Raw genomic sequence first — 57671 nt, forward strand, 5'->3', positions numbered from 1 at the left:
TTGTTTTGAAAGAAAGGGGATATTTTCTAGACGAATGGTTTATTTGTTTTTTTCATACTCCAATCATTTCTTGCGTTCATTTAAATTGAAAAGGTAGATAGTTTAAAGTTTAAATCAGAGTCAGGTTCACTAGAATCTTTTCATTTAGGCAACAACTTCGCGTTTATAAAGATAGAGATATATAATATTTTATGAAGAAGGTTGTACCCTTGTAAGGTTGAGATGCAGAAAGGAATGATCGAATGAAAAGGGGAACAAAGATTTTTTATTACAATGTAGCTCTACTAATGCTGGTACTATTACTTGTTGGGTGTTCTGACAGTGCGCGCGAAGAAGCAGACGCAGGTACTAATGAGGATGCTTTGGCTTCAGAACCAGTAAAAGAAACTGAGGAGCCAAAAGAAAATAATCAAGTAGAAGAAAATTCAAAGAATGGAGAGCCGTCTGCAGAATCAGAAGAGACCATAAGGAATGATTCAATTGAAACACCTTCAGAAGAAACTAGCAATGGAGAATCAACTATTGCAACAGGCAATGAAGAAGAAAATTCATTGTCGACATATTCTTCAGAGGAAATCGAATATGCTCGAGTTTGGTTACAGCTTGGTCCAAATCAAGAAATAGATGAATTGAATGTTTTACATATTCCAGCTGGCGAACCACTGAATCCTGATGATAATACCGACGTTAAATATCCAGAGGATGTTATCCAGCTTAGCGGCTCTCGCTTAGTTGATGGATCAGTAACATATAGTGGTAATGGAGACGGCACGATTAATATATATAACGTCCCATTACGTTGGTACGGTGGATTCTCGCCACCTGATGATTTAGATAAGAATGATGTTATAGCAGAAATGGAGAATATTATTGAGAATACGGAGCTAGTGTATATTGAACCAGGTATGGATGAGGAAGTCATAGATTTAATTGAATTATTAAATATTCATTGATTAATGTAAAGCATAATTGTTTAAAAGTATGGATTTATTTGTATTTGCTATTATGATCACCTTAAAAAAATTAATCAGTAATTGTAATTGGAGAGGGAAAATATGCAGAAAGCACTAATCTTTGATATGGACGGCACACTCTTTCAAACAGATAGAATATTAGAGTTATCTCTTGACGACACGTTTAACTATTTGCGAACGCAAGGTAAATGGGAAGGGGAAACCCCCATTGAAAAATATCGGGAAATTATGGGCGTCCCATTACCTAAAGTATGGGAAACACTGCTGCCTGATCATTCTATAGATGTAAGAGAACAAACGGATGTTTATTTCTTGGAAAGTTTAATCGAAAATATAAATAATAGTAAAGGTGCTTTATATCCTAATGTTAAAGAAGTCTTCAGTTATTTAACGAAGAATAATTGGTCCGTTTTTATAGCGAGCAATGGTTTAAAGGAATATTTAAATGCGATTGTAAGGTATTATCATTTGGATAATTGGGTTACCGAAACATTTAGTATACAACAAATAAAATCATTGAATAAGTCCGACTTAGTGCAAGATATTGTAAAAAAATATGGTATTACCAATGCACCAGTAGTAGGAGATCGTCTATCAGATATAAAAGCAGCGAAAGACAATGGTTTAGTTGCAATTGGTTGTAATTTTGATTTTGCACAAGAAGATGAATTGGCCAAGGCTGACTTTGTTATCGATGACTTAATTGAACTAAAAGAGGTTTTAGCTAAATTATTCTAAGATTCCGGCTGTTATTCTATATAATAGAAGAACACGTATAGATAAGCTACTTGTTCCTCTTTCCTTATATGTTAATAGGGCTAAACCTAAGTAAAGGATTTGTTCGAGATGAAAGTGTTAAAAGAGACAGAATATCATCGCGTTCTACCTGTGTTAATAGAGAATTCGAGAAGGTGTCCAACATTTGCTTATTCTGTTGCGGAAAACATAATCCCTGGAATTGTGTATGCAGATGATCAAATTCAACCGAGAACAGTTTTAATTGGCACTAGAAATGGTGTATATTTTATTGCTGGTAATGAATGCAACCCTACATTTAATGATGCATTTTTCGCTTTGTACAAACAGCATACTAGGGAAAGTGCTAGATTCACGTTGTTTTCAGCCACAGGAAATTGGGACAGGGTCATATATAACCTTCTCAAAGAAGAAATAATTCAAATGAAAAGAAGTTCATTTGAATATAATCCAAGAAATTACCCGGTTAAGAAAAAGCAGTTACCTAGTGGATTTACGATCAGAGAAATTAGCCAAAAGACCATTGAAATGAGTTCTAGTTTTAATGAAAGTTATTATGATCAGTATTGGAATGGCATACCAAACTTCCTGAAATATGGATTCGGTTTTTGTGTAATAAATAATGATCGGGAAGTAGTAAGTGAGTGTACTTCTATCTTTACCAGTCAATCTTTTGTAGAAATTGATATCGTGACACAGAGTCAATATACTGGTAAAAGTTTCGCTTTTATTTTAGGAATGTCATTTATCGATAAATGTTTGGAAAAAAGGCTAACACCTAGATGGGACTGTGATGTGGAAAATATTAGCTCTATAAAATTGGCTGCTAAGTTAGGGTTTGTTAATCCAGTTGAGTATTCAATATTTGTTCGAAAATAATATAAATATATCGGTGAGACAAAATCATAGATTAATATGAGAGAAATGGACGATTTCCAGATAACTCTCCATTTCTCTTAAAGGGATTCTTCATTTAAAAACGTTTCATCAATCTCCGGCTTTTGATATAAATTAATTCGCTCTTGAACATTATCACTTTCATTAGGATCCCACCACTCAATTATCATATAAACACCACTTAATTCATCGAAATCAATGGGGGCGCCACCTTCTAATGTTCCGGTCGTTTGCTCTTTAATATCTGCGCGTCCAGAGACTGAGCCAGCATGAATTTTATGATCTACGCCATTAATAACCGCATATGTATCAAAGCTAAAGGAATCTGTAATATATTTATTTTCTTCCTTCATTATCAGCTTTCCATTTCCGACCTTTATTTCATCTGGGGTTAATATTATTTCATAACCAGACAATCTCCAAGTCTCACTATCGCCCAACAGGGATAAATAATAATTCGTTTCCAATTGCTGATCCTGACATGCAAATAAAATGAAAAGCAACGGAACTAAACTAAATAAAACCTTTTTCACTATCGGAATCCCCTTTCATTACAACCGTTCCTTTATCTTAAAGAAATAGTTTAAATCATTCCAAAAGTTCTATTTTTAATATAACATAGATTTAAGGGGAAATTTGGTAAAGGCGATGAAGGATACTGAGAAATGAAAAAGAAATTATGGATACTAATTCTAATTTAATTAATTACAATTGGTGGAGGTTACACCACTCAGACTTCAACGTTTAATTCATTTTCTAAGAATGTGATTAACCTTAATAGAAAGTATAACGACAGGGTGATTTTATGAACATTAAGTTATCATTTATTTTAAACACTGTTAAACCAAATGAAACTGAATCACAATATTCTTCTTACGACATTGGATTTATTGAGGGCGAGTTAAAGATTTCGCTAAATGAAAGAGTATTTTTCTACGACCCATACATCAATCTTGCGGAGCTGGGAATTCAATTGGGAGAGTGGATCCAACAAGTACAAAAAGGATATAGAGTAAATATGAATTATGAGACAATTGATCACGATGAGGTAATTCTTAACTTTCTTCATGTAGCTAAGGACAATTGGCATATTTTTTCAATCTGGCAGGATTTCGAGTCTAAAGAATTCATAACTACTGCGAAATTAGTGGAAGCTGTTAAGGAATATTTATATGGTTTAAACAATGAACTCAAAGCAATAGACTATGTTGTAAAACTTGATAAATACCTAAAATAAAATGGAATTTTAGTAGGGTAAACCTTGCTCTCAAAGGCTTTCCTTAAAGTTTAACAAAGCCTTAATTAAAAAAGGAATAAAGCCAGAAGCAATTTGATTGAGGGGAATGTATGATTTTAAAATCATTTTATGTTGAAGCTCCAAGTGGATTTCGGATCGAAGCTTTGTCAAAGTGAAGTTATTGAACAACAGACACAAAAGGGCTAATTCCGAGCCCTTTTATGCCAACTCAATCTTATAAACTCCACGATTCGTTGTAAGAACAAATGTCTCCCCATTAAATTCATAGAGGGAGTCATCCTGCAGGGGGATTTCATAATTCGGTGATGGGAGTGATACATTACTCATAGTAGTCAGTGTTTCTATTTGGCCATCTCCATGTAAAAGTAAGCTATGTTTCGGTACGTAGTCATCGATTCTGCGTAAGTTTTGGTCATAGGAAATATTTTGCAGATTCAATACTGTTTGATCGACATCATCTAATTCGTGCTTGGTAATTTTAATTGTTCTTCCGCTCCACTGTTGAAGCAATACATTAAACTCTTCAACAGATAAAAATTCATGATCCATAGAATCCCTCCTGACTTTAAATTCTCCTACATTCAAAGTAAATATGCAGATTAAAATTTTATTCCAAGTGAATAAAGATAGTAGAATAATTAGCTTCCGCCTTTCAAGCTTGTTACAATAAGAATCCATCTATATTTTCTGTATAATGTGAAACTTAATGAATTATCAATTCGTAAACAAATACAGGTGGTGATCATTATAAATAACAATATTCTATTAGAGGGTGCAAAAAAATTTGGTGCTGATTATTCAGACTTAAAATTAATTGGAGGATTTTCAAACAATACAGGCCAATAGAATTTATGAAATCTAGAAGTGCCTAACAGTCACAAACGAGTTTACGTATCTAAAAGCTATAATAGATAGAAGGAGAGGAAAAGATGCATCATCACATAGGACTTTCTGGAAGTACAATTATGTCAGATCCTGAGAAAATCCCTTTATTATTTGATAAGGATAATGTGAGTCATATTGAAATTGGCGAATTTCCAAGTGAGGATTCCTTTAATTATTTCATAGAGTTAACGAATAAAGAAAATAAAACGTTTGGACTGCATTCTCCATTGTACAGAAATCAAAGTAAATACGATTTGCTGGAAAAGGTAAATTACGAACCAGAGCAGGCTTGGAGACAGTTTGAATCGGAAGTTAACTATATGTCCAAGTTAGGCGCGGCTTATATTTTAGTACACTTTCCTTACTTCAAAGAAGAAAAAGACATTGATTCTGCTGAAATTATTGAAAGCGGATTAAAAAGATTGCATCAGCTGCAAGATAGATATTCTATATCAATTGTGTGCGAACCAAAATTAGGTCATAACAGATCCGCGTTTGGTATAAAAGCACTGGATGCATTTCCAATTGAAATCTGGGATAGGTATGGAATAAAACTTTGTATTGATATCGGGGATTATGTATTAGCGGTTGGCGATGAAGCAATAGATTATATCGAAAAGTGGAAAAAGCATGTAAAGGTAGTACATTTACACAACGTAGAGTTTCACAATGATAAATATATTTGGGTGCCTGTTCATCCATCTCACGAAAATAGCAATTCGCATTTTAAAGTAAAGAATTTAATTTATCAGCTATCGACAAATTCGGATGTGTTTTTCATTTTTGAACATACGCCACATACAAATCCGACAGAAGCCTTTGTTAATGAAGGGATTGATTGGGTGAAAGATATAATAGGCATAATAGGCGACTAACCAAATTCAAGACCCAGCAATGATTATTTAGAGGAGGAATTTATCATGGAATTTACGCACACTCGATTGCTTGTAGACAATTATAAAGAATGTTTTTTATTTTATAGAGATGTATTAGGGTTTGACGTGTCTTGGGGCGATGAGAATTCTAATTATGCCGATTTTAAATTTAATGGAGCTACTTTAGGTGTTTTTGATCGTAAACAGATGATTAAAGCAATTGGTGGAGATTATTCTAATGATATTGAAAAAGTAGATAGGACAGCTTTAATTTTTAGTGTAGAAAGCGTGGAAGAATCATATCAAGCATTAAAAAATAAAGTGAATTTTATTACGAAACCAACCGAACAAAAGAATTGGGGTATTAAGGTAGCGCATTTTAGGGATCCTGCTGGGTCACTGATAGAAATTTATGAAAGCATCGAAATGAGCACAGAATTTTAATTGTGTTAAAGGACAGATTTTCAAAAATAATATAATCATTTAGTAAGTAAAAATAGAGAGGGAGCGTTTAAATGGTTGGTATTACAGACGCTTGGTTCACAGTGACGCAAATAGACGATACTACGTTTGCTATTAGTGAGTTCGGACATTGGGAAAAAGTCCACTCCTACTTGTTAATAGGTGAAGAGAAGGCAGCATTAATTGATACAGGACTGGGGATTGACAATATAAAACGAATTACTGACCAACTAACAAGCCTGCCAATTATTGTTCTAACCACCCATGTTCACTGGGATCATATCGGAAGTCATTCTGAATTTAAGGACATCTATGTCCATAAGGATGAAGAAGACTGGCTTATCAATGGAATTAAGCAACTTTCCATAGAGCAAATAAGAAAAGATGTAAGTCGTGATATTACCTTACCTACTCCAGTGACATTTAATCCTGCTACATACAGACCATATCAAGGAAAGCCTACTGGTCTATTAAATGATGGGGATGAAATAGAGATAGGAAATAGAAACTTGACGATTTACCATACGCCAGGCCATTCCCCAGGTCATATATCTATCTTAGATAATCATACTGGTTATTTGTTTACAGGAGATTTACTCTATGATGAGACTCCAATCTATGCTTTCTTTCCTACAACTAATCCTATGGAGTTAGTACAATCATTAGAAAGAATCTCAACGATTCCCCACGTAACGAAGATTTTTGGTGGACATAATACGATAGGGCTGAATCCCGATCTTTTACAAGAAGTGAAAAATACAGCAAAAGAGCTAAGAGATGAAGGACTTATAAAATTTGGGACTGGTATTCACCAATTTAAAGGGTTCCGTGTTCAATTTTGAAGAAATTCTTATAGCTAATAGGGCATCTTAAGAGAAGTATTAGAGGTATCAAAATCATCTAAACTTCAGTTTTTGAGATGGTTTTAAAATGCCAAATATTAAAGGGAATTATGTTTTAGTTGCTACATTCACAAGCTCGAGTGGTACTGCTCAATATGTGGGAAACATGTTAATTCAATAAATGTAATTTACTTGTTAGAGTAAAAGGAGAATTATCTATCATGATTAAAGGATTATACGAAGCGCATTTACCAGTCAGTAACTTAAAACGGTCAATTGAATTTTATGAAAATCTAGGTCTCGTGCTTGATCATATTGTTGAAGAGAGGCTGGCATTTTTGTGGATTGAAAGAGACAAAAGTTGGCTTGGATTATGGGAATCAGAAAATGTACAGCTAGAATACCATCCTTCGATAAGACATATCGCATTTCAAGTAACATTAGAAGACCTTAAGAAATCAGTTGGTTGGTTACAAAGTATAGGATATGAACCAAGGGAGGCATTTGGTTTTAAACCCGTAGAACCGTTCGTAATGCCACATGAAAGCTACGCTCATGCTAAAATCCATTTCAATGATCCAGATGGCAATAGTTTAGAACTAATTTGCAAACTAGAAAATCCTAAAAAGATAGCCAAACGGATGTATTTAAGCGAGTGGGAACAATTGAATTCACATACATAAAATTAATTAAATGATGAGAGTTTGAATTTTGTAATACATTCCATATATATATTAACGTACTCGCTATATTTTTAGCGGGTCTTTTTTTCTTTGTTGAAGCGGTTATAAAAAAACTAAAGTGAAAGCTATCATTCACTTTAATTAATTCTATCACACCTTCCTGAAACCAATTGACGACTATTCTTCACTTGATTCTTCGTGTAAAAGCAACATGCCCTCACTCACCTTGTTTACAAACTCCAGTTATATTTTAAATTTTTTAGTAAATACTTTCATATAAAGGAAAATAAGGTGGTGAGGGATTTTTATGGAAAGTCGTAGTTTCCAAATAACCGTAAATGACATTACAATCGAAGCAAAAGATGGGCAATATATTTTAGAGGCAGCTTTAGAAAGCAATATTTATATTCCCGGTATTTGTTCGTCACAACCAGATCTAGGTATAGGAACTATTCAAACTTGTGACACATGCTTTGTAGAAGTCGATGGGCAATTAAGACGAGCATGTGCGACAAAAGCGGAACCCGATATGGTTGTAAACTCTGTGTCAGAAACAGCAAAAGAAGCACAGTTAGAGGGTATGTCACGTATTCTGAAGGACCATGAGCTTTATTGTACTGTTTGTGACAATAACAATGGAAATTGTGTGGTACATAATACTGCAGAATACTTAGAACTAGAGCACCAAAAATACGAATTTACACCCAAACCGTATCCTCCAGATAATTCACATCCATTTTATCGATATGAGCCTGATCAATGTATCAAATGTGGGTTGTGCGTGGAGGCATGTCAGGACTTGCAAGTAAGTGAAGTGCTTAGCATTGATTGGGATCGGGAACACCCAAGGGTCATTTGGGATAATGATGTGCCAATTAATGAATCTTCTTGTGTATCATGTGGACATTGTGTTTCCGTATGTCCTTGTAACGCTCTAATGGAAAAATCCATGCTCGGTGAAGCTGGGTACATGACGGGAATACCAAATAATATCCTTGAACCAATGATTGATCTAACAAAAGAAGTGGAACCAGGATATAAGGAAATCTTCACCATCTCCAATGTTGAAGCGGCGATGCGTGAAGATCGGATTAAGAAGACAAAAACGGTTTGTACCTATTGTGGGGTAGGTTGTAGTTTTGAAGTATGGACAAAAGGTAGAGATATTCTTAAAGTTCAACCTCAGAGTGATGCACCGGTTAACGGTATTTCTACTTGTGTCAAAGGGAAATTCGGTTGGGATTTTGTGAATAGTGAGGAGCGCCTTACCAAACCATTGATTCGTAAAGGAGATAAATTTCACGAGGCAACCTGGGAAGAAGCGCTGAGCTTAATGGCCGAGAAGTTTATGGAAATTAAAGAAAAAGAAGGTGGCGACAAGCTTGGTTTTATTGCATCTTCTAAATGTACAAACGAGGAAAATTTCCTATTCCAAAAACTAGCTCGTTCCATTTTTCAATCTAATAATGTTGATAATTGCTCGAGATACTGTCAAACTCCTGCATCAGCTGGACTTATGCGCACAGTTGGTATTGGTGGGGATTCTGGAACAATCAAGGACATCGCGGAAGCTGATTTAGTAATGGTTGTTGGTGCAAATCCTTCCGAATCCCATCCCGTATTGGCAACAAGGGTGAAAAGGGCACATAAATTACATGGTCAGAAACTGATTGTATCAGATTTGCGAAAGAATGAACTGGCTGATAGAGCTGATTTATATATTCATCCAAAACCAGGAACAGACTTAGTATGGCTGTCCGCTGTTACGAAGTATATTCTTGATCAAGGATGGGAAGATGAAGCGTTTTTACAAAAACGTGTTAATCAAGTAGAGGAGTATAAACAATCATTAGAAAAATTTACGCTTGATTATGCGGAAAAAGTAACAGGTATCTCGAAAGATACATTAATACAAGTAGCGGAAATGATACACGAATCAAACGGTACATGTATCCTTTGGGCTATGGGTGTTACACAACACCTTGGTGGTACAGACACAAGTACCGCAATTGCTAACCTTTTATTGGTCACAGGAAATTTTGGTAAACCTGCAGCAGGTGCTTATCCGCTTCGTGGTCACAATAATGTACAGGGAGCAAGTGATTTTGGAACGATGCCAAACTGGCTGCCAGGATATGAACCAATTGAAAATGATTTAGTACGTGGACGCTATGAAAAAGCATGGGGAACAAAGCTGCCTAAAGATCCTGGTCTGGATAACCACCAAATCGTGGATGGTATTATGGATGGCAACATAAAAGGCATGTACTTATTCGGTGAAGAAATGGCATTGGTTGATTCCAATATTAATTTCGTACATGAAGCATTTGAAAAACTGGAATTCTTTGTGGTGCAAGATATTTTCTTCTCTAAAACGGCCCAATTCGCAGATATTGTTTTACCAGCTGCTCCTAGTTTGGAAAAGGAAGGTACTTTTGTAAACACAGAAAGAAGAATCCAACGCTTTTACCAAGTATTAGAACCATTAGGTGATTGTAAACCAGACTGGCAAATCTTCCAGGAATTTGCAAATAAATGTGGAGCTGACTGGAAGTATGAACACCCATCTGAAATTATGGCGGAAGTAGCTAAATTAGCTCCTATTTTCGCAGGTGTAAGCTATGATCTTCTTGAAGGGTGGGATAGCCAAATTTGGCCTGTTAAACCAAACGGAGAAAGCACTCCATTGCTATATGAAGAAGAATTTAAATCTAAAGATGGTAAAGCAAAATTATTCCCAGTTGATTGGACTCCACCAATGGAGTTTGGGAAAGAATTTGATCTTCACCTAAACAATGGACGACTTTTGGAACAATTTCATGAAGGCAATATGACTAATAAATCAGCCGGAATTAATCAGATAGTTTCCGAGCCATGGCTTGAGGTTTCAAAAGAACTAGCAGAAGAAAGAAATGTCGAGACCGGTTCACTCGTCCGTCTCATTTCCCCTTATGGAAAGGTGAAAGTGCGTGTGTTGGTATCTGAAAGAGTAACGGGGAATGAACTGTACCTGCCTATGAATACCGTGGAATACGAAAAAGCAGTAAATGCGTTAACAAGCAGTTACTATGACAAAGACACACATACACCAAATTATAAAGAGGCACAAGTAAGAATGGAAGTGCTCGAGAAAACAGGCGAATCTCCATTGCCAAAAAATAATCACCGTTTCGGTAATCCACAACCACATATCGGTGTAGAAGTAGAGAAAAAATGGAGAAGAGATGATTTTACGCCGATACCTGAAGTGATAAGAAGAGAGGGTGGTTTACGTGGCAAGGGCAATAAGGCAAATTGAGAAAAAACAACTTAGTGAAGAGGAAGAACGTGCACAAGACCTGCAAGCAATTATTAAACAAATTGCGGAAAACCGTGAAGCTATTGAAGATACCCTTATTATATTAAAAGAACTCCATGATTTTGGAGTTCTTGATATGCTTAAAGGTTTGCTGCGCACACGTGAAAAAGTAGGTGCGATTGCCGTTGAACAACTGAACCAAACTGGGATGCATAATATTATCAAAAATGGAATGAGCACCATTCAATTGCTTTCCGATATGGATCCCGATCAAATAAAGGCAATCTTTAATGGGGTAAATAAAGGATTAGAAAGAATGACAGAAGCCTCCAATTACAATGAAAATATTGGAATGTGGAACCTCTATAAGTCAACAAAAGATATTGAAGTAAGAAATTCCCTTAATGCGATGATTCAATTTTTAAGTGGTATGGGTGAAGGATTATCTCAAAAACATACTTCTTAAGTGAAGGTGATGAAAATGATAACACATAAACTTTCTATTCCAGATCTAAAAAAGGAAGATGAAAGGAAAGTAAGCGATGCCTTGCATGACGTGTGGGGAGTTCGCAATATTAAAATTAATACGCAAACCAATGAAGCAATTATTTCTTATGACGAGGATGCAGGATCACTAATGGATTTCGAACAAGCAGTAAAAGACTTAGGTTATGAAGTAAATAAACTGGAGGATGACATGTAAAAGTGTATGTTCAAATAGGAGGATAAAAAGACCTAGAAGTTCGAGGCGGTGAAGTTTTGAGTACCGGGCTACCACAGGATGTGGTGACTTCGACGTTCGACACAGGACGTGTCGGTTTTTAGTCGAAGGTCCTTGTTCCGACGTGTCATTTTTACCGGACTTTTTGAACAACCTCTAAAAGGGAGGTTTTTCATTTGCCTAGAATTTGTGAAGTATGTGGCAGGGAAGAGGAAACCGAAAAAGAACAGCGCCCATATAGAATATTAGACGTTTGTTCGGATTGCGCGGATAACCTTATCCACCCTACTTCGCTGCAAACTGATGAAAACCCAGGTATAGAATAAACCTGGGTTTTTTGATGTTTTAAACAAGCATTCTCAGATCCCTTTAGTAGTTCTCCTATGTGTTTAAACCTTTTCACGAATATATGCTAAATAATATAATCCACCTACGAAAAAAGCTCCTCCAACAGCATTTCCAAGAAAAACAGCTACGAAATTTATCAAATACTCTCCCCAGGTAAAATACCCGGCAAAGATAGCGGCTGGGATAACAAACATATTTGCAACAACGTGCTGAAACCCGATTGCTACAAAGGCCATAATTGGAAACCAAATACCAAGGATTTTGCCTGTAACATCATCGGCTGCGTAGCAAAGCCATACTGCTAAACAAACCAGCCAATTAGCACCAATACCGGATAGAAACGCAAGCATAAATGGATCCGCTATTTTTGCCTCAGCAATGGCAACGGTCGCTTCTAGATAAGGGCCAGTTTCTGTTAAGCCTAGAAGATGACCAAAGAAATATGCAACAAATATAGAACCAATAAAATTAGTAATAGCCACAATGGTCCAGTTCTTAATTAAGTATGTTGTTTTAATTTTACCTGCAAATCTTGCTGTTGTTACAGCCATCATGTTTCCTGTTAATAGCTCTCCACCGGCCAATAGTACAAAAATAAGACCCACAGGGAAGACAGATGCTCCAATAAATGATCCCATTGATCCCCAAATTTCCACTGGAAGATTACCTGTAACCCGAATATCTAACAAAAAACCAAAAGCGACAAATGCTCCTGCTAAAAATCCCAATATGGATTGAGTTAAAATCGGCAAATTTGCCTTTTTTGCACCGTGTTCAACAGCAAGTCTAGCCGTTTTCTTTGGGGGATTAAATGCCATTTATATCACCTATCCTCTTCTTTTAATAGCAGAGATAATCTTATTATTTTCAAGGCTAGGCTAATCATACATAAGTTAAAACCCCAGAAATTATGATTATTGAACTGAAAGGGAATTTTACAAGCCATAGGCTATATAGTTAAAGCTGAATGGACAAATTGAGCAGTTTAATATAAGAAGTATTTTCAATACGAATCAATAATTGTACAATTGATATTGTTGTGATGGTTTTGTTTCTTCGCTCAGAAATTAACTATTGACCTTGGAGTTTTCTCCAATGTTATTATTTTTATGGGAGGATTGCTGCTATGCAAATTAAAGACTTTGCTGCAAAATACCATATTCAACCGGATACTGTTCGTTACTATGAGAAGGAAAATATTTTAGTTCCGAAAAGGCGGGAAAATGGTTACCGGGAATATGATGTAGCCTGCGAGAAACAGTTACAATTTATTATTGTATTAAAGCAATTAGGTTTTACCATTAAAGAGATTCAACAAGTACTTCTGTTAAGAGATCAACCAATTTCAATCGAATGCAACGTTTCTACCGTCTCGTTATTAGATGAAAAAATGATTAACCTTGAAGAAAAGATTCGGTTCTATCAGCAAGCATTAAAAGTAGTGCATCGAATTAAGGAATTAATCAACGAAGGAAAATACGAAAGAAACAAAGAAGTTATTGAAGAATTATTGTTTGGATTTTTCAATAATATTCAATCGGGGGGATTTAATGACTAATCAGCGAATGGTTCGAATAGAAAATGGAATTGCTTGTGTATTCTCATTTTACATGTATGTTTTGCTGGATTTTCCAATATGGTTATTTTTTGTGCTGTTATTTGTTCCCGATATTACAATGATTGGATATGCATGGAACAATAAAGTAGGTGCAACCGTTTATAACATTGGTCATAGTTTTATATTGCCTTTATTATTTATTTTTTGCTCGGTCATTTTCGCAAAAGATTTCTTGCTTTTATTATCTATCATTTGGTTTGCACATATCTTTATGGATCGATTATTCAGCTATGGATTAAAGTATTCCGATGAATTTAAGCATACACATATACAAGAGATTTAAGGATATTTATGTATAAAAAAGACGGAGCTTGGTGAAAAGTATATAATCAAAAGATAAATCTAAATGAAGTCGTTTATGCAAATTGCTCCAGAAAGTTTAGGTCTTTTCTTTCCTTTCTCACAAAGTCATATCACGAAAGAGCTGACAGTTGCAGTTATGCAGATAGGAAAGTTCTATACTTTCCTATCTGCCAAGCAAGGTAAGGAATGTGGGTTATATGCCATGGAACTTCCACTCGAGCACTGCCTGAAAAAGTTCATTTTATAAGTTATTTTCATGTTTTCTTATGTCAGCAGCTTGAGAAGCTACTTTTTATACAACATGAAAAATCAATTCAAGCTTTCCTCTGTTTCTTTAACTGGAAACCAACCTTGAACCTCTAAAATTAATTTCCACAATGGTGTTGGGATGACTGCGTTTTGTTGATCATTTTCTGTTAGGTGATGAATAATCGTGTCTTCTTGATCAGCATTTGCTTTCTCAACCCAATGTGGGTCAACGACAATAGCTCGTCCAAGTGCGACAAATTCTGTCTTTCCTTTTTCTAACACACGTGCAGCATCATCCGGTGTATGCACATTGCCGACACCGATTACTGGCACACGCCCGTCAACATATTCAGCAATTAACTCGGTACGGGATTTATCGCTAACAATGCCTCGGCGGGATTTTGCCCATGCATTCGTCGTTGCAATATGCAAATAATCAATGTCTGCCTGAATTAAGTCATCCATTAAAGCAAATGTTTCCTTCATCGTGATTCCTGGTGTTTCTGGCTCTTCCGGTGAAAAACGATAACCGATTAGGAATGGTTTTGTTGCATGTTTTTGGACGACTTGTTTTACTTCTTCGATTAATTTTAATGCGAATATGTGACGATCCTCAAATTCATCTGTTCTTAAGTTAGAGTGCGGTGAAACGAATTGTTGGAGTAAGTAACCTGTTGCTCCATGCAGCTCAACACCATCAAATCCAGCCTCAATTGCACGGCGTGTTGCCTCACCAAAATCTGTGATAATTTCATAAACTTCTTCTGTTGTTAATGCTCGAGGTGCTTGATCGATACTATAAAATCCGCGATCTCCAAGAGGCGGAACTGCACTAGCACTAACGGTTTCACCATTTGGAGTAAGTCGAGGTACTGCTAAACGGCCTCCATGATAAAGTTGAACAATCCCTTTTGCTCCACCGGCATGGATAACTTCAGCAAGCTTCGTAAGACCATCAATTGTCCCATCGTGATCGATACTCATTTGGCCATCAAAGCCCTTACCATTTTTGGAAATATAGGCACAAGCAGTAATGATTGTACCTATCCCATTTGCGCGTTCTTTATAATAATCAAGCTCTTCTTGTGAAACATAGTCATTGCTATCTGCAGAAAAAGTCGTCATTGGTGCCATCGTCAACCGATTCCGTACATGGACACCATTTTTAAATGTAAAGTCTTGAAATAAGTGCTGAACATTGCTTTTCATGTTATTCCTCCGTTATATAAATTAATGTATATTATCTAAAGCCTCTAATTCTTGTGTGATTGCTTTACTACCGACATTTAGTTTTAAAGCAATTTGTTTGACACTGCTACGTGATAGTTGATCTGTTGGTGCCGCAATAGCTAATGCAGCAATGACTTTCTTATTGCGGAAAACTGGTACAGCAACGCAACGGAGACCAACAGCCCGTTCTTCGTCATCAAAAGCGTATCCATCTTCATGTATCGCCTTTAAATGATAACGAAATAATTGGGAGTCTTGAAACGTATTGACTGTGGCAGGATCCAGTGCCATTTTATCGAGTAGTGGAGTTAATTTAGCATCATCTAAATGTGCTAAAATGACTTTGCCTAAAGCAGATAGATGTAATTTAGAGCGGTTACCCATTTCTTCGTCTGCTGATTGCTGGAAAGGAGCGTGTAATACCTGGGTCATAACTAAGTCGGTACCATCTACTTTTCCTAAATAGGTGCTCATTTGCAGGTTTTCTGCTGCTTGGTAGATGGAACGTAAAGATGTCCAGCCCTTTGAGGAGCGTTTTTCAGATTCATCAAGGAAAACCTTTGGATTAAAGAAATACGATGTTTGAATTTTATAGATATACTTCATTTCTTCTAAGGTCGTTAATAATCGGAATGCTGTAGACTTACTTAAATGAAGCTCCTTCATCACCTCTGCTAAAGTAATTCCCTCATTTTGTTTAACCAGTTCTAATACGAGAAGTCCTTTTCTTAATGTAGAAACTTGATTTTGTGCCATTTTTATCACCCCGTCTTCTGTAGTATAGGTGTTTGGATAGTTTACTACAAAATAATCATAGTGAGTTTCATTATTTGAAACTTTACCAAGAATATTTGTAGTTTTTACATGTAGAAATTATGCTATAGCTACTCAAATACAAGGAGGGAAAAACATGAATTATACAAAGCTAAAGAAATCAAATTTGGAAATATCGGCGATTGGACTTGGTACAAATGCTGTTGGTGGTCATAATCTATTCCAAAATTTAAATGAACAAGATGGAAAAGATTTAGTAAGAGAAGCACTTAACCTTGGGGTAACATTTATTGATACTGCTGACATTTACGGTCTTGGCCGTTCGGAAGAATTAGTTGGTGAAGCATTAAAAGAATTTAAACGTGATGATTTTGTTATTGCAACAAAGGGAGCACAAAACTTTACGAATTTAGATGATGTGAAAACAGATAATCGTCCTGAATATTTAAGGGAAGCAGTTGAGAAAAGTTTACAAAGGCTGCAATTAGACTATGTAGACTTATATTATTTGCACTTCCCAGATAATAAAACGCCTTTTACCGAATCAATTGGTGAGTTAGCGCGTCTAAAGGAAGAAGGAAAAATTCGGTCGATTGGGGTTTCAAATCTATCTATTGAGCAGTTAAAAGAAGCGAATGCACATGGTGACATTTCTGTCTTGCAATCACCATACAATATGCTGGATCGATCTGCTGAGGAAGCATTATTGCCATACACAAGAGAAAATAATATTTCATTTATTCCATATGGTCCATTAGCATTTGGATTACTAGGCGGAGGATTTACAAAGGAGACTAAATTAGATGCGGGTGATTGGCGCCAGTCTGTTCCATTGTTCCAAGGAGAGCAGTATATTCAAACGCTTGATAAAGTAGATGAATTAAACAAGTTTGCTGTACGTAAGGATACGAACTTGCCTAATTTAGCACTAGCATGGCTGCTTGCTCAGGAAGGCGTAGATGCAGTAATTCCAGGTGGAAAACGCAAAGAGAGAATTCGCGAAAATGTTAAAGCAAGTGACATTCGATTATCGAAAGAAGAGCTACAAGCAATCGATGAAATTTTAAATAAAAACGAGTAAAGATAAAAAGGGTTGTCCTCCAAAATCAGCCAACATGATTTTGGAGGACAACCCTTCCTCATTATTAAGTGGATTTCCAATCTGTCATATCTCAGATTCGGATTGAAACCAATCTTGTGACCAGCTCTCGATCGTTCGCAATATTGGCTCCATTGAACGCCCTTTTTCTGTTAAAGAGTATTCAATAATCACTGGTGTATCTGGTATAACTTCACGTTTCACGATATCTTGCTTTTCTAAATCCTTTAAACGGTCGGATAATACTTTTCCACTTATGCCGATAGCTGATTGGATTTCACTAAAACGTTGTGTTCCTAGTAATAATTGATAAACTACTAATGCCGTCCACCTTTGACTTAACAGTGAGATGGCTTTTTCAAACTTTGGACAGATTGTTGGTTGTGCCAATTATATTCACCTCGCTTACTTTAAGTATAACATAAAAATTCACCTTGTTATAAAAATAAAATTTATTACTTGACAATATGTAGTTCTAATTATAAACTTGGTTACATAAAGTAATCTAATTAAAAACATTGTAAAAATGAATAAAATACAATGTTTAATTCTAAAAAACTGCTGAAGAATTAGGCTTATTTTAGCAAACAAACTATTTAATTGAATAAAAAAAACGAGGAGGATGATTATGGGGTTCCATACTAAACCAACGACATTCGTTGGCCATGTCAACATAAAGGTAGAAAATTTAGCAAGGTCTTTACAGTACTATCAAGAAATAATTGGTTTCGATATATTAGAACAAACAGCTAATACAGCAAGATTAACAACAGACGGGAAGACGAGCATCTTATCATTAACGCAACCAAAAGATGTTATTCCAAAACAAGGAAGAACGACTGGGTTGTATCATTTTGCCCTGCTATTGCCTGAGAAAAAAGATTTGGCTAATATTGTTGTGCATTTTTCAGAAAAAGGTATTCGTTTTGGTTCCTCAGACCACCTTGTAAGCGAAGCACTTTATTTACATGACCCTGATGGAAACGAAATTGAAATCTATATTGATCGTAATCCATCAGAGTGGAGTTGGACTGATGAAGAAGTTGCAATGGCAGTTGACCCATTGGATTTTGAAAGGTTACTAAAGAATCGTGTACCAGGTGAAACATGGGAAGGACTGCCTGAAGACTCACTAATGGGGCATATCCATTTACATGTTTCTGAATTAGAAAAAACAGAGGAATTTTATGTGAAAGGTCTTGGATTTGATGTTGTGAATCGTTATGGAAGACAGGCGCTATTCCTATCAAAAGACAACTATCATCATCATATTGGAGTCAATACATGGAATGGAGTTGGAGCACCGAAGCCAGCTGAAAACAGTGTAGGTATGGAATCCTATACACTTGTTTTACCGAATGAAGAAGCGATTAAGGAAACAGTCGCTAACTTGAAAAAAATCGGCGTTTCGGTAACTGAAGAAGCAGGAAGAAGAATGACGTATGATCCGTCCGGAAATCGGATTGAGTTAACGATCTAAGAGGTGGAAGAAGCATTGTCAACATTAAAAGAAAATGGGATTGAAATAGGGATTTACACACTTGCGGATATAGGACCAGATCCCATAACTGGAAAAACAATCAGCATGAAACAGCGAATAGATGAAATTATTAAAGCGGCAAAGCTGACAGAAGAAGCCGGTCTGGATGTATTTGGGATAGGGGAGCATCATCGCTTAGATTATGCGGTTTCCTCACCAGCTGTGGTATTAGCTGCTATTGCTAATGCGACAAATCAGATTCGATTAACGAGCGCTACCAGTGTTATCAGCACACTTGACCCTGTTCGCTTATTTGAAGACTTTGCTACATTGGATTTAATTTCAAATGGACGTGCAGAAATTTTAGCTGGACGAGGAGCTTTTATCGAATCTTTTCCATTATTTGGTTATGATACAAATGATTATAATGAACTGTTTAGCGAGCATATGGATTTACTTTTAAAGCTCAATGAAAATGAAATCGTTTCGTGGAATGGAAAGTTTCGTTCAGCATTAAAAAATGCGGAAATTTCACCACGTCCTGTACAAAGGAAATTGCCAATCTGGATTGGAGTTGGCGGGACACCGGAAAGTGCTGCTCGTGCGGGGAGACTCGGTGTAGGTATGGCGATCGCGATATTGGGTGGCGATCCAATGCGTTTTAAGCCGTTGGTTGATATCTATCGCAAGGCAGGATTGGAGGCGGGACATTCTCCAGATACATTAACAGTTGGTGTGACAGGGCATACTTACCTTGCTGAAACAACAGAAGAAGCCAGGGATGAGTTTTATCCGTATTACGCCAACTACTGGAATTATGTTAATCGTCAGCGTGGCATGGGAACACGAATGTCTAGAAGTGACTTTGAACAGGTTGCCAGTCCCGAAACAGCATTATTTGTTGGAAGTCCAGAACTGGTTGTTGAGAAAATCCTCAGGCAGCATGAGTTATACGGACACACACGTTTTCTGGCGCAAATCGATATTGGTGGACTGCCGTTTGAAAAAGTACAGAAAAATATAGAGTTACTTGCAACGGAGGTTGTTCCAAGGTTAACGAAAGCGATGAGTCAAGGTAAATAAATTATGTATAGCGTGGTTACGATAAAATTCATTCAACTGAAATTGGAGGAATAAAAATGAATATTGCAGTTATCGGTGCTAGTGGAAAAGCCGGGAAATTAATTTTAAATGAGGCGATGGATCGTGGACATCAAGTTACGGCTATCGTAAGAGATGCTTCAAAGCTAGCCGTTAAAAATATTACCATCATCGAAAAAAATATTTTTGATCTGAACACAGAAGACCTTCATAAATTTGATGTAATTGTAAATGCATTCGGTGCCCCACTTGGTGAAGAGCAAGCACATGTTGATGCTGGACATCACCTAATCAAGCTGCTGCATGAAACAAACGCTAGATTAATCGTTGTCGGAGGAGCTGGGAGTCTTTATGCTGATGAAAACAAAACAATCCGCATAATCGATACGCCAGATTTTCCAGATGTATTTAAACCAACTGCAAATGGGCAGGCACGAAATTTAAAAGAATTACAGGAGACAGATAAATTAGCATGGACGTTTGTCAGCCCTTCCGCTATATTTGATGCAGAGGGAGAACGAACAGGTTCCTACAAAACAGGAAAAGATGTCTTGCTTCTTAATGAAGCAGGTCAAAGCTATATTAGCTATGCAGATTTTGCTATTGCAATTGTCGATGAAATGGAAGATGCAAAACACGTAAATGAAAGATTTACGGTGGTAAGTGAATAATTGATAAATGATTAAAAAGCTGGAGCCATATGGTTCCAGCTTTTTAATTGCTTAATCAAATAAGTAGTAATTAACTCTTTGTACAGCGGAACGAGCTTTAAGCCGTCACCTAAAATTTGAGTAAATTTGTATTGATTTTTACTCGTTTTGATCAGTGAAAAGGAATACAATATAAATAAGAGTTTCTTTTTCTGATAGAATAATATTGTTACTTGCCCTAAAATATATAAACGATTTTGAATAGATATAACAGAAATACACGAATACGGGGACGGGAAGAAGATCCGGAAACTATAAAGATAAAAATAAAATTCAGGTGGGAGTAATGTGAGAGAGATTAGCTTAATAAATTGGTTGTTAGAAGTTGATGTAAATCAGACAAAAGAATTATATAGGGAAAATGTAGAGGTTTGCGAATGTTTATACTGCGAAAACTATATGGTTATGTGCAAACATTTAGATTCTACTATCATTGACATTTTTAACCTACTGGGAATTCAACCATCCATGCCAAACAATTTATCGGAATTCGGAAAAATGGAAGATGGGCTGCACTTATATATGGGGAATTATCCTATAGTTGGCAGACTAGTAGAGGGCGAATATTGTACAGATTCTTCATGGGATGATACAACTACCACTACAATTAAAAACTTCACATTTGGATTTGGTAAGGGTTCATTTTTATTACAAGATAGGTCGACTCATCCGTTCATACAATTAGAATTTGAAGCTAGAATTCCTTGGGGGTTACACGAAGAACCGGAGGATTGATTTTACGAGGGTATTATTTGCGATAGTAATAATTGAGGGTTCAGAAAATCTTTTTAGTTAAAAGAGGAGAATTATTCAATGGACAATTACTGATTTTACTATCGTATATCCTAAAAGACTTTAAAAAAGAGACCTACTATAAAAGGAGTGAACACGTGAAAAATCATCTTTTACTAGGAGCGGGTGTGATGGTGATTGCTCTGGTAATAATGGCAGTAATCTATCATCAGAGTTCAAATCGAGTCTCGCTCCCACAATCAGCTCTGGTAAATAATTCGCAGGAAAACAGCTTAGATGAAATAGAACAAGCGCAACCAGAGCAATTACAACCTGTTACCGTTGACGATGCTGTTACGTATTCTTTACAAAATGATCAGCTTAACCTTCGTTTTAATAGTGGCGAGGATTGGGTTGAGGTTCCGGTTGAGAAGGACCAGCTATTTACTGGTGAGTATAATGGGAGCGAGCAGGAGCTAATTGATAATAGCTATGTTCTGACGGAAGAGCGAGTTGGTTTTCTCTATTCGGAAGGAACCGATTGGGAAGCACAACAAATCGTTTTTCTTTTTTCTGTCGATCAGGGTGAAACGTGGGAGAAATCTGTTGTAACTGAGCCATTTTCGGTAATGCGTTTTAGAAAAGTAGATTTTTTAAACGATCGTTTTGGGTATGCGATTATCTCTGGTGGTCGAACCATGTCTCAAGAATATTCCGCAGCCTTTCTAACACATGACGGAGGAAAGAGCTGGGAAGAAACAACCTATACAGAAGTGACAAGACTTATTTCGGATGGTGGCTTTGTGGATGAAACTACAGGTTTCCTGTCCTATGGAACGATTAATCCGGTAGAACCGATGCTTTATGTTACTGAGGATGGGGGAAATACGTGGAATCAGGCATCCATTATTATGCCAGAGGAATATCATGAGGTCTTTGTAATCGCAGAAATTCCAGTAAAAGAGGGAGAGCGGCTGAAGATGTTGATAAATCAAGGGCCAACCGGAGATTATGCAGGCGGACTTGTCAAAGGGGAATTTATCTCAACGGATAACGGTCAAACATGGGATTTTTCAAAGGAGGTTCCGCCAGATGAAGCAGAACACGAGTAAATGGAAAAAAGTTATGGGATGGATGTTATTTCTCGTAGCAATTGGCTTTTTCTGTATGCAAATAGGATACCTTGTCCTTCACGAAAGATTCCAAGTAGAGTATGTGGATAATCGGTTATTCTATATCATAAATATCGTTTGTTTGGTTTGTCTAACGTTAGCGATCTTACTACTTCTTCAATCAACTAGAAAATTTATAATGAGTATCTCCAGCATTTCGGCACTTCTTATTATCGGGCATGTTTTTCTGCTGATTAGCAGCAACAATGAGATTAAAAATATCACAAGCATATCGCCTGATTGGAAGCATGTTCTCTCCATTAAAGAGAATATGGAAAGTGGTGAAGCTATTTATTATCGATCCTATTATGGTATTCTTGCTCGTCCAAAGGAAGTATTGCCAGAACAGACAATAGGTGAATATCAAGTTGAATGGTTAGCGGAAGATGTTGGAGCAGTTACGTATAAAGCAGCAAATAATACAACACAGCAGTTCATTGCTACTTATGGAGATCGTGGAAGTGGCATTTCCTATTATTATGTTGGAGCACAAACACATGGCAACTGGCAAGGCGATAACGTTGAGCTGGTTAGCGGTCCCGAGGGAATTACTGTGACCGAGAATGGAGAAGCAGAAATATTCCAATGGGATGATATACATCAGTTTGGGACACTTGCCATTGTTTTAAAAAAGAATGGTGAAGCAGCTTGGACGATCGCATTACATGAAAATTTTCAAGTAGATACAGGAACAATAGAAGCGAACGATGGCAATATTCTTTTATACAAAGCAACTATGGAGAATGCTGAGCCAATCGTATTATCAAGATCCTAACAAAGTAGTTATTCTCCTAATGAAATATGAATTACAACAATTGATTAAAGGGGATGACGTAAATATTGTACAAATAATATTGTTATGTTGTTGCAAAACATGGTGTGGTAGGTATGACAAAGGTAGCTGCACTAGAAAATGGGGATTAAAATATCCGCGTTAACTCTGTAGCGCCAGAAGCAATTAATAAACCTGTTAAGAGGTGCTATAGAGGAAACCGGTCAAACAGAAGAGGAATTTGCACCTTAGCTTAGTCTTTTAGGGCAATTCGGTCAACCAGTGGAAATTGCACAAGCAAGTCTATGGTTAGCTTCTAATCAGTTTTCTTATGTAACTGGAACCGTTATTCATGCAGATGCTGGTTACACATGCCGTTAAATCAATAAAGAGATCCCCGTACCTAGGAAAGGTACGGGGATCACGTTTACTTATAGCTGCAAAAAGTCATTTAAGAATATAACATTTCTTTATCTCGAACAGGCTGATTAGAAATTTTGTTTAAAATGTAATGATAATAATCAGCTTTAATGCTTGCGATTTCACCTGTGCCAAATTCTACACCTGGTGCAGAGTTTACTTCAAATAAGTAAAGCTCTCCATGCTTATCAATTCCAATGTCAATACCCATGGAAGTAGCTTGCCTCGATAATTTCTCAATTTTATATGGAAGCGTCTTTCCTATCCGTTTAATTGAATCTCGGATTGCTTTCCAGTTCTCCCCGTAGTTTGCTTTTAAGAAGGGTGTTAACGTACTGACACTACCACCCTGCGCTACATTCGAAACGACCTTTTGGTTCGTTCCGATCCTAACGAGGTAAATAGGGACACTCCACTCGCCGTTTCCATTCTTTTCAAGTCGAATTCTGCAATCAAAAGGATCACCAGCTTCTGATTTGGACTCTATATATTTTTGAAACAAATAGATCTTTGGGTTAATCTGGTTCTCAAAAAAATCTTTTAGTTCTGTTAAAGAAATGTTTCTTTCCTGATTTTCATAGCTCAGTATATAGCTGTCATCTTTCATAGAAATCAGAAATATACCCTCGCCCTTTTGTCCATTTCGAGGTTTTGCTATAATTTCTTTATGTTCATTTAAGAAGCTATAAAACGCTTCGAAATGTTGAACAGTTTGGGAAGGAATGAGTAAGTGTTTAAATTCTCCATCATCTCCCAACATTTTATATACCTTTTCTTTCGAGCCAAATTTACCATAGCTAGATAGAATGCTTCTTTCCTTTAAAAATTTCATTTCTTCTTTATATTTATAGCAATAGCTGCTTAAATCAATAAATGGAGGGATAGAAATATCTTTTTTTACCCACTTGTTATGCTTTAGTATTTTTCCGTGAATGATTTCCTCTTCCATATTAATCTCGGTTGGATGACAATAAATTAAGTCAATACCATAATATTTAGCAGCTTTTGATAGTAGTCTTGCGAATTTTGCTGGTTTTCTACGATTACGCATAAAGCAAATTTCCAACGTCACACACTTCCTCTCTCTTAAGGAAATTCCAGTTTGAAATGAATGATACACTATATACTACCCTAAATTGCAACCATGACAAACAGGTATAAGTTAACAATGTGATGAAAATTATTGCAAGTTAATGATGGATGTTTCAATGGTATAACAGAATAGGAGGAGTTAGGAATGGGAGGAAATATATGGCCAGTAACAAATGGAATTTTGAATTTAAAGCGTTTTTAATAACAAAATAAATTTAGTGACTTGACAGATGGGATATAACATGATAAACGTGTAGAGGATAATCTTTAATGGCAAGTTTATAAGGTTGTCGCAATATCGAAACCTAATTATGTTAAATAAAGTAGGTTTCAATTAAAATTAAGTGAAGTTACTGTAAAGATATTGTAAGATTAGCTTGAGTGTTAAAATAAGGTAAATACAATGCACTGCCGATTAATTTAGTTGGTTTAGAGGAGGAATTGGACATGTCAGAAGAGAATAAAACAGCAAATGTTGATAAGAAGGTAAGCGAAGGGGATAAAATCCAAATCGTAAAAGGTGAACAAAAGGGAAAAACCGGAGAGGTCCTCATGATTCGTGAAAACTCTGTAATCGTTAAAATTGGTGATCATAAAGGAACTGGAGAACCAATTAAAACAGTTGTAAACCATAAAAATTATAAACGGATGAAATAAGTATTGGTTGAAAAATATTCTAATAACTAAAGATTAACTGAAAGTGGATCGTAATAAATACAACGATCCACTTTCAGTTAATGCGCCCGCTTAGAGGGAAAGACCCTATTTCCAATTGAATCCCCTTGGATAATTTTTACAAACCTTGTCGAAGCAGGAGAAAGTGGAACACTCTTTAAGAAACAGATTCCAATACTTCTTTTCGGTATCTCTTCTTCTAATTTCACTTCATATAATAAACCGCTATTCAAATAACTAAAGGAAAATTCTCTTGTTACACATGCAATCCCTAAATTTATTTTGGCGAATTCCAATAACAAATTATACGAGCCTAATTCCATTTCAGGAGCGATTGTTATTCCTTTTGATTTCAACTGATTTTCTACATATCTTCTTGAATTAGACTTTGGTTCGAGAAATATTAAAGGGAGCTTTACTAATTCTTTGAAGCTCAATGGCTTGGATAAAATATATTTAAACTTTTCCCCGCAAACAAAGATGTCATGGGTATCCATACAAGGGATTTGCTCAAATGTTGGATCGTTCAGCGGGAAATTACAAAGAATAATGTCGACTTCTCCTGACTTTAAAGCTGAAGAAAGCTCTAAAGTCGTTCCGTTAACAATATGAAATTTAATTTTAGGATACTTATGACGAAAATCTTCTAAATATGGAAGTAAGAAATGCTGGGAAATTGTATCCCCCACTCCGACCTTTAACTCTCCTGTCGTTAAATTTTTAAATTCTAATATTTTTTCCTCTCCAGCATCAATTAAATTAATTGCGGAATTTGCGTATTCGAATAAAAGCTCGCCTTCAAGTGTCAATGTTACGCCTTTGGGTGTTCTCTTGAAAAGTCGGGTATCCAAATCTCTTTCTAACTGCATAATTGCCTGACTTACAGCTGGCTGTGTCATATAAAGGCTTTCAGCTGCCTTCGAGAAACTATTCGTTTTTCCTACTTTGCAAAATATCTTATATAAATCTAATTTGCTAGCCATATAAGTGCTCCTTATATCTGATATTAGTTATATTCATTTTACTTATATCATTAATACCATGTATATTACAAGTAAAGAGATACATAATGACATTAACATTGAAGGAGCGATTCGATTGGAAAGAGTAGTTGGAACTGTAGTTAGAGGTCTTCGCTGTCCGATTATCAATCAAGGTGATCAAATAGAGGAAATCGTTGTTGATAGTGTGTTACATGCTGCAGAAACAGAAAAAATTCAAATTAATGATAAAGATATAGTTGCTTTGACAGAATCAATTGTTGCTCGTGCACAAGGAAACTACGCTACAATTGAAGCCATAGCGAACGATGTCCACGCGAAATTTGGAGATGATACTGTGGGTGTTATCTTCCCAATCCTAAGTAGAAATCGCTTTGCAAATATTCTTCGTGGAATTGCAAAAGGTGCAAAAAAGATTGTGTTAATGCTCAGCTATCCGTCAGATGAGGTTGGGAATCACTTAGTGAGTATTGATATGCTTGATGAAAAAGGAGTTAATCCTTGGACAGATGTTTTAACAGAAAAACAATTCCGTGATTACTTTGGATATTTGAAGCATACATTTACTGGTGTAGATTATATTGAGTATTATAAATCACTTATTGAGGAATTTGGGGTTGAATGTGAGGTTATCTTTTCGAACAATCCGAAGTCAATACTAGATTATACAAAGAGTGTGCTTGCTTGTGATATTCATACGAGATTCAGAACGAAAAGAATTTTGGAAGCAAATGGTGGGGAGAAGGTTTATAGCCTTGATAATATCCTGGCAGAGTCAATTGATGGCAGTGGATATAATGAGGAATATGGACTGTTGGGTTCAAACAAATCAACAGAAGATAAGGTAAAGCTTTTCCCGCGTAATTGCCAGCCGACAGTGGACCGAATTCAAAGTATGCTGCAAGAGAAAACAGGAAAAAATGTGGAAGTAATGATTTATGGAGACGGAGCATTTAAAGATCCTGTAGGTAAAATTTGGGAACTCGCAGATCCAGTAGTATCTCCTGCTTTTACAGCTGGACTTGAGGGAACACCGAATGAAGTAAAATTAAAATATCTTGCAGATAATAATTTTTCCGATTTGAAAGGCGAGGAACTGCAGCAAGCAATCTCAAAATTTATTAATGAAAAAGATGAGGATCTTGTTGGAGCAATGGAAGCACAAGGGACAACTCCGAGAAAGCTTACGGACTTAATTGGTTCTCTTGCTGACTTGACTTCAGGAAGTGGCGACAAAGGTACGCCGATTGTCTTTATCCAAGGATATTTTGATAATTATACGAAATAGGGATTTTAGTAAGCAATGCTGGTTATTTTCTGGCATTGCTTGTTTTAGTTTGAACATCATTTAAAGTAGATTCGCGGAACTTTCATTATACAATTCGGGGAAGGTTGTTAATGCAGGACGTATATGGCATGATAAGAGCATATATAATGGATGGAGGAAGCATGTGATGAATGAAGTACCAAACTGTCCGAAGTGTAATTCGGAGTATACATATGAAGATGGAAATCTATTTATATGTCCAGAGTGTGTGCATGAATGGACTATAGAATCAGGTAAGGAAAACAATGAAGATGAGCATGTGATTCGAGATGTAAACGGAAATGTCCTAAAAGACGGGGATACAATCACTGTAATTAAAGATTTGAAAATAAAGGGAAGTTCATCTGTTGTAAAGGTAGGGACGAAAGTGAAGAATATTCGCTTAGTTGATGGCGATCATGATATTGACTGTAAAATCGATGGCTTTGGAGCAATGAAGCTGAAATCTGAATTTGTTAAAAAAGTTTAGATGTTTAGGCTTTGAAAAAGGCATGATGTTTAAAATAAATTGCCTATATGAAGATAAAAGGACTTAGCTTTTACTGCTAGATTCAAGCATTGAGCCAAGTCCTTTTACCAGGTTTTTCATGATCGATGCTAGCATCGTTGATATAGATGTCGTTGCACAGATAAGGGTGCTTTTCTTTTATAACACCTATTGACAGAAAAGTCTATGTAAATGGAAAATTTTACTTTAAACTACCTCTTATGCTGTTTTGTGTAAATTGACATATATATAATTCATCTATATAATAAACTCGTAAATATGCGAAAGAGGTTCTTAGCTTTAACCCTCTATAAAAAACTAAGGAAAGTGATGCGATTAAAGTCGTGTGCCTTAGGGGTACACGGCTTTTTTTGGTAGGTCTGCAAGGTAGATTTTTATCTGAAAACAAATAAGTGGAGGGAATTACATGAAGGAACAAGATTTGTCAGGATTGACTTTACTAGGAAACCAAGGAACATCCTATGTATATGAATATAATCCAGAAGTGCTGGAGGCATTTGAAAATAACCATCAAGATCGGGATTATTTTGTAAAATTAAATTTTCCAGAGTTTACGACGTTATGTCCGATGACAGGGCAACCTGATTTTGCAACGATTTATATTAGTTACATACCTGATGTAAAAATGGTAGAGAGTAAATCGCTCAAACTGTATTTATTCAGCTATCGCAACCATGGCGGATTTCATGAGGATAGTGTAAATGTTATATTGAACGATTTAATCAAGCTAATGGATCCGCGATATATTGAAGTATGGGGTAAGTTCACACCACGTGGCGGGATTTCCATTGATCCATATTGTAACTACGGTAAACCTGGGACAAAATATGAACAAATGGCAGAACACCGTATGTTGAATCATGATATGTATCCTGAAAAGGTTGATAATCGTTAAAATTAGGATAGGATTGTAATTAAATATATTCAATGTTTTGTTAAGATAGTATGGGGGATTCGTCAAATCGAAGAGTGATGACGAATCCCTTATTTGTTTGCGTTTATTTAACTTAATCTTAGGATAAGGGTTTTCATTAAAAGTTTCTATTTTCTTGACGATCTACCTTTTGAAGCTGCTGCCTTAAATTATGCAGCAATTCCTGTGTTTGTTGAAATTGAGGGTTCTGCAGGGCTTGCTCTCCGTATTGGTTCTGTGCTTGCTGCAATACATCTTCAGCCCGCTGCAGCTGCTCAGTAGCTTGTTCGTATTGCTGATGGTCTACGCTTGCATGATCTTTTGCTGATTGGATCGATTCCATGGACTGGTGGACAAGTTGAGTAGCTTGTTGAATCTGGTCGTGTGGGTTATGTTGAACCATAAAAAAGCCTCCATTCTTTTGTTTAAAAGTACCATAAACTTGATTAAACCATTGTTGTTATATTTCCAAAGAAAGTTTGTATTATGTATGGAAGACAGTTAAAAAGGTGGGCGTTAGGGATAAATAATTGAAATGAGAAGAGCAATCATTATCTGTTTTTCGATTATCCAATTAAAAAATAATGAACATCCCCATCTGCCCTAGACTTTTATGTTAAAATGGTATATAGTTACTTAGGTAACTTTTTAGGGGGGATTTGAATTGTCCCAACGATTTTTTCAATTAAACATGCAATTTACAAGAACGTTTAGGAAAAAATTGAATGAGCATCTAGTTGAAGTAGGTTTATATTATTCCCAATGGAGCATTGTTTATTATTTAAAGCAGTGCGGATCGGCTACTCTTGTAGAGATAACGAATTATTTGGATGTTGAGAAGCCGACGATATCTCGTACTGTCAAACGGCTGGAGGAACAACAATTAATTGAACGACTTCCAAGTGAGGATAAGCGAGAGCGGAAGATGCAATTGACAAAAAAAGGCTTGGAAATGTATGAAAAAGCTTATGATGTTGTCAATAAATTTGAACAATCATTACTAGCAGAAATTTCTGAAACAGAAATGGAAGCTTCGTTTCGAACAATTCAGCAACTAAGAGATAAACTTAAGTAAGGAGAGTAAGTACCAGTATGAGTCAAAAACCTAAATTATGGACGAAGGACTTTATTATGGTCGCGACATCCAATTTTTTGTTATTTATTTCGTTTTATATGTTAATTGTAACGTTAGCTATTTATGCTGTAGATCAATTCGATGCCTCCCAAAGTCAGGCAGGGCTTGCATCGAGTATTTTTGTGCTTGGAGCAGTGCTTGTCCGTCCAATTGCCGGAAGAATTATAGATAAGGTAGGCAAAAAGAAATTGCTGCTCTTTGGGCTCGCTTTATTTTTGGTCTTTATGCTATTTTATTTCCCAGTCAATAATTTGGCTGCATTATTAGTCATTCGTTTTATTCATGGTTTTGCTTTTGGAATTAGTACGACAGCTACGAGTACAATTGCGGCAGATATTATCCCAATTGTAAGGCGTGGTGAAGGAATGGGGTACTTTGCAACAAGTACAAATTTAGCCATGGCAATCGGTCCATTCCTAGGATTGTATATTAGTCAACACTTTAACAATCCGATGATTTTTATCGCTACTACTGTCTTCGCAGCTGTTGCATTGATTGCAACAGTTTTCTTACGTGTACCAAAGGTAGATATTGTGAATGAACCGACCCCAACGCGAAAAGGATTTCATATTAATGATTTCTTTGAAAAAACCACTATTCCAATCGCGATTCTTGTAGCTACTGTAGGTTTTGTTTATTCTAGTATTTTATCCTTTTTCTCTGCATATGCAGCGGAAATCAACTTGGTAGATGCGGCTAGCTTTTTCTTTATCATGTATGCAATTTTTCTGGTAGCTTCTAGACCTTTTACTGGCCGGTTATTTGATGCAAAAGGCGAGAACAGCGTAGTATATCCATCGCTTTTACTATTTGCTGTGGGATTAGTTATTTTAAGTCAAGCAAGTGTTGGAATCAGTTTGCTTTTAGCTGGAGCGGTAATCGGAGTTGGTTTCGGAACTTTCCAATCAAGTGCTCAAACAATTGCTGTCAATCAGGCTCCAAGGCAACGAATTGGACTTGCAACATCTACATTCTTTGTGTTCTTTGATTTCGGTATCGGTGTCGGACCTTTCTTGTTAGGGTTTGTATTACCTCTTATTGGATTTAGAGGATTATATATTGCAATGGCGGTTATTGTTCTATTAAGTGTAGGAATTTACTATATCGTTCATGGAAAAAAAGCAGCAGAGCAAAGACGAATCAATATGGACAGTACGGAAATGAAAATATCTTAACGGGCGGGGAGGAAACTCTTCGCTTTTTTCTTTATTTTTACAGTAGAGTTGTAGTATTCTATCAACCTCTTTTAAAACGTGGAGTTGATAACATTTTTTATATAGAGTACAGGGTCTTTTCTAACGAAACTTAAATACACAACGTTATCTGAATTTTCACGTTTTATTACCATTTAAAATAAGCAAAATTTTTACTTAATTTATTATTTTGAAATTTCCCTTTAGTGTGTTATCCTTCCATTAAGTCGCGACTTACTATAAAATTTGGAGGTTGTTAATATCTTTAAAAAAATACTTATTATGGGAGTAGTAGCATCGTTTTTAGCCTCTGCGTTCGCTTTTAATGTCTCAGCAGCAGTTAGTCGGGTAATTGGAGTGACACCTTACGAAGCTCAAGAAATTGGTCTAAGCTTTGAAACTAGTGAAAGCATAACGAGAAGTGAGCTAGTTAATTTCCTTCACGAAATAGAATATGCAGAATCCTCTGAAGATGTATTAGACAATGTACGCTTTGGCATTGCTGCTGGAATAGTGACATATCCACTTTCCAATTTTGGAATTAGCATAGGAGCAAGTGGAGCTTCAGGGTTGCTATCTAGTTTTATAATTAGCAATGACCTAGGCTCAAGAGGTATTCAAACTGTATTAAATAGTTCTACGGCAGATAACTTTTTAATAAGTATTGAATATGAAAGAGGTAATAGGGGACAAGATTATTGGTATGAGGCATCAGATATAAGTGTAGTTCCCAACTGAGGATAACCCTAGAACAAGTTAATTTAATAGAAAATATACTTAAAAGACCGTTGAGAAAATCCCAACGGTCTTTATTATTCAGATAAAAGTTTACTAGCTCTTTTTATTATTAAATATAAATAACTCATATACAAAAATGTTAAAGACAACAAGTACACCTAGCGTTATAAAGCTACTAGTTTTGGGTAAATCAAAAATAAATACTATAATGATTAAAAAAAGTAGAACTGGAATTGCTTGCAAATAATTTTTCTTGCGCTTACTCATCTGGGTCAACCCCTTTGCCTTTCATAGATACTATCGGTAAATAGCGTTCTATTTGATATTAATAAATTCAAAGTTCCTATGAATAAAGATTATATTACAGCAAGTCTATAAAATCAAAAAATTGAACATCAATCGAAGGTGGAGTCCCTTTCTAAATCTTTGATTTAGTTGGGGGTTAACCTTCGCGTAGTACGGAAGTAATTTAATGACTAAACATTAAATCACAGAATGGAAAAGATCTATGACTCTGAGTCGCAGATAAGATGTAATGATAACAACCAATTTAATTTGGGAAAATTATTTGAAGGTCCATCAAGGAATGGCGAGTAATACTATACTCCTCACTGACTCCAAAGGATGCAAAATGCCTGGAAGGTATCTTATTGATAATCATTGTAACATACTGATAAGCCAGATGCCTTAATATTAATAGGGCACGTTCGGTTTGATAAAGGGGAAGCCATGGGAGTGGTTTCCCTACTTTATTTTTTGTTTTCCAGTAGAGTTGTAGTATTCTATCTACGAAGATATTTTACAAATAATTCAGTTTTTCTGCAGGGGGGCTAGGGCTTAGCAATGTTTCATACAATTTGCTATTTAAAACAGGGAAACCCGAGGCAACAGCAAGCGTATAAGGCTATAAAACAATTGAACATGATGCAAGATCTAATTGATTATACACCAATACTTTGTGGAACGATTCCAATTGGAATAGATGTGAAAGATTCTGATTTGGATATTATTTTGGAAGTGAATGATTTTAGTGATTTTAAAACACGTATCATAAGATTGTATGGGGAGCATGAAGGATTTACAATAAAGCAAATACGGATACGAGATACTCCAGTAATCAAGACTAACTTTCATTATGGCGGGTTTGAATTTGAATTATTCGGTCAATCAAAAGCCGTTTATGAACAGTACGCCTACCTACATATGATCGTCGAACATCATCTATTGAAAGAAGTATCGAAGCTCCGGGAAAAAGTGATACATCTTAAACGACAAGGAATTAAAACAGAGCCAGCCTTTTGCTAGGTTCTCGGAATTAAAGGAGACCCTTATGAAGGTCTGATTGAAATGGGAAGAGAAAAGGGGATAATTTAATGGAAAATGTTGTGATAAGAGAACTGCAAACACTGGAAGACATATTAGAAGCATATCCAGTTATGCGGGAGCTTCGCACACACCTCAATGAACAATCTTATCTTGATTTGGTCAAAGAAGCACGAGAAGAGGATAGCTACAAAATGGTCGCATTGTATGATCAAGACAACATTGTAGCAGTTGTTGGATTCAAGCCGATGATAACACTCTATTATGGTCGATTTGTTTGGGTATGTGATTTAGTTACGAGTCAGACGATGCGTTCCAAAGGGTATGGTGAAAAGCTGCTTTTTTATGTGCATGAATGGGCGAAATTAAATGATTATGAATGTGTTGCGCTGTCTTCTGGTCTCCAAAGAGAGGGTGCACATCGTTTTTATGAAAGTAAGATGAATTATAATAAGGTGAGCTATGTGTTTAAAATGGATTTAGAATAAGTGTTTTAAGGGATATGCGCTTACTAAAATCAAAGAAAGTAGAAAGGAAAGTATTCTTTTGAAAACAAAAGAAGAATTAATTGACACACTAGAACGGTTTATACCATGGGTAAAAACGTTGCTAGCATACGATTCTGATGTACTATTTCATCCTACAACAGAAGGGAAGTGGTCTGTTGCTGAAATTATTGCACATCTAGCATTCTGGGACAAATACATTGCTGAGGAAACGATTCCAAAAATGAAACCCAATGCAAGGATTGAAAGCGTTGAATTTCAAGTATTGAATGATCAGGCTTCCGAATATGCATTATCTGGTGTTTCTTTCAATACACTCATTGAAGAGCTAATCGAAAACAGGATAGCATTGGTTTCTAGTTTGAAGGAAAAGACCGATGAAGTATTCTTTGCGAAATTTGTATTAAATCGGGAAGAAATTGATCCGTACTCGGGTTACCCCCATACGTTATATAACTATGTGTGTGGTTTTATCTGGCATGATCAGCATCATAAACGACAGATCGAATCGTTTCTTCGCAAACGTTAAAGTAGTTTTCAAAACTTAGCTTTCTGCATATCTCTCAAACCCGAGAATTTGCGAACGAAAGCAATCTTTCATTCCATGGATTAGTAATGATAATTGGTCACTGTATATTCTCAAAAGCTAAATTGACAAAGCAAGTTAGGTTGCTTTTTTACAAACCTAACTTGCTTCTTTATTAAGAGATGATTAATTCCTTTTTGTATTCTGTAACCATACTAACAAATAGCTCAAGGAAACGTGTATCCCCAGTTAGTTCGGGATGAAAGGAGCTGACAAGTAAGTGCTCTTGTTTTGCAGCAACAATATGCTCGTTATATGTAGCTAAAATTTCCACATGAGTTACTGCGCTCTCCACATAAGGAGCTCGAATAAAGACTGCTGTAAATGGGTCAGCAATACCTTTAACATCGAGCTTCGCTTCAAAGCTGTCGCGCTGCCTGCCGAAAGCATTCCGTTTCACGCAAATATCCATTAATCCAAGATGTGAATCCTCTGAACCTGAAAGCTCTTTGGCGAGCAGTACCATTCCAGCACAAGTACCGAAAATCGGTTTTTTGCTCTTTGCAAATTTCTTTATTGGATCAGTGAATCCATAACGATGAATAAGTCTGCTTATTGTTGTGCTTTCTCCGCCTGGTAAGATTAAACCATCAATTTCCTGAAGTTGTTCGGGTTGCTTAATTGTTATTCCTTCTAATCCTAAAGCAGTAATTTGCTTGATATGCTCTTCAACCGCACCCTGTAATCCTAAGACGCCGATTTTCATGACTTTCATCCTTTCTTAAGAAGCTTACCTTTCTTGCATTCTCTCTTCAGCAGCAAGTGTAGCAATATCGATTCCTTTCATTGCACTTCCAAGCTCTTGGGAAAGCTTACCAATTAGGTCATAATCATTGTAATAGGTCGTTGCTTGTACAATGGCATTTGCGAACTTCTCTGGGTTTTCTGATTTGAAGACCCCGGATCCTACGAATACGCCATCTGCACCTAATTCCATCATTAATGCAGCATCAGCTGGTGTAGCAACCCCACCGGCAGCAAAATTAACAACTGGTAACTTTCCTGCTTCCTTAATTTGTTTTAATATTTCATAAGGGGCACCAAGGATTTTTGCCTCTGTCATAAGCTCATCATCGTTCATTAAGGTTACTTTGCGGACCTGTGCATTTACTTGACGCATATGACGAACTGCTTCAACGATATTCCCTGTTCCAGGTTCACCTTTTGTACGAAGCATGGCAGCACCTTCCCCAATTCTGCGTGCAGCTTCCCCTAAATCACGGCAGCCACAGACAAATGGTACTGTATATGCGTTTTTCAGCAGGTGGAATTCTTCATCCGCAGGCGTTAATACTTCACTTTCATCAATATAATCTACTCCCATTGCTTCTAAAACACGAGCTTCTACAATATGCCCGATACGTGCTTTCGCCATGACAGGAATCGATACAGCATTCATTACTTCTTCAACGATGCGAGGATCAGCCATTCGAGCAACTCCACCAGCAGCACGAATATCGGATGGTACTCTTTCTAATGCCATAACAGCAACCGCACCTGAAGCCTCTGCAATTTTCGCTTGTTCCGCATTAACAACATCCATAATGACGCCGCCCTTTTGCATTTGCGCCATCCCTCGTTTTACCGTTTCAGTGCCTAATAATTTTTCCATTTTTACCACTCACTTTCTATGTTGTTTTTTTCAGAATTTAGTTTATTATAAAAAGTATGTGGCTGTATTAAAAGTGTCAGTTTTTATAAAAATGATAGGGTCAGAAAAAAGGAGTGCTAAAAATTATGGATATGCTGTCCTGCCATTTAAACCGAACGAGTGATGTCCCTTTATATGAACAATTATATATATTTATCAAAACAGAAATTATAGATGGGCGTCTGGAATATGGAAGCAAGCTGCCTTCAAAACGGAAGCTTGCTGAGTTTCTAAAGGTTAGTCAAAATACAGTTGAAACCGCTTATGAGCAATTAGTTGCAGAAGGGTATGTGGATGGTATACCGAGGAAGGGATATTTTGTATTGGCGTATGCCGACTTAGAATATGTGCATCAGGCAGAAGCTTCAGCAGAGGATGAAAAAGAAGAGGAAACTGTGATTTATAATTTTCACCCAAGCTGGGTGGATACGGAAAATTTTCCATTTTCCAAGTGGAGGAAGTATGCAAAAAACTCCATGGATATGCAAAACCATTCCTTGCTTCTGTTAGGTGATTCCCAGGGGGAATTTGAGCTCCGCCGGGAAATTGCGCACTATTTATATCATGCCCGAGGTGTAAAATGTGCTCCAGAAGAGATTTTTATCGGTGCAGGGAGCGAATTTTTATTGCAACAGCTTGTCCTATTATTTAAGCACCAGACAGTCTATGGTGTGGAGGACCCTGGTTATCATGTGATTTCTCGAATATTAAGCAACTATCCAAATGAAGTACATCCACTTGAAGTTGATGATGAAGGAGTGGACGTGAGCACAATCGAAAATAAACAAATGAATGTTGTCTATGTAACGCCATCGCATCATTTTCCATATGGATCTGTATTGTCTGTGAATCGCAGAGTTAAGCTTTTAAATTGGGCAGCAGCTGCAGTAGATCGTTATATTATTGAGGACGACTATGATAGTGAATTTCGTTACAGCGGGAAATCAATCCCTTCGTTACAGGGGATGGACCAGGCGGGAAGAGTAATCTATTTAGGGAGCTTTTCCAAATCGCTCATCCCCTCACTTCGTATTAGCTATATGGTGCTCCCTAAGCTGTTGCTGCAAAAATACAAAAACAAGCTATCATTTTATCATTGTTCCGTTTCAAGGATTGATCAGCATATCTTAACACAATTTATGAAAAACGGAGATTTTGAAAAGCATTTAAATCGCATGCGAAAAATTTATCGCAGGAAATTAGAGAAGACATTAGAGATGTTAAAGCCTTACCAAGAGAAGCTGCAAGTAATTGGAGAACATTCAGGACTTCATATCGTTCTTGCTGTGAAAAATGGGATGGATGAAAAAGAGCTTATCCATCGAGCAACAGAAGCAGATTTGAAAGTGTATGGCTTATCCTTTTATTCGATGGAAAAACGTTATCGTGGTGATCCAAAAATAATTCTTGGCTTTGCAGGAATACCTGAAGAGGAGTTGCCAAAAGCTATCGAGTTGCTGTTAGTTAGCTGGGGTTTTTTCTCAAACTCTATAGATGTAGGTTAATACCAAGCATTGCACTAACTCCTTTATATAGGTACAAAAGGATAGTTAATTAGGACTTCATAAGTCTATTAAAAGGTGACAATAGACCTTCATTTTGCTATACTAATTCTTGTCGTCTTTGGCAGGTAGTAAAATTTTCCTCAACTGTCAAATGTTCGATTAAGCTTATAATGTCAGGAGTTTTGGAATTGGAAGAAAAATATTATGTAAAATTAAATCGAGCAAAAAAAATAATAGATTGTATGGTTAGTGGGACATTTGTACCAGAAGATGCGCAAAGCTTTGTAGATGATTATCATAAAGCTGTAAACTCGATTAACCCAGCAGAATACACGCTTGAATTCGATTGTACGTCGATGCAAGTTGTTTCGGCAGATATGGTTCCCCATTTAGAAGCATGCTTCGGTTTATACAAAGAATCTGGATTTAACAAGGTAATTTTCAAGGTGCAGGATAATGTAGTTTTAAAAATGCAATTTAACAGACTTGCTAGAAACACAGGGTTAACAAACGTAGAAGTTACGTCAGACTAAAACTGAATGAAACGAGAAGAAGAACAAGGTTTCGTTAAAAATCTTGTTCTTTTAGATTGAGCAATTATCATGAATCAGATATAGAAGAAGGGGTTTTACATCTTATGAATATCAGAATAAAGGAAGTAGGAATTTATCATCCACAAACATCAGTGAATAATGAATTTTACCTCGATCATTTCCAAAAGCAAGGCAAAGATATCAGACGATTTGTCCAACATATGGGAAGGAAAGATCGCTATATCATTAAAAACAATGATGAGAATGCACTTACGATGGCGATTGAGGCAAGTAAAACGGTACTGGAAAAAGCGGGAATGTCAGGAAAAGATATTGATATGCTTGTCTTCTCTACACAAACACCAGAATATACATTTCCAACGAATGCATTATTTCTGCACAATGCCATTGAAGGAGATGAGCACACGATTGTACTGGACTCGAATGCAAACTGTGCAGGAATGACAGCAGCGGTTGAACAGGCATCACGTTATATGAAAGCAAATCCAAACGTAAAAACTGCCCTCATTGTAGGTTCAGATTATAACTCACTTCTCTGTGATCCAGAAGATGAAATTACATATTCTAACTATGGTGATGCTGCTGCTGCGGTAATTTTAGAGACGACAGAAGAAGATACAGGCTTCATCGACTCAGTTTATGCAGTAGATTCGAAAAGCAGAAATAATATTGTTTATCCAGAAAAGGGATTGTCGAATACACTACGAGGGGTGGCTCAAGGCAAATATATTAAATGGATACCTTTTGATGGAAGTGAAAGTATGAAACATGTTGAGGAATCCTTCGAAACAATCTTTGAAAGAAATAACCTAACGAAAGCGGATATCGGAATATATTGCCTCTCGCAATTTTCACTTGCAACAATTCTAGAGATTCAAGAAAAATTCAATATTCATGATGATCAGATTGTTTACGTAGGAGATCAATTTGGTTACACAGGCACTAGTAGTCCATTTATTGTTCTGCATGAAGGCGTTAAATCCGGCAAAATTAAACGCGGAGATTATTTATTATTCTGGACCATTGGTGCAGGATACCAGATTGTAACGATGGTATTTAAATATTAAATCGCAAAAAAAACCGGCATCCTTATAAGTGGATGCTGGCTTTTTATTAAAGTTTATTTTCCTTGACCAACAGCTGGCTTTTTCCATAAGCCAAGCAATACAGCTGATACAACAGTACCAATGGCAAGGGAAAGCAGGAAGAATAAAGGATTCTCTGCTAAAGGAATTACGAAAATTCCTCCATGTGGTGCTGGGATAGCACTATTCCAGAATTGCGTTAAACCACCAGCGATTGCTGCTCCTAGAACCGAGGATCCGATTACGCGTAATGGATCTGCAGCAGCGAATGGAATCGCACCTTCCGTAATAAAGGAAATTCCCATCACATAGTTCGTGACACCTGATTTGCGTTCATTTTCATTAAACTTGTTTTTAAAAAATGTTGAAGCAAGCGCAATGGCAAGTGGTGGCACCATTCCTCCAGCCATAACTGCTGCCATCAGGCTGCCATCTCCAGTGTCCGTGAAAATACCAATCGAAAATGCATACGCAGCTTTGTTAAATGGGCCACCCATATCGATAGCCATCATGCCACCAAGTAATGCTCCAAGAATAACTGCATTTCCTGTTCCAAGGTTTTGTAAAAATTCAACCATCACATGGTTAAGACCGGCAAAAATTGGGCCAAACACAAAATACATAAGAAGGCCAGTGAAAAATAGACCTAAAACAGGGTAAAGCAAGATTGGCTTTAAACCATCCAATGCTCGTGGTAAGCCGCGTAAACCTCTTTTTAAAAGTACAACGATATATCCAGCTAAGAAACCAGCAACTAAGCCACCAATAAACCCAGCTTCACTTTGAACAGCAATTAATCCACCAACCATACCTGGCATTAATCCAGGGCGATCTGCGATACTCATTGCGATAAATCCAGCGAATATTGGGATTAAGAAGTTGAATGCATTGCCACCAACTTCATTCAGGAAAAGAAAAATTTCACTGTCACTGCCTAAAATACTTTCAAATAGGAAGGAAATCGCTAATAGAATACCACCACCAATAACAAATGGCAGCATATGTGATATCCCATTCATTAAATCTTTATACACAGTGTTTAGTACAGATGATTTTTGCTTTTCTTCGTTATCAGAACTGACAGCAGACTCTTGTGCATGATAAACAGCTGCATCATGATTCACTGCTTTGGTAATCAGTTCTTCTGTTTTCTTAATACCGTCTGCTACCGGTCTTTCCAATACACGCTTGCCATTGAACCGAGCCATTTCTACTTTCTTGCTTGCTGCTACAATAACGGCATCTGCACGTGCGATCTCTTCATCGGTTAAACGGTTTTTCGCTCCATCCGAGCCATTTGTTTCTACACGAATGTCGACATTCATTTCAGCTGCTTTTTTCTTTAAAGCATCTTCAGCCATATACGTATGAGCGATTCCAGTCGGGCAGGCGGTAACAGCAACAATAAATGGTTTAGTTGAATCGGTATCAACCATTGTATCCGCTGGGGATTCAGTATCATCTTCTTCAGACTGATTGAACAGCTGATGAACTTCATCAGGTGAGTTTGCTTGTTTGAGCTGCCCGACAAAATCTGGGTCAATTAATAATTTGGAAAGTGATGCAAGTGTTTGCAGGTGAGTATCATTGGCACCTTCTGGAACAGCAATCATAAAAAATAAATATGCAGGCTGACCATCTAGCGACTCATATTCAACACCTTTTGTACTCTTGGCAAAAAGCACTGCAGGTTCATTTACTGCTTTTGTTTTAGCATGTGGCATTGCAATGCCATCACCAAGACCTGTAGAGGATTGTGCTTCACGGTTTAATATAGCCTCTTTAAATTCCTCTGCATCCTGGACAACGCCATTTTTATGGAGGCTACGAATCATTTCGTCAATTGCTGTCTCCTTGGTTGTTGCCTGCAAGTCCATAATCATAATATCTTTTCTTAATAATTCGGTTGTTTTCAAGGTTATCATCCTTTATTTAAATTTTTACACAGGGGAAATTTTTACTTGATCAACTAAAGCGAGAATATCGTTTCGCTTCGCTAGATCATCAGAAAAGGCTGTTGCGCTGCCAGAAGCTATCCCCATCTTAAATGCTCGCTCTGCATCCTTTGTTTTGATATATTCACCAACAAATCCGGCAATCATGGAGTCACCTGCTCCTACAGAGTTCTTAACAACTCCTTTTGGACTTGTTCCTTTATAGATGACTTCTTTTGTGAAAAGAAATGCGCCATCACCAGCCATGGAGACGATTGCGTGCTGTGCTCCAAGCTCGAGTAATTTCTTGCCATATTGCAGGATAGTTTCTTTCGTGTTTATCTTAGTTCCGAATAGCTCTTCCAATTCCTCGAGGTTCGGTTTAACGAGTAAAGGATTATAAGGCAATGCAGCCTTTAAGTCTTCACCAGTAGTATCGATAATAAATGCAGCATTGGATTTCGTAATCACATCAATTAATGTATGGTAGTAATTATCTGGGAGAGAAGGTGGCTTGCTTCCCGATAAAATAACACTATCTTCACTGGAAATATTACCGATTTGTTTTAAGAGAGCATCGGCTTCTTCAGTGGAGATGGCAGGTCCTTGCCCATTAATTTCAGTTTCAAGCTCTGATTTTAGCTTAATATTAATTCTCGTATCATTTTGAATTTGGATGAAATCTGCAGAAATATTGTCCTTTTGTAACCAATTGGAAATAAAATCTCCGGTAAATCCCCCTAAAAAACCAAGTGCGGTTGAATGTACATCAAGTTCTTGTAAAATTCGAGATACATTAATACCTTTGCCTCCAGGGAGTTTTAGATCGTTCGTCATTTTATTCAATTTTCCAAGGTCTATATTCTTCACTTGTACGATATAGTCAATGGATGGATTTAAGGTAATTGTGTAAATCATTGATTCGCCTCCCAAATTGTTGTTTTCGCTTTATAGGGTCTAAGGTCCTCATGACAGGAATCCGTAATCAACATAACTTCTTCGATCCCGCATACGTTTACGAAGTGAACTTTATCCCATTTTGTATAATCTGCTAAAACATAAGCTGTCGCAGAATGCTGATGGGCAATTGTTTTTAATGCCGCTTCTTCTGGGTCGGGGGTTGTACATCCGAATGTTGCATCGATTCCATTCATTCCTAGAAAGGATTTATTGAATTGGTATTTTTGCAGTTCATTTTGACTTGGAGTACCAACAATAGCTTTTGTTGATGGCTTTACTTTACCACCTATTAAAATGGTGTTGATTTCTTTATCTGTAAGTAAGGATGCATGTACGATTCCGTTTGTTACTACAGTAATATTCCACTTATTTATGAATTCAATCATTGCTAATGTTGTTGTTCCGGCATCTAAATAAATCACGTCATTATCTTCAATAAAAGAAGCTGCTAATTTTGCAATGGCTATTTTTTCTTGATTGTTTTTGATGGATTTTTCCTGAATTGACTGTTCGCTATCCAATTGATAGATACGCTTTGCTCCTCCATGGATACGTGTTAATTCTCCAGCTTCCTCCAAATGTTGCAGATCTCTTCTTATTGTAGACTCTGAACTGTTAAGTGAATTCATTAAATCTTGCGTTTTAACAATGTTCGCCTGTTTTAATTCATTTAATATGAATGTATGTCGTTCCTCAGTTAACATATACACCCTCCTAATCAGTATAATAACATCAAAAACAGTCAAAAACAATCAAGTTGATAGCGTTGTCACAAAAATGACCTATTGTTTAAATGTTCATAATAAAATTACTTTTGACTCTAAGTAAAAATCGTAATATGATAGTAACAATTTATTACGAGTGAAAAGAGATTATTATGGGAAACAAAAGCCAGCAAATTTATTTGACTAACTTATAGACTGGCATTCGTTAAAAAGAATTTGTTTGGTAGGGTTTGGACACTTCGCGAAGACATTCTATCTGCAATGGAGACAGTGCATTCACTGAAATGTCGGAATTGTCCATCATTTTACATTGAATAAAATATAAGGGGATATACATCATGAAACAATCAACGAAGAAATATATCATTGATCGAATGTACAAGGCTTCTATCGGGCTTGCAAACGCCGTGTTGGTAACACTCGGAATTGGTTTGTTGGTTGAAGCTTTTGGAACCATTACTGGTTGGGCAGGATTTACAACAATTGGTACAGCTGCTCAGCTAATGCTTGCCCCAGCTATCGGAGCTGGAATTGCATATCAGTTAGGTGGAAATACATTAGTTATCTTTAGTGCAATGGCAAGTAGTACGGTTGGCGCGAATGCTCTGCAGCTTGCCGCTGACGGTGGATGGGTCCTGACAACTGGACAGCCTGTAAGTGCCGTTTTGGCAGCAGTTATCGCAACATGGGTTGGTAGAAGAGTAACTGGAAAGACGAAGTTGGATATGCTCGCTATTCCATTTACTGCAATCATGATTGGGGGCGTGTCAGGTGTATTCCTAGCATGGGTCACAACTCCTGTCCTTGTATGGTTAAGTGAAAAGATTGCTACTTCTGTGGGAGGATCACCATTGGTTGGTTCGATTGTTATTGCCCTTATATGGAGTGTATTTCTTATGTCGCCGGCTTCTTCAGCAGCTATCGCGATTGCACTCCAGCTTGATCCTGTTTCTAGTGCTGCTGCATTAATCGGCTGTACGGCACAATTTGCTGGTTTTACTGCAATGTCGTTTAGACAAAATGAACTTGGAGCAAATATTGCACAGTCATTCCTTACACCTAAGGTACAGGTACCCAATATCGTGAAGAATCCACGATTAGTAATTGGCCCATTTCTTTCATCAATTATTTGTGCACCAATCGCTATTATTCTATTTGATTTCCAAGTTCCATATCAGCTTGCTGGACTCGGGTTAAATTCCTTTATCGCTCCGCTAAATATTATAGCGAATCAAGGACTAGGAACATTAATAATGTATCTTGTAGTAGGTGTCTTCCTACCGATTATTATCTCTATTTCGGTCTATCATGCATTGAAAGTAATTGGTTGGGCAAAAACTGGTGATTTGCGAATGGAAGTACAATAAGATAGAAGAAAGCCACATATTGTATACAAAAAAAGCGTGATTAGTTTCGCTACGTGCGAATCGATCACGCTTTTTATAATTGGCAGGAAACTATAAAGTTTGCATGCATTTGATAACTTAGATACCGGAGCAGCCACGTCCAAGAAGCGCTACAGCTGTAGTCAGACTTCACTCCACCGTAATTCGCTTGCCGGACGCTTGCGACTATGTTTTATTATGGATTGGATGATTCTATTTCAAACTGTGTTGTCACACGCTCTAAAGATTTAGACAATCCAGATATTGTTAACCCCACCTCATGTGTACGTTGCATTTGTTCGTATTGCTGTTCACTTTTTACGCGCATTTCTTCAGCGCTAGCTAACGTTTCTTGAGAAACAGAAGCAAATTCATCTGCCGCATATTCTAAAGCAGGAATTTCATTTTTTAAGCTTTCTAGCTCTGCGTTCATATCCTGAAGTTTTGTCTCAACCTTTGCGATTTCCTTCATAAGATTATCCAATGATAACTTTGCATCGTTTGCTGTCGTAATATTTAAACCTATCTTATTTAACATTTGTTTAAATTCTTCAGTAGCATTGGAGGTAATATTCCCCATATTGCTAATAGATTGAGTGATTTTAGCAGCAGTTGCGGAAGATTGCTCTGCAAGTTTACCAACTTCATTGGCGACAACGGAAAAACCTTTACCAGATTCTCCAGCACGAGCAGCTTCAATCGTTGCATTAAGTGCTAATAGTTTTGTTTGTTCTGCAATTCCTTGAATTAGTCCTACTGAATTTGAAATGGACATCGAGTATTCATTTACTTGCTGAATTGTTTTGGTTAAATGCTCAAAGTCATTTTCAAAAGCTTGTGTTGTATTGATTAATCGTGATATATGTTTTTCGCCAGTAATTGCTGTATTCCCCATACGTTTGGAATTGCTAAATACAATAGCCATATTCGTGATGATATCCTCTGTTTTGTTTTTCATCGTAATAAAGCTTGCTACACTGCTTTCTGAGCTGTTCGCAGTTTGTTCTGCACCTAATTTCACAACATTAATAGACTCGGTTAAATCATGGCTGTATTGTAGTGCGTCATCAGAGGAATGCTCTAGTGTCTTTCCTGTACGCGACAATTCAACTGCAGTTTTCTTTAACTCATTAAACATGGTCGTCATCTGGTTAATCATGGAATCATAGCTTCTATGTAATGATACAAATTCTGGTATTGTTGTTTTCATTGCTGCCGAATTCTGAAGGTTTCCATTACGAACTTCCCGCATTGTGTCTCGTAGAACAGAAAGCGGCTTGGTTAAGGTACGAACAAAAAGGATAATCAATATAGTAGAAAGAATAATACTTGTAGCGGTAATTAAAATAGATACAAATCCCATACTATTAACAGGTGCCATAAATGATTGTGTCGGCACAAGTAATACATAGGTGCCGTTAATTTCGTCCATTTGTTGGAAAGTTATTGTGTACGTTTCGCCATCAATTACGCGCTGAAGCTGCCCATCCTGCGATTCTGTAATGGTTTGAACCAAAGAATCAGGAATATTTGGCAGTGAATCCGCACTGACTGGAAAAGGTGTTACACTATTATCAGCAATATAAAAGAAATCCGATTCCATCCCATCGGTTTCTAATTGGCTCTGCTGCGTACGAATGTTAGAATTCAATTGCTGCATAAAATAATCTTCATCACTCACGTAGAGAAAGTGGAGATTTTCTGCTATGTAACCAATTAATTGAGCTTCGCGAACTAATCGATCTTCAATCGTAGTTATTGTCATTTGCTTCGCTTGTATGTATGAAGTAACTCCAACCGCAGTGACGGATAAAAAGATTAAAGATAAAAACAATATACTCAATCTAGCATGTAAATTTGTTTTAGTAAGTAAGAGATGGTAAAACCGTTTCACAAAATTGATGCCTCCTTAATTTTCGCAAAGATAAACAGGTCTTTCGGACTGCTACTATTTCAGTATAACAATCTATTGTTAAGTTACTGTAAAGTGAATGTAAAGGATTATTTTCCTTTCTCCATCAAGGGATTGAATAGGATTGATATTATTTCCACCACAATTGTTTGACAAGTGAGGTATAATAGAGGGTGGTAGACGTAAATTTGAGGAGGATAAAAATGACTACTATTAATAAAGGCGAAAATAAATTTTATGTAGGAGACAATATAAAAGAACCACTTGCAGAAATTACGTTTGTGCAAATTGGAGATTCGAAAATTGTAATTGATCATACATATGTTTCAGATGAATTACGTGGTCAAGGTATTGCTGGAAAATTAGTAGAGCAGGTCGTTTTGTTTGCCCGTGAAAAAAACAGAAAGATAACACCGTTATGTCCTTATGCGAAAAATAAAATCGAAAATACTCCAGAATTTCGAGATGTGTTAGGCGCGTAATTTCATGTACCTAACAATCGAGGAAACCGCGGAATATATAGCAATGAATCCCTCAAGTGTTACAGCGCTGGTTATGCAAGGACGTATACGTGCAATTCATGATGGGGAGCAGTATTTAATTAATAAAGAACAGTTTACAACACATTTTGAACAAGTAGAAAAGTACAAAAAAATGATTCAAGAATATCTAAACGAACCAATACCAGAAGATATAGATGTGAAAGATGAAGATTAAAAAAATGGCAAATTTCAATTAGTGTTAAGTATATGCTAGACTTTATTGAAGGAAAGTGTAGCATATACTTAACACTTTTTTGGCAGTCTGCATATTTCTTTCTGCATAAGTGCAACTTAGGCATTCGCTAAAGGCTCTGAGAATGCTAAGTTCTCTAATATAACTGCTATTCAACTATAGAGGAGTTTATCATATGGCTAGTAAATATCATTCAAAAAATAAACAGCAACCAAAGTCACTTCAATTTAAAGTAGAAGAGGCAAGTGAATTATTACCTTTTTTAATAAAGGTCATGTCAAATCGTAGTCGCAATTCCGTTAAATCAATACTTGCCCGTGGTCAGGTAACGGTTGATGATCATATTGAAACGAAGTACAATTATGCCTTGCATCCTGGACAAAAAGTTACGATTTTAAAAAATAAAGCTGCGATTAAGCAGAATGTATTAATAGGCATGTCTATCTTGTATGAGGATGATGCCGTTATTGTTATCAATAAGGAAGCAGGACTGCTTGCGATTGCAACAGAAAAGGAAAAAAAGCAAACAGCTTACCACCAGCTGATGGAATATGTAAGACAGGAAGACCCAGATAATCGAATATTTGTTGTGCACCGTTTAGACAAAGGTACATCCGGCGTAATGCTGTTTGCCAAGCAAAAAGAAGTAAAACAAACCTTACAAAATAATTGGAAACGGGTGGTTAAGGAACGTACGTATGTTGCATTAGTTGAAGGAGAAGTAACGAAGCAGGACGGCTATATTTCATCCTGGCTTAAGGAAAGTAAGGCGCATAGAGTCTATTCTAGTCCTATTAAAAATGATGGGCAGCTTGCAATAACGCGTTATAAAGTAATGCAATCCAATGAGGATTTTTCATTGCTTGAAGTAAAATTAGAGACTGGCCGTAAAAATCAAATACGTGTCCATATGGAGGATCTTGGACATCCGATTGTTGGCGATAAAAAATACGGGTCTAAACATAATGTGATTGGAAGATTAGGTCTCCATGCGAAAGTATTATCATTTCAACATCCAACTACTGGACAATTACTGCTGTTCCAAGCAGATGTGCCAAAATCATTTTTGAAGAAGTCGAAGTAAAAGAACAAAAGTGGAAGCGTCCGGTAAGCGACGTACGGACTGCGCCCCGTACTTTGGGGTGGTTCGACTTGTCGAACATTCTTACGCAGGAGATTCACTCCAAAGTATAAGATGAACTATGACTTTCGCCGTTATGGGCGAAAAGTCAAGTTCATCTAAAAGGAAACATGCCCCTGTAAGGGGTATGCCGATGTTAGGCTTTAGCCTGATTTTAGTCGGCCATCCTTTTACTTGGAGTCGATGTTGACTTTCACCACAAGGGTATAAGTGCGACTAAGCCTCTGGCGCAGCCAATCGGCAAGTCTTCTTTATCGTACGGAGGTGAGGGAAGTCTCGCTACAGCTTTAGCGCTGGAGCTGGACGTGGCTGTTTTGGGTAACTAGTTACCCAAAGTATTCAAATTTTATAGTACGCTAAGCAATGGGAAAGGGAGTAGAGCAAAATGCTCTCCTCCCTTTCTACAATGGCGCTTTTTTGAGCATTCTACCTCTTCTTCCCACAGTAGTTTCCGCGTGTTTTAGAGAATTCATAATTGCTTCTTCTGTTGCTTCAATAACGCCTTGGAACAGCTGACCCATTGCTGGATGGTCATCTCGAATAAAGGAGATTGATCCAATAGTATGATCTGAGTTGTGTTCAAATGTTGCTGCGGTAGAAAAAGCAATGGCGATGTCGCCGCTCCCGTGGTCTATGGTACTTCCTGTTCGACCTAGTCCAACTGCAGAACGACTGGCTAGTCGTTTTAACTGTCGATCATAAAGTGGTGCATCTGTGGCAATTATAATCATAATCGAACCATCAGGAGTGTCCAGACTGGCTTTATTCCAATTGGCAAATAGTGCTTGCTCCCGTTTGCCAAAATTACTTAATACCAGACATCCGACGGTATAATTTTCCTTGCCTGCTGAAATGATACGAGAAGCGGTGCCGATTCCGCCTTTATATTCAAAGCATGCCATACCTTTTCCAGCGCCAACAGCACCTTCTTGGACAGGTTCTGTGCTCGCCTTTTTAATTGCCTGAATCGCGTGTTCTGGTTTTACTGCTTGAAGCCGAATGGAATTCAAGTAGCCATCATTACATTCGCCGACAACAAGGTTAATGGTCCCTGTACTTACACCAATGTCCTCATTCTCTTCAAGCATGTATTGTAAAGTTCCTTGCATAACAGAACCAACACTAAGGGTATTTGTTAGCATGATGGGTGACTCTAATAATCCAAGCTCATCAAGCTGTACGAGACCAGTTGTTTTTCCAAAACCATTTATTACTGCGTTTGCAGCATGTGTTTTTTTCTTGAATAAATTGCCTGAATGAGGAAGAATAGCGGTTACCCCAGTACATATCGTATCGTGATCATCGATTTTCTCATAGAGTGTGACATGTCCGACCTTCACATCGCCTACATCTGTAATACAATTGTATTTTCCCTTTTGCAGTACCATAAATTCTCTCCTTCTGTAGAACACGTTTCTTATTACACTACATATATTATATATCAAATGGGTGAAAATTATCGATAAGCATGCATGGATATTGGCTAACGAGGGAAACTAAGATGATTACTTATGGGTGGTGATAACAGGATGAAACGAATCGTTTCAGCACTACTGTTTATCGGAGTTTTCTTTTCAACTATAGGATTGGTTGCAGCAGAAGATATTGGTACTGAAGTTGGTCAGAAGGCGCCTGACTTTAAATTGATTACAAGTGATGGTGAGACTGTTCAGCTATCTGACTTTAAGGGAAAGCGCGTATTACTTAATTTCTGGGCGTCTTGGTGTCCGCCATGTCGAGAAGAGATGCCTGATTTGGAACGATTCTACCAAGACAAAGATGCTGTGGTGCTTGCGGTTAATTTAACAAACATGGAAATGAATAAAAAGACGGTAAATGAGTTTATTGAAACATATGGTCTAACCTTTCCGGTATTAATGGATGAGGAAGGGCAAGTATCCAGGTTATACAGAATAAGCCCAATCCCTACAACCTATATGATTGATACAAAAGGAATTATTGGGCAACGCGTGTATGGGCCTTTGAATTATGAACAAATGATTACTGAATACGAAAAAATGAATTGAGGAAATCGGCACTAAGCCCGATTTCCTTTCCTGTTTTATAACATAAATAATGAGGAGCTTGGTAAGGAATAGAGCAGTCTGTTTTTATAAATGGAAAATTAAGCGCCAGTACGCTAAACTATTACATAGACTAGTAAAGAAAGTCGGGGGAGATTATCATAAAACTATTACTTGGACAGCTCGTCATGATTGGAGCGATATGGATCGGAATGGCCACCTTTTTTTCAGAAATGAATGAAGGAGCTAAACTTATTTTTTATTTAGTGACATCATGGCTTTTATTTTTAATCGTTATAATTGTAAAAGCTTGGATAAAGCAGTTGATACGGAAAAGAAAATGACGATAACATGAAAACGCGAACTATAATTGAAAAGCGTGAGGAAGGTTAAACAATGCTTATTATTGAAAATTTACATAAATCTTATGGTGATAAAGTTCTTTTTAATGACATCAGCTGTACAATTACTGACAAAGAGCGAATTGGACTGATTGGTGTAAATGGAACAGGGAAATCAAGCTTTTTGAAAGTGATTGCTGGAATAGAATCACCCGAAAAAGGAAATTTGAAACATGCAAAAGATTACCGAATTGAGTATTTGGCACAGGATCCAATTCTTGATCCTAACCTAACTGTTATTGACCAGATTTATTACGGCGGGTCGACGATTATGAAGTTGATGCGGGCATATGAAGCTGCATTACTCAAGCTGCAGGAGGATGCTGAGAATAGCACCTATCAACAGGAGTTGCTAAAACTCCAGCAGAAGATGGATGAAGCGGAAGCATGGGAAGCGAACACTGCAGCTAAAACAATATTAACGAAGCTTGGGATAACAGATTTTGGCAAAAAAGTCACCGAGCTTTCGGGTGGACAACAAAAGCGTGTTGCTATCGCAAAGGCGCTTATTCAGCCAGCTGACTTACTGATACTAGATGAGCCAACCAACCATTTGGATAATGAAACGGTAGAATGGCTCGAAAAATACTTACAGTCCTATAAAGGATCTCTTCTCCTTGTGACACATGACCGTTATTTCCTAAATCGGGTAACGAATCGAATCTACGAGTTAGATAAAGGAAATTTGTATATATACGAAGGAAATTATGAAATATTTCTGGAAAAGAAAGCAGAGCGAGAAGCGCTTGAAGTTAGTAATGAGCAGAAACACCAGAATACATTACGTCGTGAATTAGAATGGCTAAAACGTGGAGCAAAAGCAAGATCAACAAAACAAAAAGCACGAATTGAACGCGCAGAAGAAATGAAAAAGGAAACATTTGATACGAAAAAAGACCATCTAGCGTTTCAAGTAGGTTCTACACGATTAGGTAAAAAGGTAATTGAGCTGAAATCCATTGGGAAGACCTATGATGGTAAAACGCTCTTGCGTGATTTCAGTTATCTCGTAATTCCAGGGGAGCGCCTCGGTATTATTGGTGCCAACGGCTCTGGAAAATCTACTTTGCTTAATATAATGGCGGATCGAGTCGAACCGGATGAAGGTGAAATTGAAATCGGTGAGACGGTAAAAATCGGCTACTATACGCAGGGTGATGAGGAACTAGATGGAAGTATGCGGATGATTGATTATATTAAAGAGGTTGCAGAAGTCATCCATACAAAGGACGGTCAAGTCATAACTGCTGAGCAAATGCTGGAACGCTTTTTATTTTCCCGTTCAGAACAATATAACTATATTCGGAAATTATCTGGCGGGGAAAAACGCAGGCTTTATTTATTGAAAGTGCTTATGACAGAGCCGAATGTACTCTTTTTGGATGAGCCGACAAATGATTTAGATACACAGACACTTAGTGTTCTGGAAGAATATTTGGATCATTTTCCTGGTGTCGTCATTACCGTATCCCATGATCGCTACTTTTTAGATCGTGTTACTGACCGTTTGCTTGTCTTTAAGGGACATGGAAGGACAGAACGCTTCCAAGGGAATTACAGTGCGTATTTAGAACAACGTCATTTCGATATAAGCATAGCGCAGAAGACTGAAAAGGCAATTGAAAAGCCGAAGAAGCAAAAGAAAAAACTTTCCTACAATGACCAGCGGGAATGGGAAAAAATTGAAGATCAAATAATGGCGTTAGAGGAAAAGGTTGAAGCATTGCAGCAGGCCATTATCGATGCCGGAAGTGACTCGGAAAAAATACAGAAATTATATGAGGACCAGCAAGAAACTGAGGCAGCACTTGAAAAGAAAATGGAACGCTGGGAGGAACTCTCCGTATTAATTGAGGAAATGGAGAATCAATAAAGTGCAACGTCATTCAGTGGGGTATTACTATCTGTTCATGCATGATAATTTCAAGTGACGTTATAAAAGTAAACAAAACAGGGTGTACCCGAAAAAATCGGGGCACCCTGTTTTCTATTGTAAGCCATCGATTTCAATAGCTTCGACAATGGCAGTACCGTTATCCAATTTATTTGCTTCTAGCTGAACATGATCCCCTTGTTGTAAAAAGACCGCTAAAGGAGCCTTAGTTGAGCTCAATGTGTAAATGGTTGTGTCATTTGTTAATAAAAATTGAATCAGTTGTCCAGTTGTTTGGGTTGTAATAACAACACGTTCAATCTCACCACTGACGCTTTCATGTCCTGCTGCTTCACCGGTAGATTCCACATTACTGGGATCCTGTGCAAGTGCAATTCGATAGGCATCTAGTGTCTGTTTTGCAGTATCACCGAAAACAACAAAATCGGAATCAGCGGCCTTAATGTAGGCATATTGTTTAAATAATCCATTCGGATCTAGTACATTGACTACCCAGGTTGGATTTCCGTCAATATTATACAAAATCGGCATGGAGCCTTTCCAGTTTTTCTCTGGGAATTCTTTATCAACGATTTCTCTTGCACCTTTACTATCCATGATTCCATTATTTTTTTCTCCATTGTAATACACTAATTCACCTGTACGAGCATTGATTAATGTGTAGCCTAAAGCAGAATCAATATTCTCTTTAGGAGAGGACATATCTGTAAAATAATGCATGTTTCCTTGTTCATCAAAAATAGGTGTTACATTACTTTCCGTTCCAGATTCGTTTGGTATTTTTACATCCCGTTTTCCAAAAATAGAGTTCAGCCAGCCATGCACGTATTTTCCGAAATACTCATTTTGATCAGAAGCCATTTCAGAACTAATCGAACCATCGATAAAATCAGGTGCATCTTCTGTTGTATAAAGGGATACATCACTTGTTACCGGGTCAACAACTGCGACATGCAGCTTTGACATGTTTGGTTTATTTGTAAGGCCAATTGGTTTATACAACGTCTGTACATACCATGGTTTCCCTTCCTCATCTACCTCGATTTGTGCGCTGCCACTTTGAATATAAGCTGGATATTCCCCATAAATCGTTCGTTGGATATTATGTTGAAAGTAGCTGGAATTCGTATACTTCATTTTACTTTCAATAAATTTCGGTTGGGCATTGATATCTGTAGCAGATATGGTAAAATATCCTTCTGTTTCTTTACCGCGGAAATATCGCCAGAAACCACTAAATTCAACTGGAGCAATGAATACGATATCGTCATTTACCATTTGTACCTGTAATTTACCTAGATCATAAAACTGGGTATTTGGAACAACACTCATTGCTTTTTGAACCTTGTTACGTGCAGATTCTGGAGATACAACAATTGGTGTAGCATCTTTATCGAGTGGCTTTGCTTCTTCCATTTCTTCTTTTTTAATGGACTCATAGCTATTATCTAAAGCAGAAATTCCAAGGATAAAAAATGTCGGAACTGCGATGACTGCTAATACAATGATTCCAGATGAAACCACATCGATTGGACGACTTGCTTTTGTAAGTGGTTTGCTCATCGTCAATCCATATAAACCAAGTGTTCCAATGAAAGCGACAATTAAGTTTGCAATCGACATATTTGGAATGGTGATGGTAGGCATGAAAATATAGACGATGATTGCTGTAATAATGAAAAGACTAATAAACGTAAATCCAGCAGCTTTGATTGTCGTTTTCCGCTGTTGCTGATTTTTAAAAATAAAGTAAACAGCAATTATGATATAGAGAATAAAAGTAAGAATCGTAGTTGTTAATATACCTGTCATGTTCACATCTCCTATGTTCGTTTCTAATTGGTAATACGAAATGGAAAGACGATTAGTTTCATAAAATAAAAATAAAAGTGAAACTGACAAAATAAAGGTTTAAAAATGGACTGCATATGGGAAAATAATCACAGAGCTATATTATCGGGTACTGTTTAAAATAAGGTCCGTAGATGACATCATGTGAAATAAGGTGGAATGAAGATTCACTTTATGATAGAAACTAGTTATAATGGAAATAATGCTTTAATTAGGAGGGAACGGAATGAAGCTTTATCAAGTGAGGAAAGGCCAGTTTGTGTTTTATCAAAACGAGCTCCATAAAGTGTATTCAGTAAAGCCGATGTTTAAACAATCTGTACACTTGTATCGTTTGAAGGATATGAAACAAATTTTAACGAAGGCAAGTGAGATTGACTATTATAGACCGAAGCATAATGATACATTTATCTTTTATGGCAAACGTTACACGATTGATCAATATGCGAAGCCAGAGCCAGGCGACTATATTTTAATCGTTAAACCTGCACCAGACTTTTTAGATCATTATTCATTGAATGAAATCGAAAAAGTGGAAAGTGTTGAGAACGGGAATGTGAATACAACACGTGATAATGGTGTGAAACATAATGAATATGTTGTCATGGTTCCAGGTCGGCAGGATGCAAGTCAAGAAATCGCTTATTATGATAAAAATCTTGTACCTGAAGAACAACAGCTAAAAGATGAATCGATTAGCTACCTTGCTGAAAATGATGATACATTAAAGCCTGCTGTTGGAGATATATATGTTGATACTCGTAGTAATACGAAAGCTATGATTGTGGCGATGACAGAGGATGAGGTTATATTCGGACATGGTTTACGCGTCCATGTTGCAGAGTTATTGGATGAAACGAGCTTTGAACTTATTTACCAATTTGAAGATAATATTTAAAAAAGTAAATCCCGGCCTTTAGCCGGGATTTACTTTTTTAGCATATCGATTGCTTTATAGCCAAGAATATTGATGGGGTCCTTTGAACTGGAATAAGGTGGTGCATATCCGAGTTCCAGCTCTGGTAGGTCATTTACAGTTAAATTTCCTTTGATAGCAGTAGCCAATACAGCCATCCGCTTATCAACACCATCATACCCGACAATATTTCCTCCAAAAATCAGCCCTGTTTCTGGATGGAAAAAAAGTTTTAACCAGAGTTTCTTGGAACCTGGATAATAGTTAGCGTGGGAAGTGGAGGCAAGGACTACATTCTCGAATTGTTTGCCTTCCTGCTGCAAGCTCTGTCGGTTATGTCCGGTTGCAGCCACTGTTAAATCAAATACCTTCAAAATAGAAGAGCCTGTATTGCCGCGATAAGGAATCTGTTCTCCATCTAAGTGTGCAGCAATAATAGCTGCTTGACGATGTGCAAGCCAAGCTAGTGCGATATGTCTTGGTGAGCCAGTTAACAAGTCTCTTGTTTCTACGACATCTCCTAACGCATAAATATCAGGATCTGTTGTTTGCATATATTCATTCACAGAAATAGCACCAGTACTACCTAACTCCAGTGCCGTATTGATAGCTAAATCGGTATTAGGCTTTATTCCAATAGCGAGAATTGTCATGTCTGCTTCCAGTTGTATCCCGCTATTTAAAAGTAATGTCTTGCCATCATTTTTAAACCCCTTCAAGCCATCATTCAAAATGACCTCAATTCCTTTATCCTTCAAATGTTCTTCAACTATTGCCGCCATATCATCATCAATGATTTTGCTTACTTGTGAAGAGCGATCGATGATGGTGCAATTCAACCCAAGGGCATGCAAGTTTTCGATCATCTCTAATCCGATAAACCCAGCACCAACTACAGCAACTGACCTCGGTGTATTTTGTTGGATGAATGCATGAACAGCATCCATATCCTCAATCGTTTTCGCTGTAAAGGTTCGATTATTATTGATACCCTCTATGTCTGGAACAATTGCAGATGCACCAGGAGAAAGGATCAGTTTGTCGAAGGTTTCCTCCTGCACTTGTTTACCTTTCCGATAGTGCACGGTTTTATCTGAGCGTGAAATCGAAATAACTTCTGTATTCGTATGCACGGATACATTGTATTTTTTCGTGAATTTCTCAGGAGGATACAGGAGATCCTTTCTATTTTGAACCACATCGCCAAGATAATAGGGGATACCGCAATTTGCGTAAGAAATATAACCCCCTTTATCAAAGATGATGATTTCGGAATTTTTATCGTTTCTGCGGATTTGGGCGGCAACCGTAGCGCCGCCACCAACACCGCCAACAATTACAATTTTACGTGGCATGTATGTCACTCCTCCAGCGGAATCTTTCCTTTTCTCCTTGTGTAAAAATCTTCGTACTATAAAATTCCGACAGAACTTAAGAAAACGATGATGATTGTAGCGGGAACTAACCAACGCATGATCTGGAACCATACGTGGAACAATCCATCAGGTAACTGGTTTCCATAAGAAAATTCCTGCTTTAATAATGATTTATCCAGTTTAAATCCGATAAACAATGAAATAAATAGGCAGCCACCAGGAAGCATGATATTACTCACAAGGAAATCACTTGCATCGAATACAGTTAAACCGAATATAGTGAAATCCGTAAGCACGTTGGTAGAGAGTGCAGATGGAATGCCTGCGAGAAATACGAGTAAACCGGCAATGAATGCAACTTTCTTTCTTGAGCGCTGTTTATTTTCTGTGAAAGCTGCTGTAATAATTTCCAGCATACTGAAGGATGATGTCAACACCGCGAATAAAAACAGCAATAAAAATAAGCTTAAAAACAATTCACCGAACGGCATTTGTGCAAATACCTCAGGCAGCACGATAAACAATAATCCAGGTCCTTCTGCAGGCTCCAAACCAAAGGCAAATACAACAGGAAAGATAGCTAAACCTGCAAGCAAGGAAACAAATATATTCATAATACTTACCGATCCAGCTGATGACGGTAAACTGACATCTTTTTTCAAGTAAGAGCTGTATGTCACCATCACCGAGATTCCTACTGCTAATGAAAAGAATGCTTGACCGAGTGCATATAAGACATTTTCAGCACTTAGTTTGGAAAAGTCTGGCTGCAGGAAGAAGCGGATACCTTCCATTGCTCCTTCGAATGTAACGGAACGGATGACAAGTATAATAAAGAAAATAAAAAGTAATGGCATTAACACCTTATTTGTTTTTTCGATCCCATTTGTAATTCCGAGGGATACAACAATAATATTTATTAATACAAATAATCCAAGACCGACAATTGTCAAGGTTGGACTGCCA

Annotated in this window: 61 protein-coding genes, 1 pseudogene and 1 riboswitch (1 of these 63 only partly in view); of the genes and pseudogenes, 43 read left to right on the forward strand and 19 right to left on the reverse strand. The window is 37.1% G+C overall.

The window, feature by feature from the left end:
- Positions 1 to 242: 242 nt before the first annotated feature.
- The 3 genes from MHH64_RS08065 to MHH64_RS08075 all read left to right on the forward strand — a co-directional run bounded on the left by MHH64_RS08065 (position 243) and on the right by MHH64_RS08075 (position 2609).
- Positions 243 to 953, forward strand: coding sequence for a hypothetical protein (locus MHH64_RS08065; RefSeq protein WP_340003034.1), 711 nt, complete (start codon positions 243 to 245; stop codon positions 951 to 953).
- A gap of 102 nt (positions 954 to 1055) precedes the next feature.
- Positions 1056 to 1712, forward strand: a complete 657-nt coding sequence (locus tag MHH64_RS08070; protein ID WP_340003035.1) for an HAD hydrolase-like protein — start codon at positions 1056 to 1058, stop codon at positions 1710 to 1712.
- Positions 1713 to 1820: 108 nt separating this feature from the next.
- On the forward strand, positions 1821 to 2609 hold the full coding sequence (locus MHH64_RS08075) for a GNAT family N-acetyltransferase (protein WP_303447680.1): 789 nt from the start codon (positions 1821 to 1823) through the stop codon (positions 2607 to 2609).
- 77 nt (positions 2610 to 2686) lie between these two features.
- Here MHH64_RS08075 and MHH64_RS08080 read toward each other — a convergent pair whose 3' ends face one another.
- The gene (locus tag MHH64_RS08080; protein ID WP_303447679.1) at positions 2687 to 3160 is read right to left on the reverse strand and encodes a hypothetical protein; all 474 of its coding nucleotides are present in this window, start codon (positions 3158 to 3160) and stop codon (positions 2687 to 2689) included.
- Positions 3161 to 3432: 272 nt separating this feature from the next.
- Here MHH64_RS08080 and MHH64_RS08085 point away from each other — a divergent pair, with 272 nt between their 5' ends.
- On the forward strand, positions 3433 to 3864 hold the full coding sequence (locus MHH64_RS08085; protein ID WP_095313804.1) for a hypothetical protein: 432 nt from the start codon (positions 3433 to 3435) through the stop codon (positions 3862 to 3864).
- A gap of 219 nt (positions 3865 to 4083) precedes the next feature.
- On the opposite strand, the gene MHH64_RS08090 is transcribed toward MHH64_RS08085, so the two are convergent.
- A complete protein-coding gene (locus MHH64_RS08090; protein ID WP_303447676.1) occupies positions 4084 to 4434 on the reverse strand; it encodes a hypothetical protein in 351 nt (116 codons plus the stop codon).
- A gap of 380 nt (positions 4435 to 4814) precedes the next feature.
- Between MHH64_RS08090 and MHH64_RS08095 the strand changes: the two genes are divergently transcribed.
- The 8 genes from MHH64_RS08095 to MHH64_RS08130 all read left to right on the forward strand — a co-directional run bounded on the left by MHH64_RS08095 (position 4815) and on the right by MHH64_RS08130 (position 11977).
- A complete protein-coding gene (locus tag MHH64_RS08095) occupies positions 4815 to 5645 on the forward strand; it encodes a TIM barrel protein (protein ID WP_340003036.1) in 831 nt (276 codons plus the stop codon).
- 45 nt (positions 5646 to 5690) lie between these two features.
- Positions 5691 to 6089 (forward strand): VOC family protein, encoded by a 399-nt coding sequence (locus tag MHH64_RS08100; protein WP_340003037.1) that lies wholly within the window; start codon positions 5691 to 5693, stop codon positions 6087 to 6089.
- Positions 6090 to 6160: 71 nt separating this feature from the next.
- The gene (locus MHH64_RS08105) at positions 6161 to 6949 is read left to right on the forward strand and encodes an MBL fold metallo-hydrolase (RefSeq protein ID WP_303447673.1); all 789 of its coding nucleotides are present in this window, start codon (positions 6161 to 6163) and stop codon (positions 6947 to 6949) included.
- A gap of 221 nt (positions 6950 to 7170) precedes the next feature.
- A complete protein-coding gene (locus MHH64_RS08110) occupies positions 7171 to 7632 on the forward strand; it encodes a VOC family protein (RefSeq protein ID WP_303447672.1) in 462 nt (153 codons plus the stop codon).
- A 307-nt stretch (positions 7633 to 7939) separates the two neighbouring features.
- A complete protein-coding gene (fdhF, locus tag MHH64_RS08115; RefSeq protein ID WP_340003038.1) occupies positions 7940 to 10930 on the forward strand; it encodes a formate dehydrogenase subunit alpha in 2991 nt (996 codons plus the stop codon).
- Positions 10905 to 11396: a hypothetical protein gene (locus MHH64_RS08120; RefSeq protein ID WP_251659635.1), complete on the forward strand. Its 492-nt coding sequence runs from the start codon at positions 10905 to 10907 to the stop codon at positions 11394 to 11396. The genes fdhF and MHH64_RS08120 overlap by 26 nt, the downstream gene beginning before the upstream one ends.
- 15 nt (positions 11397 to 11411) lie before the next feature.
- Complete coding sequence (locus MHH64_RS08125) at positions 11412 to 11633, forward strand: heavy-metal-associated domain-containing protein (RefSeq protein WP_339229273.1); 222 nt, start codon at positions 11412 to 11414, stop codon at positions 11631 to 11633.
- Between the two features lie 194 nt (positions 11634 to 11827).
- Entirely contained in the window at positions 11828 to 11977 is a 150-nt protein-coding gene (locus MHH64_RS08130) for a hypothetical protein (RefSeq protein ID WP_158586313.1), read from the forward strand.
- Between the two features lie 63 nt (positions 11978 to 12040).
- On the opposite strand, the gene MHH64_RS08135 is transcribed toward MHH64_RS08130, so the two are convergent.
- Positions 12041 to 12817, reverse strand: coding sequence for a formate/nitrite transporter family protein (locus MHH64_RS08135; protein ID WP_095313783.1), 777 nt, complete (start codon positions 12815 to 12817; stop codon positions 12041 to 12043).
- A 308-nt stretch (positions 12818 to 13125) separates the two neighbouring features.
- On the opposite strand from MHH64_RS08135, the gene MHH64_RS08140 reads away from it, so the two are divergent.
- The 3 genes from MHH64_RS08140 to MHH64_RS08150 all read left to right on the forward strand — a co-directional run bounded on the left by MHH64_RS08140 (position 13126) and on the right by MHH64_RS08150 (position 14167).
- The gene (locus MHH64_RS08140; protein WP_095313781.1) at positions 13126 to 13557 is read left to right on the forward strand and encodes a MerR family transcriptional regulator; all 432 of its coding nucleotides are present in this window, start codon (positions 13126 to 13128) and stop codon (positions 13555 to 13557) included.
- Entirely contained in the window at positions 13550 to 13900 is a 351-nt protein-coding gene (locus tag MHH64_RS08145; RefSeq protein ID WP_340003039.1) for a DUF4260 domain-containing protein, read from the forward strand. Before MHH64_RS08140 ends, MHH64_RS08145 begins: the two co-directional genes overlap by 8 nt.
- Before the next feature lie 63 nt (positions 13901 to 13963).
- On the forward strand, positions 13964 to 14167 hold the full coding sequence (locus tag MHH64_RS08150) for a hypothetical protein (RefSeq protein WP_095313778.1): 204 nt from the start codon (positions 13964 to 13966) through the stop codon (positions 14165 to 14167).
- Between the two features lie 62 nt (positions 14168 to 14229).
- Here MHH64_RS08150 and MHH64_RS08155 read toward each other — a convergent pair whose 3' ends face one another.
- Together MHH64_RS08155 and MHH64_RS08160 are read right to left on the reverse strand one after the other, a co-directional pair.
- Positions 14230 to 15378 (reverse strand): NADH-dependent flavin oxidoreductase, encoded by a 1149-nt coding sequence (locus tag MHH64_RS08155; RefSeq protein WP_340003040.1) that lies wholly within the window; start codon positions 15376 to 15378, stop codon positions 14230 to 14232.
- Between the two features lie 21 nt (positions 15379 to 15399).
- Positions 15400 to 16155 carry an IclR family transcriptional regulator C-terminal domain-containing protein gene (locus MHH64_RS08160; protein WP_303447669.1) on the reverse strand — a complete coding sequence of 252 codons (756 nt, stop codon included), beginning with the start codon at positions 16153 to 16155 and terminating at the stop codon, positions 15400 to 15402.
- Positions 16156 to 16309: 154 nt separating this feature from the next.
- On the opposite strand from MHH64_RS08160, the gene MHH64_RS08165 reads away from it, so the two are divergent.
- Complete coding sequence (locus MHH64_RS08165; protein ID WP_095313776.1) at positions 16310 to 17254, forward strand: aldo/keto reductase; 945 nt, start codon at positions 16310 to 16312, stop codon at positions 17252 to 17254.
- An 84-nt stretch (positions 17255 to 17338) separates the two neighbouring features.
- Here the strand turns inward: MHH64_RS08165 and MHH64_RS08170 are convergent, their stop codons facing one another.
- Positions 17339 to 17662: a helix-turn-helix domain-containing protein gene (locus MHH64_RS08170; RefSeq protein ID WP_095313774.1), complete on the reverse strand. Its 324-nt coding sequence runs from the start codon at positions 17660 to 17662 to the stop codon at positions 17339 to 17341.
- A gap of 238 nt (positions 17663 to 17900) precedes the next feature.
- On the opposite strand from MHH64_RS08170, the gene MHH64_RS08175 reads away from it, so the two are divergent.
- The 7 genes from MHH64_RS08175 to MHH64_RS08205 all read left to right on the forward strand — a co-directional run bounded on the left by MHH64_RS08175 (position 17901) and on the right by MHH64_RS08205 (position 23620).
- Positions 17901 to 18752 carry a VOC family protein gene (locus MHH64_RS08175; RefSeq protein WP_340003041.1) on the forward strand — a complete coding sequence of 284 codons (852 nt, stop codon included), beginning with the start codon at positions 17901 to 17903 and terminating at the stop codon, positions 18750 to 18752.
- Positions 18753 to 18767: 15 nt separating this feature from the next.
- Positions 18768 to 19835: an LLM class flavin-dependent oxidoreductase gene (locus MHH64_RS08180; RefSeq protein ID WP_340003042.1), complete on the forward strand. Its 1068-nt coding sequence runs from the start codon at positions 18768 to 18770 to the stop codon at positions 19833 to 19835.
- Positions 19836 to 19891: 56 nt separating this feature from the next.
- On the forward strand, positions 19892 to 20524 hold the full coding sequence (locus MHH64_RS08185; RefSeq protein WP_095313770.1) for an NAD(P)-dependent oxidoreductase: 633 nt from the start codon (positions 19892 to 19894) through the stop codon (positions 20522 to 20524).
- 327 nt (positions 20525 to 20851) lie between these two features.
- A complete protein-coding gene (locus tag MHH64_RS08190; protein WP_303447664.1) occupies positions 20852 to 21298 on the forward strand; it encodes a hypothetical protein in 447 nt (148 codons plus the stop codon).
- Positions 21299 to 21453: 155 nt separating this feature from the next.
- Complete coding sequence (locus MHH64_RS08195) at positions 21454 to 22407, forward strand: sialidase family protein (RefSeq protein WP_340003043.1); 954 nt, start codon at positions 21454 to 21456, stop codon at positions 22405 to 22407.
- A complete protein-coding gene (locus MHH64_RS08200; RefSeq protein ID WP_340003044.1) occupies positions 22388 to 23242 on the forward strand; it encodes a hypothetical protein in 855 nt (284 codons plus the stop codon). Before MHH64_RS08195 ends, MHH64_RS08200 begins: the two co-directional genes overlap by 20 nt.
- Positions 23243 to 23521: 279 nt before the next feature.
- On the forward strand, positions 23522 to 23620 hold the full coding sequence (locus tag MHH64_RS08205) for an SDR family oxidoreductase (RefSeq protein WP_340003045.1): 99 nt from the start codon (positions 23522 to 23524) through the stop codon (positions 23618 to 23620).
- Between the two features lie 70 nt (positions 23621 to 23690).
- On the opposite strand, the gene MHH64_RS08210 is transcribed toward MHH64_RS08205, so the two are convergent.
- The gene (locus MHH64_RS08210; protein WP_340003046.1) at positions 23691 to 24710 is read right to left on the reverse strand and encodes a YheC/YheD family protein; all 1020 of its coding nucleotides are present in this window, start codon (positions 24708 to 24710) and stop codon (positions 23691 to 23693) included.
- Between the two features lie 488 nt (positions 24711 to 25198).
- Here MHH64_RS08210 and MHH64_RS08215 point away from each other — a divergent pair, with 488 nt between their 5' ends.
- Complete coding sequence (locus MHH64_RS08215; protein WP_095313761.1) at positions 25199 to 25408, forward strand: DUF2187 family protein; 210 nt, start codon at positions 25199 to 25201, stop codon at positions 25406 to 25408.
- A gap of 77 nt (positions 25409 to 25485) precedes the next feature.
- On the opposite strand, the gene MHH64_RS08220 is transcribed toward MHH64_RS08215, so the two are convergent.
- The gene (locus MHH64_RS08220) at positions 25486 to 26409 is read right to left on the reverse strand and encodes a LysR family transcriptional regulator (protein ID WP_340003047.1); all 924 of its coding nucleotides are present in this window, start codon (positions 26407 to 26409) and stop codon (positions 25486 to 25488) included.
- 115 nt (positions 26410 to 26524) lie between these two features.
- Between MHH64_RS08220 and MHH64_RS08225 the strand changes: the two genes are divergently transcribed.
- From MHH64_RS08225 to queF, 3 genes are all read left to right on the forward strand, one after another.
- Entirely contained in the window at positions 26525 to 27715 is a 1191-nt protein-coding gene (locus MHH64_RS08225; RefSeq protein ID WP_251659652.1) for a coenzyme F420-0:L-glutamate ligase, read from the forward strand.
- Positions 27716 to 27881: 166 nt separating this feature from the next.
- On the forward strand, positions 27882 to 28223 hold the full coding sequence (locus tag MHH64_RS08230; RefSeq protein WP_095313755.1) for a zinc ribbon domain-containing protein YjdM: 342 nt from the start codon (positions 27882 to 27884) through the stop codon (positions 28221 to 28223).
- A gap of 299 nt (positions 28224 to 28522) precedes the next feature.
- Positions 28523 to 28569, forward strand: a riboswitch (PreQ1 riboswitch).
- A 99-nt stretch (positions 28570 to 28668) separates the two neighbouring features.
- Positions 28669 to 29157 (forward strand): preQ(1) synthase, encoded by a 489-nt coding sequence (queF, locus tag MHH64_RS08235; RefSeq protein WP_251659654.1) that lies wholly within the window; start codon positions 28669 to 28671, stop codon positions 29155 to 29157.
- A gap of 136 nt (positions 29158 to 29293) precedes the next feature.
- Here queF and MHH64_RS08240 read toward each other — a convergent pair whose 3' ends face one another.
- Positions 29294 to 29578: a hypothetical protein gene (locus tag MHH64_RS08240; RefSeq protein WP_095313751.1), complete on the reverse strand. Its 285-nt coding sequence runs from the start codon at positions 29576 to 29578 to the stop codon at positions 29294 to 29296.
- A 261-nt stretch (positions 29579 to 29839) separates the two neighbouring features.
- Between MHH64_RS08240 and MHH64_RS08245 the strand changes: the two genes are divergently transcribed.
- The 6 genes and pseudogenes from MHH64_RS08245 (at position 29840) to MHH64_RS08270 (ending at position 34599) form a co-directional block, all read left to right on the forward strand.
- Entirely contained in the window at positions 29840 to 30250 is a 411-nt protein-coding gene (locus tag MHH64_RS08245) for a MarR family transcriptional regulator (RefSeq protein ID WP_340003048.1), read from the forward strand.
- A 17-nt stretch (positions 30251 to 30267) separates the two neighbouring features.
- A complete protein-coding gene (locus MHH64_RS08250; RefSeq protein ID WP_095313747.1) occupies positions 30268 to 31485 on the forward strand; it encodes an MFS transporter in 1218 nt (405 codons plus the stop codon).
- Positions 31486 to 31785: 300 nt separating this feature from the next.
- A complete protein-coding gene (locus tag MHH64_RS08255) occupies positions 31786 to 32241 on the forward strand; it encodes a hypothetical protein (protein WP_340003049.1) in 456 nt (151 codons plus the stop codon).
- Positions 32242 to 33084: 843 nt separating this feature from the next.
- Positions 33085 to 33543: pseudogene (locus MHH64_RS08260) on the forward strand (DUF4269 domain-containing protein); the annotation flags it as partial.
- Positions 33544 to 33614: 71 nt separating this feature from the next.
- On the forward strand, positions 33615 to 34052 hold the full coding sequence (locus MHH64_RS08265) for a GNAT family N-acetyltransferase (RefSeq protein ID WP_340003050.1): 438 nt from the start codon (positions 33615 to 33617) through the stop codon (positions 34050 to 34052).
- A gap of 58 nt (positions 34053 to 34110) precedes the next feature.
- Positions 34111 to 34599, forward strand: coding sequence for a DinB family protein (locus tag MHH64_RS08270; RefSeq protein ID WP_095313740.1), 489 nt, complete (start codon positions 34111 to 34113; stop codon positions 34597 to 34599).
- A gap of 172 nt (positions 34600 to 34771) precedes the next feature.
- Here the strand turns inward: MHH64_RS08270 and pdxT are convergent, their stop codons facing one another.
- Entirely contained in the window at positions 34772 to 35362 is a 591-nt protein-coding gene (pdxT, locus tag MHH64_RS08275) for a pyridoxal 5'-phosphate synthase glutaminase subunit PdxT (RefSeq protein ID WP_340003051.1), read from the reverse strand.
- Positions 35363 to 35386: 24 nt separating this feature from the next.
- Positions 35387 to 36268: a pyridoxal 5'-phosphate synthase lyase subunit PdxS gene (pdxS, locus tag MHH64_RS08280; RefSeq protein WP_340003052.1), complete on the reverse strand. Its 882-nt coding sequence runs from the start codon at positions 36266 to 36268 to the stop codon at positions 35387 to 35389.
- A 125-nt stretch (positions 36269 to 36393) separates the two neighbouring features.
- Between pdxS and MHH64_RS08285 the strand changes: the two genes are divergently transcribed.
- From MHH64_RS08285 to MHH64_RS08295, 3 genes are all read left to right on the forward strand, one after another.
- On the forward strand, positions 36394 to 37812 hold the full coding sequence (locus tag MHH64_RS08285; protein WP_340003053.1) for a PLP-dependent aminotransferase family protein: 1419 nt from the start codon (positions 36394 to 36396) through the stop codon (positions 37810 to 37812).
- A 188-nt stretch (positions 37813 to 38000) separates the two neighbouring features.
- Positions 38001 to 38345 carry a hypothetical protein gene (locus tag MHH64_RS08290; protein ID WP_205127000.1) on the forward strand — a complete coding sequence of 115 codons (345 nt, stop codon included), beginning with the start codon at positions 38001 to 38003 and terminating at the stop codon, positions 38343 to 38345.
- A 104-nt stretch (positions 38346 to 38449) separates the two neighbouring features.
- On the forward strand, positions 38450 to 39433 hold the full coding sequence (locus MHH64_RS08295) for a 3-oxoacyl-ACP synthase III family protein (protein ID WP_340003054.1): 984 nt from the start codon (positions 38450 to 38452) through the stop codon (positions 39431 to 39433).
- A 53-nt stretch (positions 39434 to 39486) separates the two neighbouring features.
- On the opposite strand, the gene MHH64_RS08300 is transcribed toward MHH64_RS08295, so the two are convergent.
- From MHH64_RS08300 to MHH64_RS08310, 3 genes are read right to left on the reverse strand one after another with little or no spacing between them, the layout of a single operon-like run.
- Positions 39487 to 41367 carry a fructose-specific PTS transporter subunit EIIC gene (locus tag MHH64_RS08300; protein WP_340003055.1) on the reverse strand — a complete coding sequence of 627 codons (1881 nt, stop codon included), beginning with the start codon at positions 41365 to 41367 and terminating at the stop codon, positions 39487 to 39489.
- Between the two features lie 24 nt (positions 41368 to 41391).
- Positions 41392 to 42303 (reverse strand): 1-phosphofructokinase, encoded by a 912-nt coding sequence (gene pfkB, locus MHH64_RS08305; protein ID WP_340003056.1) that lies wholly within the window; start codon positions 42301 to 42303, stop codon positions 41392 to 41394.
- The gene (locus MHH64_RS08310; protein ID WP_340003057.1) at positions 42300 to 43049 is read right to left on the reverse strand and encodes a DeoR/GlpR family DNA-binding transcription regulator; all 750 of its coding nucleotides are present in this window, start codon (positions 43047 to 43049) and stop codon (positions 42300 to 42302) included. The genes pfkB and MHH64_RS08310 overlap by 4 nt, the downstream gene beginning before the upstream one ends.
- A 359-nt stretch (positions 43050 to 43408) precedes the next feature.
- Between MHH64_RS08310 and MHH64_RS08315 the strand changes: the two genes are divergently transcribed.
- Entirely contained in the window at positions 43409 to 44437 is a 1029-nt protein-coding gene (locus MHH64_RS08315) for a PTS sugar transporter subunit IIC (protein WP_303447653.1), read from the forward strand.
- Positions 44438 to 44651: 214 nt separating this feature from the next.
- Here MHH64_RS08315 and MHH64_RS08320 read toward each other — a convergent pair whose 3' ends face one another.
- Positions 44652 to 46349: a methyl-accepting chemotaxis protein gene (locus tag MHH64_RS08320; RefSeq protein ID WP_340003058.1), complete on the reverse strand. Its 1698-nt coding sequence runs from the start codon at positions 46347 to 46349 to the stop codon at positions 44652 to 44654.
- A gap of 221 nt (positions 46350 to 46570) precedes the next feature.
- On the opposite strand from MHH64_RS08320, the gene MHH64_RS08325 reads away from it, so the two are divergent.
- The 3 genes from MHH64_RS08325 to MHH64_RS08335 all read left to right on the forward strand — a co-directional run bounded on the left by MHH64_RS08325 (position 46571) and on the right by MHH64_RS08335 (position 48186).
- Positions 46571 to 46849 carry a GNAT family N-acetyltransferase gene (locus tag MHH64_RS08325; protein WP_095313722.1) on the forward strand — a complete coding sequence of 93 codons (279 nt, stop codon included), beginning with the start codon at positions 46571 to 46573 and terminating at the stop codon, positions 46847 to 46849.
- 4 nt (positions 46850 to 46853) lie between these two features.
- Positions 46854 to 47084 (forward strand): excisionase family DNA-binding protein, encoded by a 231-nt coding sequence (locus tag MHH64_RS08330; RefSeq protein ID WP_095313720.1) that lies wholly within the window; start codon positions 46854 to 46856, stop codon positions 47082 to 47084.
- 193 nt (positions 47085 to 47277) lie between these two features.
- Positions 47278 to 48186: an RluA family pseudouridine synthase gene (locus tag MHH64_RS08335; RefSeq protein ID WP_095313718.1), complete on the forward strand. Its 909-nt coding sequence runs from the start codon at positions 47278 to 47280 to the stop codon at positions 48184 to 48186.
- Between the two features lie 458 nt (positions 48187 to 48644).
- On the opposite strand, the gene MHH64_RS08340 is transcribed toward MHH64_RS08335, so the two are convergent.
- Positions 48645 to 49631, reverse strand: coding sequence for a P1 family peptidase (locus MHH64_RS08340; protein ID WP_095313705.1), 987 nt, complete (start codon positions 49629 to 49631; stop codon positions 48645 to 48647).
- A gap of 141 nt (positions 49632 to 49772) precedes the next feature.
- Between MHH64_RS08340 and MHH64_RS08345 the strand changes: the two genes are divergently transcribed.
- Positions 49773 to 50270 (forward strand): TlpA disulfide reductase family protein, encoded by a 498-nt coding sequence (locus tag MHH64_RS08345; protein WP_095313716.1) that lies wholly within the window; start codon positions 49773 to 49775, stop codon positions 50268 to 50270.
- Positions 50271 to 50663: 393 nt separating this feature from the next.
- Positions 50664 to 52541: an ABC-F family ATP-binding cassette domain-containing protein gene (locus MHH64_RS08350; protein WP_340003059.1), complete on the forward strand. Its 1878-nt coding sequence runs from the start codon at positions 50664 to 50666 to the stop codon at positions 52539 to 52541.
- A gap of 114 nt (positions 52542 to 52655) precedes the next feature.
- Here the strand turns inward: MHH64_RS08350 and MHH64_RS08355 are convergent, their stop codons facing one another.
- Positions 52656 to 54374 (reverse strand): DNA-binding protein, encoded by a 1719-nt coding sequence (locus MHH64_RS08355; protein ID WP_340003060.1) that lies wholly within the window; start codon positions 54372 to 54374, stop codon positions 52656 to 52658.
- 265 nt (positions 54375 to 54639) lie between these two features.
- On the opposite strand from MHH64_RS08355, the gene MHH64_RS08360 reads away from it, so the two are divergent.
- Positions 54640 to 55311 (forward strand): hypothetical protein, encoded by a 672-nt coding sequence (locus tag MHH64_RS08360; protein WP_095313698.1) that lies wholly within the window; start codon positions 54640 to 54642, stop codon positions 55309 to 55311.
- 29 nt (positions 55312 to 55340) lie between these two features.
- Here the strand turns inward: MHH64_RS08360 and MHH64_RS08365 are convergent, their stop codons facing one another.
- On the reverse strand, positions 55341 to 56684 hold the full coding sequence (locus tag MHH64_RS08365) for a CoA-disulfide reductase (RefSeq protein ID WP_340003061.1): 1344 nt from the start codon (positions 56682 to 56684) through the stop codon (positions 55341 to 55343).
- 56 nt (positions 56685 to 56740) lie between these two features.
- Positions 56741 to 57671: the 3' portion of a sodium-dependent transporter gene (locus tag MHH64_RS08370; protein ID WP_251661434.1), read on the reverse strand. Its footprint extends 413 nt past the window's final position; only the last 931 of its 1344 coding nucleotides appear in the window; the start codon falls outside the window, past its right edge; it ends in the stop codon at positions 56741 to 56743.

This window comes from Oceanobacillus sp. FSL K6-0127 (genome assembly GCF_037983385.1).
GTDB classification, from domain to species: domain Bacteria; phylum Bacillota; class Bacilli; order Bacillales; family Amphibacillaceae; genus Oceanobacillus; species Oceanobacillus profundus.

Excerpts from the sequence above, each read along its gene's own strand:
- MHH64_RS08175 (WP_340003041.1), top strand. The coding sequence starts at position 17,901 with ATGGGGTTCCATACTAAACCAACGACATTCGTTGGCCATGTCAACATA.
- MHH64_RS08145 (WP_340003039.1), top strand. The coding sequence starts at position 13,550 with ATGACTAATCAGCGAATGGTTCGAATAGAAAATGGAATTGCTTGTGTA.
- fdhF (WP_340003038.1), top strand. The coding sequence starts at position 7,940 with ATGGAAAGTCGTAGTTTCCAAATAACCGTAAATGACATTACAATCGAA.
- pdxT (WP_340003051.1), bottom strand. The coding sequence starts at position 35,362 with ATGAAAATCGGCGTCTTAGGATTACAGGGTGCGGTTGAAGAGCATATC.
- MHH64_RS08185 (WP_095313770.1), top strand. The coding sequence starts at position 19,892 with ATGAATATTGCAGTTATCGGTGCTAGTGGAAAAGCCGGGAAATTAATT.
- pdxS (WP_340003052.1), bottom strand. The coding sequence starts at position 36,268 with ATGGAAAAATTATTAGGCACTGAAACGGTAAAACGAGGGATGGCGCAA.
- MHH64_RS08090 (WP_303447676.1), bottom strand. The coding sequence starts at position 4,434 with ATGGATCATGAATTTTTATCTGTTGAAGAGTTTAATGTATTGCTTCAA.
- MHH64_RS08315 (WP_303447653.1), top strand. The coding sequence starts at position 43,409 with ATGAAACAATCAACGAAGAAATATATCATTGATCGAATGTACAAGGCT.
- MHH64_RS08365 (WP_340003061.1), bottom strand. The coding sequence starts at position 56,684 with ATGCCACGTAAAATTGTAATTGTTGGCGGTGTTGGTGGCGGCGCTACG.
- MHH64_RS08200 (WP_340003044.1), top strand. The coding sequence starts at position 22,388 with ATGAAGCAGAACACGAGTAAATGGAAAAAAGTTATGGGATGGATGTTA.
- MHH64_RS08065 (WP_340003034.1), top strand. The coding sequence starts at position 243 with ATGAAAAGGGGAACAAAGATTTTTTATTACAATGTAGCTCTACTAATG.
- MHH64_RS08325 (WP_095313722.1), top strand. The coding sequence starts at position 46,571 with ATGACTACTATTAATAAAGGCGAAAATAAATTTTATGTAGGAGACAAT.
- MHH64_RS08250 (WP_095313747.1), top strand. The coding sequence starts at position 30,268 with ATGAGTCAAAAACCTAAATTATGGACGAAGGACTTTATTATGGTCGCG.
- MHH64_RS08360 (WP_095313698.1), top strand. The coding sequence starts at position 54,640 with ATGAAGCTTTATCAAGTGAGGAAAGGCCAGTTTGTGTTTTATCAAAAC.
- MHH64_RS08330 (WP_095313720.1), top strand. The coding sequence starts at position 46,854 with ATGTACCTAACAATCGAGGAAACCGCGGAATATATAGCAATGAATCCC.
- MHH64_RS08255 (WP_340003049.1), top strand. The coding sequence starts at position 31,786 with ATGGGAGTAGTAGCATCGTTTTTAGCCTCTGCGTTCGCTTTTAATGTC.
- MHH64_RS08335 (WP_095313718.1), top strand. The coding sequence starts at position 47,278 with ATGGCTAGTAAATATCATTCAAAAAATAAACAGCAACCAAAGTCACTT.
- MHH64_RS08135 (WP_095313783.1), bottom strand. The coding sequence starts at position 12,817 with ATGGCATTTAATCCCCCAAAGAAAACGGCTAGACTTGCTGTTGAACAC.
- MHH64_RS08070 (WP_340003035.1), top strand. The coding sequence starts at position 1,056 with ATGCAGAAAGCACTAATCTTTGATATGGACGGCACACTCTTTCAAACA.
- MHH64_RS08265 (WP_340003050.1), top strand. The coding sequence starts at position 33,615 with ATGGAAAATGTTGTGATAAGAGAACTGCAAACACTGGAAGACATATTA.
- MHH64_RS08285 (WP_340003053.1), top strand. The coding sequence starts at position 36,394 with ATGGATATGCTGTCCTGCCATTTAAACCGAACGAGTGATGTCCCTTTA.
- MHH64_RS08210 (WP_340003046.1), bottom strand. The coding sequence starts at position 24,710 with ATGCGTAATCGTAGAAAACCAGCAAAATTCGCAAGACTACTATCAAAA.
- MHH64_RS08105 (WP_303447673.1), top strand. The coding sequence starts at position 6,161 with ATGGTTGGTATTACAGACGCTTGGTTCACAGTGACGCAAATAGACGAT.
- MHH64_RS08295 (WP_340003054.1), top strand. The coding sequence starts at position 38,450 with ATGAATATCAGAATAAAGGAAGTAGGAATTTATCATCCACAAACATCA.
- MHH64_RS08155 (WP_340003040.1), bottom strand. The coding sequence starts at position 15,378 with ATGAAAAGCAATGTTCAGCACTTATTTCAAGACTTTACATTTAAAAAT.
- MHH64_RS08340 (WP_095313705.1), bottom strand. The coding sequence starts at position 49,631 with ATGGTACTGCAAAAGGGAAAATACAATTGTATTACAGATGTAGGCGAT.
- MHH64_RS08345 (WP_095313716.1), top strand. The coding sequence starts at position 49,773 with ATGAAACGAATCGTTTCAGCACTACTGTTTATCGGAGTTTTCTTTTCA.
- MHH64_RS08125 (WP_339229273.1), top strand. The coding sequence starts at position 11,412 with ATGATAACACATAAACTTTCTATTCCAGATCTAAAAAAGGAAGATGAA.
- MHH64_RS08165 (WP_095313776.1), top strand. The coding sequence starts at position 16,310 with ATGAATTATACAAAGCTAAAGAAATCAAATTTGGAAATATCGGCGATT.
- MHH64_RS08230 (WP_095313755.1), top strand. The coding sequence starts at position 27,882 with ATGAATGAAGTACCAAACTGTCCGAAGTGTAATTCGGAGTATACATAT.
- MHH64_RS08160 (WP_303447669.1), bottom strand. The coding sequence starts at position 16,155 with ATGGCACAAAATCAAGTTTCTACATTAAGAAAAGGACTTCTCGTATTA.
- MHH64_RS08350 (WP_340003059.1), top strand. The coding sequence starts at position 50,664 with ATGCTTATTATTGAAAATTTACATAAATCTTATGGTGATAAAGTTCTT.
- MHH64_RS08215 (WP_095313761.1), top strand. The coding sequence starts at position 25,199 with ATGTCAGAAGAGAATAAAACAGCAAATGTTGATAAGAAGGTAAGCGAA.
- MHH64_RS08140 (WP_095313781.1), top strand. The coding sequence starts at position 13,126 with ATGCAAATTAAAGACTTTGCTGCAAAATACCATATTCAACCGGATACT.
- MHH64_RS08150 (WP_095313778.1), top strand. The coding sequence starts at position 13,964 with ATGAAGTCGTTTATGCAAATTGCTCCAGAAAGTTTAGGTCTTTTCTTT.
- MHH64_RS08095 (WP_340003036.1), top strand. The coding sequence starts at position 4,815 with ATGCATCATCACATAGGACTTTCTGGAAGTACAATTATGTCAGATCCT.
- MHH64_RS08075 (WP_303447680.1), top strand. The coding sequence starts at position 1,821 with ATGAAAGTGTTAAAAGAGACAGAATATCATCGCGTTCTACCTGTGTTA.
- MHH64_RS08110 (WP_303447672.1), top strand. The coding sequence starts at position 7,171 with ATGATTAAAGGATTATACGAAGCGCATTTACCAGTCAGTAACTTAAAA.
- pfkB (WP_340003056.1), bottom strand. The coding sequence starts at position 42,303 with ATGATTTACACAATTACCTTAAATCCATCCATTGACTATATCGTACAA.
- MHH64_RS08100 (WP_340003037.1), top strand. The coding sequence starts at position 5,691 with ATGGAATTTACGCACACTCGATTGCTTGTAGACAATTATAAAGAATGT.
- MHH64_RS08085 (WP_095313804.1), top strand. The coding sequence starts at position 3,433 with ATGAACATTAAGTTATCATTTATTTTAAACACTGTTAAACCAAATGAA.
- MHH64_RS08310 (WP_340003057.1), bottom strand. The coding sequence starts at position 43,049 with ATGTTAACTGAGGAACGACATACATTCATATTAAATGAATTAAAACAG.
- MHH64_RS08355 (WP_340003060.1), bottom strand. The coding sequence starts at position 54,374 with ATGACAGGTATATTAACAACTACGATTCTTACTTTTATTCTCTATATC.
- MHH64_RS08240 (WP_095313751.1), bottom strand. The coding sequence starts at position 29,578 with ATGGTTCAACATAACCCACACGACCAGATTCAACAAGCTACTCAACTT.
- queF (WP_251659654.1), top strand. The coding sequence starts at position 28,669 with ATGAAGGAACAAGATTTGTCAGGATTGACTTTACTAGGAAACCAAGGA.
- MHH64_RS08220 (WP_340003047.1), bottom strand. The coding sequence starts at position 26,409 with ATGGCTAGCAAATTAGATTTATATAAGATATTTTGCAAAGTAGGAAAA.